This window comes from Arthrobacter sp. Bi83 (genome assembly GCF_918698095.1).
In the GTDB taxonomy this organism is placed as follows: Bacteria; Actinomycetota; Actinomycetes; order Actinomycetales; family Micrococcaceae; genus Arthrobacter.
On the sequence record NZ_CAKKLY010000003.1, the window covers coordinates 57,672 to 114,132 of the forward strand.

At 65.6% G+C, this 56,461-nt stretch carries 56 protein-coding genes and 1 tRNA gene (2 of these 57 only partly in view); 40 read left to right on the plus strand and 17 right to left on the minus strand.

Annotated elements, in window-relative coordinates; genetic code table 11:
- Nucleotides 1-250, plus strand: the 3' portion of a protein-coding gene (locus LQ144_RS03125; protein ID WP_230117102.1) for an NAD(P)/FAD-dependent oxidoreductase. The gene continues 1,499 nt to the left of window position 1, outside the view; 250 of the gene's 1,749 nt are visible here — the last part of the coding sequence; the start codon falls outside the window, past its left edge; its stop codon occupies nt 248-250.
- Between the two features lie 53 nt (nt 251-303).
- On the opposite strand, the gene LQ144_RS03130 is transcribed toward LQ144_RS03125, so the two are convergent.
- From LQ144_RS03130 to purU, 4 genes are all read right to left on the minus strand, one after another.
- On the minus strand, nt 304-825 hold the full coding sequence (locus LQ144_RS03130) for a gamma carbonic anhydrase family protein (RefSeq protein WP_230117103.1): 522 nt from the start codon (nt 823-825) through the stop codon (nt 304-306).
- Nucleotides 826-958: 133 nt separating this feature from the next.
- Nucleotides 959-1,786: a DUF1206 domain-containing protein gene (locus LQ144_RS03135; RefSeq protein WP_230117104.1), complete on the minus strand. Its 828-nt coding sequence runs from the start codon at nt 1,784-1,786 to the stop codon at nt 959-961.
- A 94-nt stretch (nt 1,787-1,880) separates the two neighbouring features.
- Nucleotides 1,881-2,240, minus strand: coding sequence for a class I SAM-dependent methyltransferase (locus LQ144_RS03140; RefSeq protein WP_230117105.1), 360 nt, complete (start codon nt 2,238-2,240; stop codon nt 1,881-1,883).
- Nucleotides 2,241-2,313: 73 nt separating this feature from the next.
- The gene (gene purU, locus LQ144_RS03145; RefSeq protein WP_230117106.1) at nt 2,314-3,174 is read right to left on the minus strand and encodes a formyltetrahydrofolate deformylase; all 861 of its coding nucleotides are present in this window, start codon (nt 3,172-3,174) and stop codon (nt 2,314-2,316) included.
- Nucleotides 3,175-3,475: 301 nt separating this feature from the next.
- Here purU and glyA point away from each other — a divergent pair, with 301 nt between their 5' ends.
- The 13 genes from glyA to LQ144_RS03210 all read left to right on the plus strand — a co-directional run bounded on the left by glyA (nt 3,476) and on the right by LQ144_RS03210 (nt 15,365).
- Nucleotides 3,476-4,783, plus strand: coding sequence for a serine hydroxymethyltransferase (gene glyA, locus LQ144_RS03150; protein WP_230117107.1), 1,308 nt, complete (start codon nt 3,476-3,478; stop codon nt 4,781-4,783).
- 8 nt (nt 4,784-4,791) lie between these two features.
- Complete coding sequence (locus LQ144_RS03155) at nt 4,792-5,703, plus strand: bifunctional methylenetetrahydrofolate dehydrogenase/methenyltetrahydrofolate cyclohydrolase (protein WP_230117108.1); 912 nt, start codon at nt 4,792-4,794, stop codon at nt 5,701-5,703.
- Nucleotides 5,704-5,809: 106 nt separating this feature from the next.
- Nucleotides 5,810-7,042, plus strand: coding sequence for a histidine kinase (locus LQ144_RS03160; RefSeq protein WP_230117109.1), 1,233 nt, complete (start codon nt 5,810-5,812; stop codon nt 7,040-7,042).
- Entirely contained in the window at nt 7,039-7,704 is a 666-nt protein-coding gene (locus tag LQ144_RS03165; protein ID WP_230117110.1) for a response regulator transcription factor, read from the plus strand. Before LQ144_RS03160 ends, LQ144_RS03165 begins: the two co-directional genes overlap by 4 nt.
- A 189-nt stretch (nt 7,705-7,893) precedes the next feature.
- Nucleotides 7,894-8,208 (plus strand): SHOCT domain-containing protein, encoded by a 315-nt coding sequence (locus tag LQ144_RS03170; RefSeq protein ID WP_230117111.1) that lies wholly within the window; start codon nt 7,894-7,896, stop codon nt 8,206-8,208.
- A gap of 163 nt (nt 8,209-8,371) precedes the next feature.
- Nucleotides 8,372-9,343, plus strand: coding sequence for an ABC transporter ATP-binding protein (locus LQ144_RS03175; RefSeq protein ID WP_230117187.1), 972 nt, complete (start codon nt 8,372-8,374; stop codon nt 9,341-9,343).
- Nucleotides 9,336-10,211 carry an ABC transporter permease gene (locus LQ144_RS03180; RefSeq protein WP_230117112.1) on the plus strand — a complete coding sequence of 292 codons (876 nt, stop codon included), beginning with the start codon at nt 9,336-9,338 and terminating at the stop codon, nt 10,209-10,211. Before LQ144_RS03175 ends, LQ144_RS03180 begins: the two co-directional genes overlap by 8 nt.
- A complete protein-coding gene (locus LQ144_RS03185; protein ID WP_230117113.1) occupies nt 10,208-11,041 on the plus strand; it encodes an ABC transporter permease in 834 nt (277 codons plus the stop codon). The genes LQ144_RS03180 and LQ144_RS03185 overlap by 4 nt, the downstream gene beginning before the upstream one ends.
- Nucleotides 11,042-11,126: 85 nt before the next feature.
- Entirely contained in the window at nt 11,127-11,690 is a 564-nt protein-coding gene (locus LQ144_RS03190; RefSeq protein ID WP_230117114.1) for a hypothetical protein, read from the plus strand.
- A 10-nt stretch (nt 11,691-11,700) separates the two neighbouring features.
- Nucleotides 11,701-12,534 carry an exodeoxyribonuclease III gene (locus LQ144_RS03195; protein ID WP_230117115.1) on the plus strand — a complete coding sequence of 278 codons (834 nt, stop codon included), beginning with the start codon at nt 11,701-11,703 and terminating at the stop codon, nt 12,532-12,534.
- Nucleotides 12,535-12,552: 18 nt separating this feature from the next.
- On the plus strand, nt 12,553-13,662 hold the full coding sequence (gene trpS / locus LQ144_RS03200) for a tryptophan--tRNA ligase (protein ID WP_290369702.1): 1,110 nt from the start codon (nt 12,553-12,555) through the stop codon (nt 13,660-13,662).
- Nucleotides 13,663-13,666: 4 nt separating this feature from the next.
- Nucleotides 13,667-14,263: a 2'-5' RNA ligase family protein gene (locus LQ144_RS03205; RefSeq protein WP_230117116.1), complete on the plus strand. Its 597-nt coding sequence runs from the start codon at nt 13,667-13,669 to the stop codon at nt 14,261-14,263.
- 94 nt (nt 14,264-14,357) lie between these two features.
- Complete coding sequence (locus LQ144_RS03210) at nt 14,358-15,365, plus strand: YihY/virulence factor BrkB family protein (protein ID WP_230117189.1); 1,008 nt, start codon at nt 14,358-14,360, stop codon at nt 15,363-15,365.
- Here LQ144_RS03210 and LQ144_RS03215 read toward each other — a convergent pair.
- The 5 genes from LQ144_RS03215 to sdhC form a co-directional block, all read right to left on the minus strand.
- Complete coding sequence (locus tag LQ144_RS03215) at nt 15,322-16,092, minus strand: alpha/beta fold hydrolase (RefSeq protein ID WP_230117117.1); 771 nt, start codon at nt 16,090-16,092, stop codon at nt 15,322-15,324. The two genes, LQ144_RS03210 and LQ144_RS03215, sit on opposite strands and share 44 nt — an antisense overlap.
- 116 nt (nt 16,093-16,208) lie before the next feature.
- Entirely contained in the window at nt 16,209-16,991 is a 783-nt protein-coding gene (locus LQ144_RS03220; RefSeq protein ID WP_205654223.1) for a succinate dehydrogenase iron-sulfur subunit, read from the minus strand.
- Between the two features lies 1 nt (nt 16,992).
- Nucleotides 16,993-18,792, minus strand: a complete 1,800-nt coding sequence (sdhA, locus tag LQ144_RS03225; protein ID WP_230117118.1) for a succinate dehydrogenase flavoprotein subunit — start codon at nt 18,790-18,792, stop codon at nt 16,993-16,995.
- A gap of 102 nt (nt 18,793-18,894) precedes the next feature.
- Nucleotides 18,895-19,386: a succinate dehydrogenase hydrophobic membrane anchor subunit gene (locus LQ144_RS03230; RefSeq protein WP_230117119.1), complete on the minus strand. Its 492-nt coding sequence runs from the start codon at nt 19,384-19,386 to the stop codon at nt 18,895-18,897.
- Nucleotides 19,387-19,389: 3 nt separating this feature from the next.
- Nucleotides 19,390-19,770, minus strand: a complete 381-nt coding sequence (gene sdhC, locus LQ144_RS03235) for a succinate dehydrogenase, cytochrome b556 subunit (protein WP_214973516.1) — start codon at nt 19,768-19,770, stop codon at nt 19,390-19,392.
- Between the two features lie 258 nt (nt 19,771-20,028).
- Between sdhC and LQ144_RS03240 the strand changes: the two genes are divergently transcribed.
- The 24 genes from LQ144_RS03240 (at nt 20,029) to LQ144_RS03355 (ending at nt 45,293) form a co-directional block, all read left to right on the plus strand.
- The gene (locus tag LQ144_RS03240; protein ID WP_230117120.1) at nt 20,029-21,162 is read left to right on the plus strand and encodes a sugar phosphate nucleotidyltransferase; all 1,134 of its coding nucleotides are present in this window, start codon (nt 20,029-20,031) and stop codon (nt 21,160-21,162) included.
- A 113-nt stretch (nt 21,163-21,275) separates the two neighbouring features.
- Nucleotides 21,276-22,475: an amidohydrolase gene (locus LQ144_RS03245; protein ID WP_230117121.1), complete on the plus strand. Its 1,200-nt coding sequence runs from the start codon at nt 21,276-21,278 to the stop codon at nt 22,473-22,475.
- Nucleotides 22,476-22,596: 121 nt separating this feature from the next.
- Nucleotides 22,597-23,031 carry a MarR family transcriptional regulator gene (locus LQ144_RS03250; RefSeq protein ID WP_230117122.1) on the plus strand — a complete coding sequence of 145 codons (435 nt, stop codon included), beginning with the start codon at nt 22,597-22,599 and terminating at the stop codon, nt 23,029-23,031.
- Nucleotides 23,032-23,074: 43 nt separating this feature from the next.
- The gene (locus LQ144_RS03255) at nt 23,075-23,506 is read left to right on the plus strand and encodes an organic hydroperoxide resistance protein (RefSeq protein ID WP_230117123.1); all 432 of its coding nucleotides are present in this window, start codon (nt 23,075-23,077) and stop codon (nt 23,504-23,506) included.
- Entirely contained in the window at nt 23,503-24,531 is a 1,029-nt protein-coding gene (locus tag LQ144_RS03260) for an NADP-dependent oxidoreductase (protein ID WP_230117124.1), read from the plus strand. Before LQ144_RS03255 ends, LQ144_RS03260 begins: the two co-directional genes overlap by 4 nt.
- 275 nt (nt 24,532-24,806) lie before the next feature.
- On the plus strand, nt 24,807-25,913 hold the full coding sequence (locus LQ144_RS03265; RefSeq protein ID WP_230117125.1) for a BMP family ABC transporter substrate-binding protein: 1,107 nt from the start codon (nt 24,807-24,809) through the stop codon (nt 25,911-25,913).
- 166 nt (nt 25,914-26,079) lie between these two features.
- Nucleotides 26,080-27,714: an ABC transporter ATP-binding protein gene (locus LQ144_RS03270; RefSeq protein WP_230117126.1), complete on the plus strand. Its 1,635-nt coding sequence runs from the start codon at nt 26,080-26,082 to the stop codon at nt 27,712-27,714.
- Complete coding sequence (locus LQ144_RS03275) at nt 27,707-29,197, plus strand: ABC transporter permease (protein WP_230117127.1); 1,491 nt, start codon at nt 27,707-27,709, stop codon at nt 29,195-29,197. The genes LQ144_RS03270 and LQ144_RS03275 overlap by 8 nt, the downstream gene beginning before the upstream one ends.
- Nucleotides 29,194-30,522, plus strand: a complete 1,329-nt coding sequence (locus LQ144_RS03280) for an ABC transporter permease (RefSeq protein WP_230117128.1) — start codon at nt 29,194-29,196, stop codon at nt 30,520-30,522. The genes LQ144_RS03275 and LQ144_RS03280 overlap by 4 nt, the downstream gene beginning before the upstream one ends.
- A 5-nt stretch (nt 30,523-30,527) precedes the next feature.
- The gene (locus tag LQ144_RS03285) at nt 30,528-30,968 is read left to right on the plus strand and encodes a cytidine deaminase (RefSeq protein ID WP_230117129.1); all 441 of its coding nucleotides are present in this window, start codon (nt 30,528-30,530) and stop codon (nt 30,966-30,968) included.
- The gene (locus LQ144_RS03290) at nt 30,965-32,278 is read left to right on the plus strand and encodes a thymidine phosphorylase (RefSeq protein ID WP_230117130.1); all 1,314 of its coding nucleotides are present in this window, start codon (nt 30,965-30,967) and stop codon (nt 32,276-32,278) included. The genes LQ144_RS03285 and LQ144_RS03290 overlap by 4 nt, the downstream gene beginning before the upstream one ends.
- Before the next feature lie 4 nt (nt 32,279-32,282).
- Nucleotides 32,283-32,909 (plus strand): DedA family protein, encoded by a 627-nt coding sequence (locus LQ144_RS03295; protein ID WP_230117131.1) that lies wholly within the window; start codon nt 32,283-32,285, stop codon nt 32,907-32,909.
- 94 nt (nt 32,910-33,003) lie between these two features.
- Nucleotides 33,004-33,747 (plus strand): DedA family protein, encoded by a 744-nt coding sequence (locus LQ144_RS03300; protein WP_230117132.1) that lies wholly within the window; start codon nt 33,004-33,006, stop codon nt 33,745-33,747.
- Between the two features lie 70 nt (nt 33,748-33,817).
- Nucleotides 33,818-34,960, plus strand: coding sequence for an adenosine deaminase (locus tag LQ144_RS03305; RefSeq protein ID WP_230117133.1), 1,143 nt, complete (start codon nt 33,818-33,820; stop codon nt 34,958-34,960).
- Nucleotides 34,961-35,027: 67 nt separating this feature from the next.
- A complete protein-coding gene (locus tag LQ144_RS03310; RefSeq protein WP_230117190.1) occupies nt 35,028-35,627 on the plus strand; it encodes a MazG nucleotide pyrophosphohydrolase domain-containing protein in 600 nt (199 codons plus the stop codon).
- A gap of 122 nt (nt 35,628-35,749) precedes the next feature.
- On the plus strand, nt 35,750-37,030 hold the full coding sequence (gene eno, locus LQ144_RS03315) for a phosphopyruvate hydratase (protein ID WP_230117134.1): 1,281 nt from the start codon (nt 35,750-35,752) through the stop codon (nt 37,028-37,030).
- Nucleotides 37,031-37,191: 161 nt separating this feature from the next.
- Nucleotides 37,192-37,920: a septum formation initiator family protein gene (locus LQ144_RS03320; RefSeq protein ID WP_230117135.1), complete on the plus strand. Its 729-nt coding sequence runs from the start codon at nt 37,192-37,194 to the stop codon at nt 37,918-37,920.
- Between the two features lie 75 nt (nt 37,921-37,995).
- Nucleotides 37,996-38,661 (plus strand): DUF501 domain-containing protein, encoded by a 666-nt coding sequence (locus LQ144_RS03325; RefSeq protein WP_230117136.1) that lies wholly within the window; start codon nt 37,996-37,998, stop codon nt 38,659-38,661.
- Complete coding sequence (locus tag LQ144_RS03330) at nt 38,658-39,605, plus strand: Ppx/GppA phosphatase family protein (protein ID WP_230117137.1); 948 nt, start codon at nt 38,658-38,660, stop codon at nt 39,603-39,605. The genes LQ144_RS03325 and LQ144_RS03330 overlap by 4 nt, the downstream gene beginning before the upstream one ends.
- Before the next feature lie 48 nt (nt 39,606-39,653).
- Complete coding sequence (locus LQ144_RS03335) at nt 39,654-41,048, plus strand: S8 family serine peptidase (protein ID WP_230117138.1); 1,395 nt, start codon at nt 39,654-39,656, stop codon at nt 41,046-41,048.
- Nucleotides 41,049-41,082: 34 nt separating this feature from the next.
- Nucleotides 41,083-42,549: an FAD-dependent oxidoreductase gene (locus tag LQ144_RS03340; RefSeq protein ID WP_230117139.1), complete on the plus strand. Its 1,467-nt coding sequence runs from the start codon at nt 41,083-41,085 to the stop codon at nt 42,547-42,549.
- Nucleotides 42,550-42,683: 134 nt separating this feature from the next.
- Nucleotides 42,684-43,664, plus strand: coding sequence for an ACT domain-containing protein (locus LQ144_RS03345; RefSeq protein WP_230117140.1), 981 nt, complete (start codon nt 42,684-42,686; stop codon nt 43,662-43,664).
- Nucleotides 43,655-43,728 (plus strand) — tRNA-Leu (locus tag LQ144_RS03350). Before LQ144_RS03345 ends, LQ144_RS03350 begins: the two co-directional genes overlap by 10 nt.
- Before the next feature lie 215 nt (nt 43,729-43,943).
- Complete coding sequence (locus LQ144_RS03355) at nt 43,944-45,293, plus strand: ABC transporter substrate-binding protein (protein WP_230117141.1); 1,350 nt, start codon at nt 43,944-43,946, stop codon at nt 45,291-45,293.
- A 257-nt stretch (nt 45,294-45,550) separates the two neighbouring features.
- Here LQ144_RS03355 and LQ144_RS03360 read toward each other — a convergent pair whose 3' ends face one another.
- Genes LQ144_RS03360 through LQ144_RS03375 form a run of 4 tightly spaced genes read right to left on the minus strand, consistent with a single transcriptional unit; the run spans nt 45,551 to nt 49,595 of the window.
- Nucleotides 45,551-46,321, minus strand: a complete 771-nt coding sequence (locus LQ144_RS03360) for an ABC transporter ATP-binding protein (protein ID WP_230117142.1) — start codon at nt 46,319-46,321, stop codon at nt 45,551-45,553.
- Entirely contained in the window at nt 46,318-47,337 is a 1,020-nt protein-coding gene (locus tag LQ144_RS03365; protein ID WP_230117143.1) for an ABC transporter ATP-binding protein, read from the minus strand. Before LQ144_RS03365 ends, LQ144_RS03360 begins: the two co-directional genes overlap by 4 nt.
- On the minus strand, nt 47,334-48,302 hold the full coding sequence (locus LQ144_RS03370; protein ID WP_230117144.1) for a branched-chain amino acid ABC transporter permease: 969 nt from the start codon (nt 48,300-48,302) through the stop codon (nt 47,334-47,336). Before LQ144_RS03370 ends, LQ144_RS03365 begins: the two co-directional genes overlap by 4 nt.
- A gap of 9 nt (nt 48,303-48,311) precedes the next feature.
- Nucleotides 48,312-49,595 (minus strand): branched-chain amino acid ABC transporter permease, encoded by a 1,284-nt coding sequence (locus LQ144_RS03375; protein WP_230117145.1) that lies wholly within the window; start codon nt 49,593-49,595, stop codon nt 48,312-48,314.
- Nucleotides 49,596-50,092: 497 nt separating this feature from the next.
- On the opposite strand from LQ144_RS03375, the gene LQ144_RS03380 reads away from it, so the two are divergent.
- The gene (locus LQ144_RS03380) at nt 50,093-51,004 is read left to right on the plus strand and encodes a Bax inhibitor-1/YccA family protein (RefSeq protein WP_230117146.1); all 912 of its coding nucleotides are present in this window, start codon (nt 50,093-50,095) and stop codon (nt 51,002-51,004) included.
- Nucleotides 51,005-51,112: 108 nt separating this feature from the next.
- On the opposite strand, the gene LQ144_RS03385 is transcribed toward LQ144_RS03380, so the two are convergent.
- From LQ144_RS03385 to LQ144_RS03400, 4 genes are read right to left on the minus strand one after another with little or no spacing between them, the layout of a single operon-like run.
- Nucleotides 51,113-52,351 (minus strand): acetyl-CoA C-acetyltransferase, encoded by a 1,239-nt coding sequence (locus LQ144_RS03385; RefSeq protein WP_230117147.1) that lies wholly within the window; start codon nt 52,349-52,351, stop codon nt 51,113-51,115.
- A 21-nt stretch (nt 52,352-52,372) separates the two neighbouring features.
- Nucleotides 52,373-53,530 (minus strand): galactokinase, encoded by a 1,158-nt coding sequence (gene galK, locus LQ144_RS03390; protein WP_230117148.1) that lies wholly within the window; start codon nt 53,528-53,530, stop codon nt 52,373-52,375.
- Complete coding sequence (gene galT / locus LQ144_RS03395) at nt 53,527-54,690, minus strand: galactose-1-phosphate uridylyltransferase (protein ID WP_230117149.1); 1,164 nt, start codon at nt 54,688-54,690, stop codon at nt 53,527-53,529. Before galT ends, galK begins: the two co-directional genes overlap by 4 nt.
- The gene (locus tag LQ144_RS03400; protein ID WP_230117150.1) at nt 54,687-55,661 is read right to left on the minus strand and encodes a DeoR/GlpR family DNA-binding transcription regulator; all 975 of its coding nucleotides are present in this window, start codon (nt 55,659-55,661) and stop codon (nt 54,687-54,689) included. The genes galT and LQ144_RS03400 overlap by 4 nt, the downstream gene beginning before the upstream one ends.
- Nucleotides 55,662-55,847: 186 nt before the next feature.
- On the opposite strand from LQ144_RS03400, the gene LQ144_RS03405 reads away from it, so the two are divergent.
- Nucleotides 55,848-56,461: the 5' portion of an aldose 1-epimerase family protein gene (locus LQ144_RS03405; RefSeq protein ID WP_230117151.1), read on the plus strand. It continues 340 nt past the right edge of the window; the window shows 614 of its 954 coding nt (coding positions 1-614); the start codon lies at nt 55,848-55,850; its stop codon lies beyond the right edge, outside the window.

Here is a 56,461-nt window from a genome sequence, read left to right on the forward strand (position 1 = left end):
GCCGGGGCACTACCGCTACCAGCAGCGGCTCTTCAGCCACTTTAAGCAGGACAAGCTGCCGGAAGCGCAGCGCGGGCTCTTCCTGGCCGGCGACGACATCTCGTTCACCGCCGGCTGGGCCGAGGGCGCCGTGACCACCGGGCTGAACGCCGTGTGGGGCGTGGTAAACCACCTCGGCGGTTCGTCGTCCGCTGCGAACCCGGGCCCCGGCGACCTGCTCGACGCGCTGGGACCCATCAGCCTGGACTAGCCGCTGGTTGAGCTCGTCAAAACCGTGATCTCGACGAGCTCGGTCAGCCGCTGCTAGCTGGCGTGCAGTTCGCGGTGTGCCTGCGCGAGTTCACGGTAGTGGGCGGCGTTGCGCTTCACGCCGTCGAACTCCTCATCCGAGAGTTCGCGGCGCACCTTGGCCGGTACACCGGCCACCAGGGAGCGCGGCGGAACCACGGTTCCTTCGAGGACCACGGCGCCGGCGGCCACGAGCGAGCCGGCGCCGATCACTGCGCCGTTGAGTATGGTGGCGCTCATGCCGATGAGGCAGTCATCCTCAACGGTGCAGCCGTGGACCACGGCGCTGTGCCCGACGCTGACACGTGCCCCGACGCTGCAGGGGAAGCCGGGGTCGGCGTGCAGCACTACGTTGTCCTGCAGGTTGCTGCCGGCGCCGACGCTGATCGTCGCGGTGTCCGCCCGCACGGAAACGCCGTAGAAGGCGCTGGCGTCCTCCGCGAGCGTAGCCCGGCCGATGATCGACGCTGTCGGCGCCACGAATACCGAGGGGTGGATGTCCGGGGTGTCGCCGGCGAAAGAATATATGGGAGCCATGCCACCAGCCTAAGACACCCGTTCGGCCCATTTGCGTAGCAGCTCGCGCCGGCCTCAGGCTGAGCGAAAAATTGGCCGAACGGGGGATCGCCTCATGTCCGGGAATATTTCCGTATATGCGCCGGCGGGGAGCTTACATCCGTGCGAATTTGGCCTTCACCATCAGGTAGAGCCCGTAGCAGATCAGGCCGGCGCCGACGGCGGTGAGCATGTACACCCCGTACGGCTGCTCGCGCAGTGCCTTCAACCCGCCATCCAGGCCAGTGGACTCCTGGGGGCGGGCGTTGGCGGTGGCGATGATGAACAGCAATCCCACCAGAAACAGTGCGACGCCCTCGGCCACGTAGCCGACGACGCCCAGCCCGGTCACGACGGAACGGGCGGTGCCCGAGGACGGCAGCCGGAGCTCCTTCTTGAACGATCCTTTGACTCCGAGGACCACGAAGACAAGGCCGCCGATGGCGATCGCGGCCCCGATGGCGATCAGCAGGACCGCACCTCCGGGCGCTTTGATGATTGAGAGGGTGAAATCGCTGGTGGTCTTTCCGCTGTTCTTGCTGTTGCCGCTTGCGGAGGCGGCGAACGTCAGCGCGATGACTGCGAACACCACCGCCTTGCCGGCTGCGGAAATCTTCTTGCCCACCTTCTTCTTGGCCTCCAGCTGACCGTAATCGAACACGGAGTTACTGATTTGCCAGAGAGTCAGAGCTACGCAGGCGGCGAATCCGGCCCAGAGCAGCAGCAGACCCTGCGGCTGGGCGGCGAGTTGGGCGACTGCACCGGCTTGGTCGGCCGGTCCCGCCTTTCCCGCCGTGCCTAATGCCAACTGGATGGCGACGAACCCGATAAGCAGGTGCAACAGGCCGCTGACGGCAAAACCTGCTCTGGCGGCAATCACGAGAGCCCTGGAGTTCGATGCGTCCTCGACCGCGTTCGCGGCGTCCTTCAGCTCTTTCTTCATTGCCGATCCTTAGCGCAAGCGCAAATGCAGATGCGGTGGCGGGTAATACACCCTATTTTGTCACGTGAGTGCACGCTCAGACACGGTTGGGTGGTCAGGGGAGGACGACGGCGATCGGCGCGCCTGGTGCCGCCACCCGCTCGAGTTCCCGTACGACGTCGTCCGCCTCCTCAGCGGTGAGCCCCGCCAGAGCCTGCACTGCCCACACCGCTGGGAAGCTGTGGTCCGCGAAAGGCAGGCGGGCGGGTTCCGCGACGGAAACGCTGAGGCGGCGGGAGAGGGCGTACCGGACGTTCCCGTCGAACGGGTCCACCCCGGTGTAGTGGATGCCGGCCCGAACGAACCTGAGGCCGTCCTCGCCGGGGCCGCAGCAGACGTCCAGCACTGCGTGGCGCCCCTGGGCTTTGAGCAGCGCGATGAAGGTTTCCAGCGAAGTTTCGGTCAGCAGGGTCATGGCGTTAACCAGTCTGAGTTAAAACCCGCCTGCTGGGAACAAGCCCGCGGTGACCAGGTCAGCTAAGGACGGGTCAGTTGAAAACCACTGTCCGGTTGCCGTCGAGGAGCACCCGGTGCTCGGCGTGCCACTGCACGGCCTGGGCGAGGGTCCGGCCTTCAACGTCGCGGCCCATCTGCACGAACTGCTCCGGAGTGCGCGCGTGGTCCACCCGGATCACCTCCTGCTCGATGATGGGGCCCTCGTCCAGCGCGGCGGTGACGTAGTGGGCGGTGGCGCCGATCAGCTTCACGCCGCGGGCGTGGGCCTGGTGGTACGGCTTGGCGCCCTTGAAGGACGGCAGGAAGGAATGGTGGATGTTGATGGCCTTGCCGGTCAGCTCGGTGCACAGTTCGTCGGAGATGATCTGCATGTAGCGCGCCAGCACCGTCAGTTCGACATCGTTCTCCGCCATGATGGCACGAAGCTTGTCCTCGGCCTGCGCTTTGGTGTCGGGTGTGACCGGAATGTGGTGAAACGGGATCCCGTAGAACTCCGCGAGCCCGGCCAGATCGTTGTGGTTGGAGACGATGGCCGGAATCTCGATCGGCAGCGTGCCGGAGCGCTGCAGGAACAGGAGGTCGTTGAGGCAGTGGGCGGACTTGCTCGCCATGAGCAACGTGCGGACCTTCTGGCCCACCGGGTGGAGGCTCCACTGCATGCCGAACGCCCCGGCCACGGGCTCGAGTGCCGCGTGGACGTCGGCCCGGGAGGCGGCGGTCGTTGCTTCAACGCGCATGAAGAAGGTGCCGGTGGACTGGCTGCCGTACTGCTGGGAGTCCGTAATGTTGCAGCCTGCCACGAGCAGGGCGCCGGCGACGGCGTGGACGATCCCGGGGCGGTCGGGGCAGGAAAGGGTTACTACGTACGCTTTGGCGAACTGGTCTTCAATCACGAAGAACAGCCTACCCGCGCGGAGGCCTGCCTTTTGGTAGTCTGGTGGGGTCGCAACTGGCGTTGGGTGGCTAACCACCAGGGAGCGGCAATCACGAAGACCACGGATCGTACGCCTGGGCCGAGGGTCATGTTTTGCCGGCAGGGTGCTGCGCTTCTCGAAGAGCGGTCACCCGGTTCGCTGCGGTGCCCTGAACGGACAAGCGTCCGGGACAGTCCTGTGACTTGTCATCAAGGGGCGGAGCAACGTCCCAGCCGGTAGCCTGACCTTAGCAGTGCCCATCCCTAGCCAGGAGTTCTTCGTGACTACTTCACCGACTTCCGTCAGCACTTCCTTCACCGTCAGCAACCAGCCGCTGGCTGAACTCGATCCCGAGATCGCCGCAGTACTGGACCAGGAACTCGGCCGCCAGCGCGGCACCCTGGAAATGATCGCCTCCGAAAACTTTGCACCGCGCGCTGTTATGGAAGCCCAGGGCTCCGTCCTGACCAACAAGTACGCCGAGGGCTACCCGGGCCGCCGCTACTACGGCGGCTGCGAGTACGTCGACATCGCCGAGCAGCTGGCAATCGACCGCGTCAAGGAACTGTTCGGCGCCGAATACGCCAACGTCCAGCCGCACTCCGGCGCGCAGGCCAACGCCGCCGCCCTGTCCGCCATGATCACTCCGGGCGACAAGATCCTGGGCCTCTCCCTGGCGCACGGCGGCCACCTCACCCACGGCATGAAGCTCAACTTCTCCGGCAAGCTGTACAACGTGGCGGCCTACCAGGTTGAGCAGGACAACTTCCGGGTCGACATGGACAAGCTGCGCGAGCAGGCCATCGCCGAGAAGCCGCAGGTCATCATCGCCGGCTGGTCCGCCTACCCGCGCCACCTCGACTTCGCAGCCTTCCGCTCCATCGCCGATGAAGTGGGCGCCCTCCTCTGGACCGACATGGCGCACTTCGCCGGCCTCGTGGCAGCCGGACTGCACCCGAGCCCGGTGCCGCACTCCGACGTCGTCACCTCCACCGTGCACAAGACCCTGGCGGGTCCCCGCTCCGGTGTGATCCTGGCAAAGCAGGCGTGGGCCAAGAAGCTCAACTCCAACGTCTTCCCGGGCCAGCAGGGCGGCCCGCTCATGCACGTCATCGCCGCCAAGGCTGTGGCCTTCAAGATCGCCGGCACCGCAGAGTTCAAGGAACGCCAGGAACGCGTCCTCGAGGGCGCCAAGATCATCGCGGACCGCCTCAACCAGTCCGACGTCGCCGAAGCCGGCGTCTCGGTCCTCACCGGCGGCACCGACGTGCACCTGGTCCTGGTTGACCTGCGCAACTCGCAGCTGGACGGCCAGCAGGCCGAAGACCTCCTGCACTCCGTGGGCATCACCGTCAACCGCAACGCCGTGCCGTTCGACCCCCGCCCGCCGATGGTCACCTCCGGTCTGCGCATCGGCACCCCGGCGCTGGCAACCCGCGGTTTCGGCGCCCAGGAGTTCACCGAGGTTGCAGAGATCATCGCCTCCGCACTGAAGGCAGGGTCCGGCACCGATGTGGAGGCACTGCAGGCCCGCGTGGACAAGCTGGCCGCCGACTTCCCGCTGTACCCGCAGCACGAGCAGTGGTGAACCCCTCTATGGCGCAGACCGCGAAGGTCCTTGACGGTAGGGCAGCCGCTGCCGCCATTAAATCCGAGCTGGCTGAGCGCGTGGCGGTCCTGAAGGCCCGCGGCGTCACTCCGGGCATTGCCACCGTACTCGTGGGCGCGGACCCTGCCTCGCAGCTGTACGTGTCCATGAAGCACAAGCAGTCTGTGGAGATCGGGATGAACTCGATCCAGCGTGAGCTTCCGGCGGATGCCACCCAGGCCCAGGTTGAGGCCCTCATTGACGAACTCAATGCGGATCCTGCGTGCCACGGCTACATTGTGCAGCTGCCGCTGCCCAAGCACCTGGATACCGACGCGATTCTTGAGCGGGTTGACCCCGCCAAGGATGCCGACGGCCTGCACCCGACCAACCTTGGCCGGCTGGTGCTCAATGTCAACGGCGAGATCACCTCGCCGCTGCCGTGCACGCCCCGCGGCGTCATCGAGTTGCTGGAGCGCAACGGCTACAGCCTCGCGGGCAAGCACGTCGTGGTGGTCGGCCGCGGCGTCACGATCGGCCGCTCGATCGGCCTGCTGCTCACCCGGCGGGCCGTGAACGCCACCGTGACGCTGACGCACACCGGCACCAAGAACCTCTCGGAGCTGCTGCGGCAGGCGGACGTCATTGTGGGGGCGGCGGGTGCCAAGCACATCGTCAAGGCTGCGGACATTAAGCCGGGCGCGGCCGTGCTCGACGTCGGTGTCACCCGTGAAACCGATCCCGAGACGGGCAAGAGCAAGGTCCATGGCGACATCGATCCTGCCGCTGCCGAGGTAGCCGGGTGGATTTCGCCGAACCCCGGCGGCGTCGGTCCCATGACCGTGGCGCTGCTCATGACCAACGTGGTCGAAGCCGCGGAACGCCAACTGGCAGCGGGAAGCACCTCCGGCGTCGGCTGATTTCGCTCTCCACTGCCCGGACCGTAGGGCGCCTACTCCTGCCGGAGTAGGCGCCCTACGCCGTTAAGCAGACGACGACCAGCGCGCCCGCGGCTAGGCTCGGACTATGCAGCGCCGTTTCCGGGGACCGCCCACCGCCGTCATCGTGACCGCTGTGGCGGTTTTCCAGATTGTCGGCACCTTCTTCGCCTCCGCCCGGCAGCCGGACCACCGGCCCCTGGATGTACTCGCCTTCGTCCTGCTGCTGCTGGGGCCGGCCTCGTTATCGTTGCGGCGGCGCGCTCCGCTGGTCATGCTGCCGGTTGCGGCAGCGGCCGTCACGGCCTATTTGGCGCTCGGCTATGCGTGGGGCCCGGTGTTCCTGTCGCTGGCCCTCGCCATCGTGTTCTCCGCGGCGGCCGGCAAACGCTGGCAGACCTGGGCGTTGGCAGGCGCGTGCGCTGCCGTGCTGGTGGCTGTGTCACTGCTGGCCGGCGATGACGCATCCCTGATCCGGGCCTTCGCTGGAACATCGTGGCTGGGCATCCTCGTCCTGTTCGGGGAAGGTGCCAGGCTGCGCGGCGAGCGGGTTGCCGAACGCCGCCGCCAACGTGAAGCCCGGGAGCAGGCCGCGCGCGACGAGTACCGGCTTGCGCTCGCCCGGGACATCCACGACGTCGTGGCGCACTCACTCTCGCTGATCAACGTCCGCGCCTCAGTGGCGCTGCACCTGGGGGAGAAGGATCCGGGCCAGTTCCGCCCGGCACTGGAGGCGATCAAGACAGCGAGCAAGGAATCGCTGGCGGAGATCCGCCAGCTTCTGGGAGTCCTCCGCGACGACGCCCCGCTGGGCCCGGCCCCGCTGGGCCCGGCCCGGTTGGGCCCGGCCCGGTTGGACCCTGCCCCGCTCAGCCCGGTGCCGCCGCCACAGCTGCAGCGCGTCGCCTGGCTCGCGGAAGGCGCCCGCAACGCCGGTCTGGAGGTGGTGCTGACCCAGCCGGACCCGGACGTTTCGAGCCGCCTTCCAGAGGCGGTGCAGGAGGTGGCCTACCGGATCGTCCAGGAGTCCCTGACGAATGTGGTGCGGCACGCCGGAGCGCGGAAGGCCGGCGTCGTCCTCGCCCTGGAAGATCCGGAATCACCGGCAGAGTCCGGCGGCGGCCGGCTCACCGTGACAATCGACGACGACGGCGCTGGCGCCGCCGGAGTTCCCGAAGGGAACGGCGTGACCGGAATGCGGGAGCGGGCGGCCGCCCTGGGTGGCACGCTTGAGCTCGCTGCACTCGAGCCGGGCTGGCGGGTCCGGGCCATTCTGCCGGTCCCCGCCCCGCCGCTGCAGGAGATGGACGGCAGGCCATGATCCGCATCCTGCTGGCCGACGACCAGAACCTCATCCGGGCTGGTTTCCGCGCACTGCTGAACGCCGAACCGGACATGGCCATGGTGGCCGAGTGCGGGACCGGCCGCGACGCCGTGCGCCTGGCGGCCCGCGAGCATCCGGACGTGGTGCTCATGGACATTCGCATGCCCGGCGGCGACGGGCTTGAGGCCACACGGCAGATCATGGCCGCCGAGGACCTGGCAGGCACGCGGATCATAATCCTGACCACCTTTGAACTGGACGAATACATCGCGGAGGCGGTGCGGGCCGGGGCGGCCGGATTCCTGGTCAAGGACACGGAACCGGAGGAGCTGCTCCGCGCGGTGCGCGTGGTCCACGACGGCGACGCCCTCCTGTCGCCCTCAGTGACCCGCCGCATCATGGCCCTGCTGGCCGTGCAGTCGCGTGCGTCCCGGCCCCCGGCCTCGCTGGACCAGATTACGGAGCGCGAACGCGAGGTCCTGCGGTTGGTGGGTGAAGGCCTGAACAACGCAGAGATCGCTGAACGGCTGTTCATCACGCCGCTCACGGCCAAGACGCACGTCTCCCGGATCATGACCAAGCTGCTGATCAGGGACCGGGCACAGCTGGTGGTGCTCGCCTACGAATCGGGGCTGGTGCGCCCGGGCTGGGCCGGCTGACGGCGCTGGGCTGACTCAAGGCGCTGGGCAGCTTAAAGGTGTAGGCCAAAGGCGTAGGTGCACGCCTCCTGCCGGAGTAGGCGGGCATCCCAAGGTGACTCCCGGCGGCGGACGCCCCCCCGCCGTCGAACGGCAAGACTCGGAACAGAGCCGAAAGACGGCCCTCCACCGAGAGTTTGGATGACTGAAATGCTTACTTCACTTGCCACCACCCTGGCTGCGGCGGCCTCGCAGCTGCCGGCGGACACTGTTGTATACGGGGGCCCTTGGAATGGCGGCGGCTTCTCACCGTGGTTCCTGCTGTTCCCGCTGTTCTGGATCCTGGTCATCGGGCTGTTCATTTTCGTGGCGAGGCGCACCTGGCGCCGGAACCACGAGTGGGCAACGGCCCGCGGCGGTGAAAGCGTTTTGCGGGAGCGCTATGCACGCGGCGAAATCGATGAATCGGAGTACCGCCAGCGGCTGCGGGTCCTCCGCGGCGACGCCACGACCGGCGGAAAATAGGCCCACGAAGATCGGCGCCTGCTGGGGCCGGGACCGTCAAGAGGCGGGGTCGGCCGCGGCGGCGCCGATCTTTTGAGACCGGGCTATTCCTTTGGCAGGGCCCGAGTACTAGCGTGGTGGAGTGCCTGAACTCCATTCCGCCGAAGAAACGTCTGAAAAACCTGTGTCCACCGAAGAAGCCGGGTCCGCCCACGAATCCGGGTCAGCCGCACGGCCGTACGTCATCACCGCGGAAAACCTAACCAAGACCTATGGCGACGTCACCGCCGTCGACGGCATTTCCTTCAGCGTTCCGGCGGGGGAGTCCTTCGGACTGCTGGGGCCCAACGGTGCAGGGAAATCCACCACCATGAAGATGATCGGCGGGGTGGCCCAGCGCACCTCCGGAAGCCTGACAATCATGGGCCTGGACCCGGAACAGCACGGGCCGGAGGTCCGCGCGCACCTGGGCGTCGTGCCGCAGCAGGACAACCTGGATGAGGAACTCAGGGTCCGTGACAACCTGCTGGTCTACGGCCGCTATTTTGGGCTGCCGATTAGCTACCTTAGGCCCAAAGCGGACGAGCTCCTCGAATTCGCCCAGCTGACGGACAAGGCCAAGTCCAAGGTGGACGCGCTGTCCGGCGGCATGAAGCGGCGGCTGACGATTGCACGTTCGCTCATCAACGAGCCCCGCATCCTGCTCCTTGACGAACCCACCACGGGCCTTGACCCGCAGGCCCGGCACATCCTCTGGGACCGGCTGTTCCGGCTCAAGGAACAGGGCGTCACCCTGATCCTCACCACCCACTACATGGACGAAGCGGAGCAGCTCTGCGACCGGCTCATCGTGGTGGACAAAGGCCGGATCATGGCCGAGGGGTCGCCCGCCAGCCTGATCCGGGACTACTCCACCCGCGAGGTCCTGGAACTGCGGTTCGGCTCCGAGCGCAACGCCAGCGTCGGCGCGGAACTGGAGGGAATCGGCGAACGGCTGGAGACCCTCCCGGACCGCGTCCTCATCTACACCCACGACGGTGAAGCGGCCCTCGAGGAAGTCTCCGCCCGCGGCCTCCGCCCGCTCACCTCGCTGGTGCGCAGGTCCTCGCTGGAGGACGTTTTCCTCCGGCTGACGGGCAGGAGCCTCGTTGACTGAGCCGTCGTTCGCAGACGAAGTCAAGGAGCGCCCGACGTCGGTACCTCCTTTGCGGGCCCACTCACCGGAGGTTTCGGCCGCCAAAGCAAGGCGCTGGGGCGCGTTCTACTACGCCGAGCAGGTCCTGCGGGTGATGAAGGGCTACGGCTGGTCTATCTTCCTGTACAGCGTGGGGCAGCCCGCGGCCTACCTGTTCGCCATGGGCGTCGGCCTGGCCACACTCGTGGACACCGGCGGCGCTGCGGCGTTCGGCGGCGTGAGCTACATAACCTTCATCGCGCCGGCGCTCCTCATCTCGGCCGCCGTCATGACCGCCGCCACCGAATTCACGTTCCCTGTGATGGACGGCTTCAAATGGCGGCGGGTCTACTTCGGGCCCCACGCCTCGCCGCTCACCCCCGAGCAGATCGCGGGCGGGCAGATCATCGCCGTGACCGTGCGCTTCTTCCTCCAGTCCGCCATTTACTTCGTGATCGTGGCGCTCTTCGGCGCCTCGCCGAGCGGCTGGGGCTGGGTCTCCATCCTCGTGGCCACGCTTGCGGGCCTGGCCTTCGGGCTCCCGCTGATGGCCTACGCCGCCACCATCAAGGAAGACAAAGGCCAGTTTGCCATGGTCATGAGGTTCATCGTGATGCCGTTGTTCCTGTTCTCCGGGACGTTCTTTCCGCTGGACACGCTGCCCGTTGCGGTCCGCTGGGTCGGTTGGATTTCGCCCATCTGGCACGGGACGGAGCTTGGCCGGGTCGTGAGCTACGGCTATGAGGAATCGCCCGTGCTCACCATCATCCACATTGCCTTCCTGCTCGGACTCGCCTGGCTTGGCTGGGTCCTCACCAAGCGCCAATTCGCCAGGAGGATGGGGCAGTGACAATCCTGACCCAGGGCCACGGCGTCACCGAGGAAGCGCGTAACAGGCGCTTCGGGCCGCTGTATTCACGCAACGCCAAGGCGGTGATCGGACGCGGCCTGATGGCCACCAAAAGCAGCAACTGGATGGTCATGCTGTCCGGGTTCTTCGAGCCCGTGCTGTTCCTGCTCTCCATGGGCGTCGGCATGGGCGCCGTGGTTGGAACCGTCCAGGGCCCGGGTGGCCAGGAAATCAGCTACGCGGCGTACATCGCGCCTGCCCTCCTGGCAGTCTCGGCCATGAACGGGGCCGTGTACGACTCCACCTGGAACGTCTTTTTCAAGATGAACTTCGCCAAGCTCTACCAGGGGATGCTCTACACGTCGCTGGGGCCGCTGGATGTTGCCATGGGGGAGATTTTCCTGGCGCTGCTGCGCGGACTGCTGTACGCCACGGGGTTCACCGCAGTGATGGGCGTCATGGGCCTCATCACCACGCCATGGGCCCTCCTGATGATCCCCGCCTCGGTTCTCGTCGCCTTCGGCTTCGCCAGCTTCGGCATGGGCATCACGAGCTTCATGAAGACCTTCCAGCAGATGGACTGGATCAACTTCATCATGCTTCCCATGTTCCTGTTCAGCGCCACGTTCTATCCGCTCAGCGTCTACCCGCAGTACATCCAGTGGCTGATCCAGGCCATGCCTCTCTGGCACGGCGTTGAGCTGCTGCGGCAGATCAGCGCGGGGGCTTTCACGCCCGCGACGGCCGTCCACATCGGCTACTACCTGGTGATGATCGTGCTCGGGCTCGCGCTGACCACCGGCAGGCTCAGGAGCCTGTTCCTCAAGTAGCCGTCCGCCGGTGCTGCCAGCCGGTGCTGTTCGCCCGGGGTGGAAGCGTTGCTGGCAGGGTCCGCGGGTTTGAGACAATAACTGCATGCAATCACTGGGCAGCTCCAAGTCTTCCTCCCACCCGACCAAGGGCGGATTTTCCATGTTCCGCATCAGCGGTCCCGGCCTGCTGGTTCTGATCACGGCCTTCCTGGTGGCCGTCATTTTCGCGGCCAACCAGAACGACGTCGTGGGCTGGATCGTGGCTGTCATCGCGCTGTTCTGGCTACTGCTTGCCTCATTCGTGGTTTTCAGCATCCAGAGGGCGGCCAAGAAGGCCGGAGCGAAGTTCAGCGAAGCGCAGAACGCCTTCAACGCGGCCGCCGGCCGGGCTCCGTCACGGGTATCCACGGACCAGGGCGGCACCCGCCTGGTGGGTGAACGCGGCGAAGCCGAAGAAATCCGGGACATGAAGCTGGATCACTCCTTCAAGATTGTGCAGGTGCAGGTGCGCGTTGTGGAGCAGGAGCGGGCCAAGGGCGCCGCCGCGGACCAGGACACCATCCGCCGCGCCCTGGAAACCATCGAGATCACTGCCACCAACGCCCGCGACATGATCAAGTCCTCCGGCGGCCCCGGTGAGCCGGTTACCGGAACCATCATCGACTAGAGTGGAACGGGTGAGCTCGGCATTGAAGAAGGACCACCTTCGCATCGCAACAGTCAACGTCAACGGCCTTCGTGCTGCCTACAAGAAGGGCATGGCGGAGTGGCTGGCGGAGCGCGAGGTGGACATCCTGACCCTGCAGGAAGTCCGTGCCCCGGACGCCATAGTCCACAAGCTGCTGGGCGAGGGCTGGCACATTCTGCACGCCGAAGCCGAGGCTAAGGGACGCGCGGGCGTTGCGATCGCTTCGCGTGACGAACCGCTCGCCACCCGCACGCACATCGGTGACGACTACTTCGCGCTGGCCGGCCGCTGGGTGGAAGCCGACTTCCGCGTCACTGACACTGCGGGCAAACCCGCCCAGCTGACCGTGGCGAGTGCATACGTCCACTCCGGTGAGGCGGACACGCCAAAGCAGGTGGACAAGTACCGTTTCCTGGACGTCATGTCCACCCGTTTGCCCGAGCTCTCCAAGCACAGCGACCACGCCCTGGTCACGGGCGACCTCAACGTTGGCCACACGGAACTGGACATCAAAAACTGGAAGGGCAATGTCAAACGTGCCGGCTTCCTTCCGCAGGAGCGTGCCTACTTTGACCGCTTCTTCGGCGAGGAAATCGGCTGGAAGGATGTTCACAGGGGCCTGGCGGGTACCGTCAACGGCCCCTACACCTGGTGGTCCCAACGTGGCCAGGCCTTTGACAACGACTCAGGCTGGCGCATCGATTACCACATGGCCACCCCCACCCTCGCCGCCGCAGCTGTCTCGGCGGTCGTGGACCGGGCGCCCTCGTGGGACACACGTTTCTCTGACCATGCACCGCTGGTAGTGGACTACCGGCTCTAGTTTTAAGGCCTCCGACGAATGACCTCCACCCCAATCGTGACCGACGCCGCAGCATCAGGGCAGCCAGCTGCCATCCCCGTCCTCCAACAGGATGCCGGGACCGTGCCCGGCACCGGACTCCGGCACCGCATCCTGTCCGGAATGCAGCCCTCCGCCGACTCGCTGCACCTCGGTAACTACCTCGGCGCCCTCGTGAACTGGGTGCGGATGCAGGATGAGTACGATGCCATTTTCTTCATCCCGGACCTGCACGCCATCACCGTCCCGCAGGATCCTGCCGAACTGGCCCGCCGCACGCGCGTGACTGCCGCCCAGTACATCGCCGGCGGAGTGGACGTTGAAAAGTGCACTCTGTTCGTCCAGTCGCAGGTGCCGGAACACGCGCAGCTCGGATGGGTCCTGAACTGCATTACAGGCTTCGGTGAGGCGTCCCGCATGACGCAGTTCAAGGACAAGGCGCAGAAGCAGGGCTCGGACCATGCCAGCGTGGGGCTGTTCACCTACCCCATCCTCCAGGCCGCGGACATCCTGCTCTACCAGCCTCACGGCGTGCCTGTGGGCGAGGACCAGCGCCAGCACGTGGAACTCAGCCGCGACCTCGCCGCCCGGTTCAACACCCGCTTTGGCGAGACGTTCACAGTACCCAAGCCCTTCATCCAGAAGGATTCTGCCAAGATCTACGATCTACAGCATCCCACCGCCAAGATGTCCAAGTCCGCCGAGTCGCCTGCCGGCTTGATCAACCTGCTCGACGATCCCAAGGTCACCGCCAAGCGGATCAAGTCGGCCGTGACGGACGCCGAGACCGAGATCCGTTTCGACCGCGAAACCAAGCCGGGCATCTCCAACCTGCTGACCATCTACTCGGTGATCACCGGCCAGAGCGTTGAGCAGCTGGTCGCGGCCTACGAGGGCAAGATGTACGGTCACCTCAAGGTGGACCTTGCCGAGGTGGTGACGGAGCACCTCACGCCAATCCGCAGCCGCGCCAACGAACTGCTGGCCGATCCCGCCGAGCTGGACCGGCTCCTCGCCCACGGGGCGGACAAGGCGCGTGAAATCGCCGCAGCCACCCTGCAGGACGTCTATGCCAAGGTCGGCTTCCTTCCGTACGCCGGAGCCCGCTAAACCGATGCCTGCCAACAGGAGAGTCGGCGATGGAATGAGCCTCGGGGTCATTCTGGGCTTCCCGCCTGGAATCGCCGAGGAACTGCAGCGATGGCGGGCATCCTTCGGGGACCCCATGGCCACGGTCATTCCGGCGCACATCACGCTCGTCACCACCACGCCCACCCATGACTGGGAGGCCGCGCGGGAACATGTCCGCAAGATCGCCCGTACCCAGGCGCCGTTCATGGTCACGATCGCCGGCACAGGGTCCTTCCGCCCGGTTTCCCCGGTGGTCTTCATCAACGTGGAAGAGGGTTTCGGGGAGTGCGTCGAACTGCACGAAAAACTGCAGACGGGCCCTCTGGCACGCGACCTGCCTTTCGGCTACCACCCCCATGTGACCATTGCCCACGATGTGGCGCCGGAAAGCCTGGACGAGGCCGAAACGGTACTGAAGAACTACAGGGCGACCTTCCCCGTGGTTAGCATGGGACTTTACGAGCACGATGCCGACGGTATTTGGCAGCTACGGGAAGAGCTTGACTTTGGCACCGAACCTGACGACGAACGAGAGCAACTCCGAGCCGCAGACGCCGGCGGAGCAGCCGCTTCCCACTGAACGTGCCCGCCTAAAGCTGGAGGTCATCCGCAAAAAGGTTGAGTGGGGCAAGGTGCGCCGGTCGGGCAAGGGAACTGTGCCCCAGCTCTTGGCCATGATCCAGTGGCTGATGGCCCGGCTGAACGCCTTGCGGCCCATGCGCGCCTTCCAGCACTACAACCTTCAGCACGGTCCGCTCATGAGCGCCGGCATCGGCTTCAACATGTTCTTCTCCATTACGGGCCTGCTGACCACCGGGTTCTCCGTTGCGGGCCTTGCGCTCCGGGGCCAGCCGGCCCTGCTTGACCGCATCATCGCCAGCGTGGCAGAAAGCGCGCCGGGCCTCCTGAAGGTCAATGGCGGCGAGGGCCTGGTGGACCCCAAGGATCTCCTCAACCCTGACGGGCTGGGCTGGACCGCGGTCATCGCAGCCGTCGTTACGGTCATCACCTCGCTGGGCTGGATCGCCGGCCTGCGCGAGGGCCTGCGCGGCGTTATGATGCTGCGTCCGCTGAAGCTCAACCCCGTGGTCCTGAAACTGCACGACGCCGGCACGCTGCTCCTGCTCGGCCTGGCCCTGGTGATCAGCTCGGGTGCGTCGCTGGTCTTTGGCACCGCGGCCGGCTGGGTGATCGGGCTGCTCAAGCTGGACCGCGCCGTGGCCGTCCCGCTCGCAACCGTGATAAAAATCGCCGTGCCGCTGGTGCTCAGCTGGATCACGGCGCTCATCATGTTCCGCCTGGCCGGCGGCCTGAAGCTGTCCCGGCGGGCCTTGCTGGAAGGGACCATCCTCGCCGGTGTGGGCACCGCCATCCTGCAGGTCTTCAGCACCGAACTCCTGGCCGGCGCCGGGCGCAATCCCATCCTGGCGCCCTTTGCGATCATCGTGGGGCTGCTCATCTGGTTCAACCTGGTCAGCCGGGTCTACCTCGTGGCCGCTTCCTGGTCAGCGATCCGCGAAGAGGACCTGAAGGCCGCGCCGGCGGCCAGGCAGACGGGCTGGGGGTCACGGCAGGTGCAACCTGGGAAAACCCCCGTGGAGCGGCACCACGCGGCCGAGCACCCGCGCCCGGTGGCAGTCAGTGCCCGGCGTCGAGGTACTGATCGGCCCACGCCGCGATAATCTTCGCTGCCCGGGCCGCCTGTCCCTTGCCCGTCAGCAGGTGATCGCTGCCCTCAAGGGAGACAAAGTTCCTAGGATGGCGTGCCGTCTGGAAGATTGTGCTGGCGTTTTCAATGCCCACGGTGTTGTCCGTGGGGGAGTGCAGGACCATCAGGGGCCTGTGCAGCCGCTTGATGCAGTCGGTAAGGTCGGCGTTTTCGAGGTCCTCCACGAAGTGCCTGCGGATCTCCACGCGCTTGCCGCCGAGGTCCACCTCCGCACTGCCTTCGCTGAGGATCTTGTCCAGGGCGGCGTCGAAGACATGGGCCACGTGCTTGGGTGAAAACGGCGCCCCAACAGTGGCCACAGCGTCGAGCTCCGGAATTTCGGAGGCGGCGGCAAGGACGGCGGCGCCGCCAAACGAGTGGCCCACCAGGAGGGAGACCGGCCGGCCTTCGGCGCGCATGTACTCTGCAGCTCGGACAGTGTCGGCCACCTTGTGGCTGAAGGATCCCTCGGACCACAAGCCGGCCGAGTCGCCCAGGCCCAGGTTGTCGAAGCGGAGCATGCCGATCCCGTTGTCCGCCAGCGCCTTACACATCCGCGACGCCGCGGGACTGTCCTTGCCCAGTGTGAAGCCGTGCGAAAACACCCCCCAGCCCCTGACGGGCCCTTCGGGCAGGTCGACGATCCCGGAGAGCATCTCGCCGGTGGACCCTTCAAAGGTGATTTTCTCGGAACGTGACATGAGGCCCCTTGGTGACGGCGGAGAGGTTGCGGTGGTTGTCGTTAAACGACGACGGCGCCACTCACCGCACGCTTGCCGCGCATGGTGAGAGACGCCGTCGTCCGCGTTGACCTTGACTAGATCTTGCGGGAAAGAATTGCCTGCTTGACTTCGGCAATCGCCTGCGTGACCTGGATGCCTCGCGGGCATGCTTCCGAGCAGTTGAAGGTGGTGCGGCAGCGCCACACGCCTTCCTTGTCGTTCAGGATTTCCAGGCGCATGTCTCCGGCATCATCGCGGGAATCGAAGATGAAGCGGTGGGCGTTGACGATTGCCGCGGGGCCGAAGTACTGGCCGTCCGTCCAGAACACGGGGCAGGACGAGGTGCAAGCGGCGCACAGAATGCACTTGGTGGTGTCGTCGAAGCGCTCACGGTCCTCGGCGGACTGCAGGCGTTCCTTGGTGGGCTCGTGGCCCTTGTTGATCAGGAACGGCATGACTTCGCGGAAGGACTGGAAGAACGGCTCCATGTCCACGATCAGGTCCTTCTCCACCGGCAGGCCCTTGATGGGTTCAACCGTGATGGGCTTGGACGTATCCAGGTCCTTCAGGAGCGTCTTGCAGGCAAGACGGTTGCGGCCGTTGATGCGCATGGCATCGGAACCGCAGACGCCGTGCGCGCAGGAGCGGCGGAAGGAGACGCTGCCGTCCACTTCCCACTTGATCTTGTGCAGGGCATCCAGCACGCGGTCCGTGCCGTACATGGTCAGCTTGAAGTCGTCCCAGCGGGCTTCCTCGGAAACCTCGGGGTTGTAGCGGCGCACGCGCAGCGTGATGTCGAACGTGGGGATTTCCCCGCCGCCGCCAACGCCGGCGGGCAGTTCAATCTTTGAGGCTGGCTCAGCAAGTTCAGCGGACATATTAGTACTTCCTCACCATCGGCTCGTAGCGCGTAAATACAACCGGCTTGGTGCCAAGCCGAATTCCGGCGATGCTCTCGGCGGAACCGTCCGCGGGAGCGTGCTCGTCCTTGTACGCCATGGAGTGCTTCATGAATTTTTCGTCGTCACGCTCGGGGAAGTCCTCGCGGAAGTGGCCGCCGCGGGATTCCTCGCGGTGCAGGGCAGCAACCGTCATGACCTTGGCCAGCTCCAGCAGGAAGCCGAGTTCAACGGCCTCCAGGAGGTCCAGGTTGAAGCGCTTGCCCTTGTCCTGGACGTTGATGCGCGTGTAGCGCTCTTCGAAGGACGCGATGTCCTTCAGGACCTGGTTGAGGGTGTCGGCCGTGCGGAACACCTGCATGTTGGCGTCCATGGTGTCCTGGAGTTCCTTGCGGATCACGGCCACCTTTTCGTCGCCGGTGCCGTTGCGGGCGATGTCGAGGAGCTGCAGGGTGTAGGCCTCCGGGTCCTCCGGGAGCTCCACGAAGTCGGCCGTCTTGGCGTATTCCGCAGCGGCGATGCCTGCCCGCTTGCCGAACACGTTGATGTCCAGCAGGGAGTTGGTGCCGAGGCGGTTGGAGCCGTGGACCGAAACGCAGGCCACCTCGCCGGCGGCGTACAGGCCCGGAACCACGGTGTCGTTGTCCTGGAGGACCTCGGTGGTGATGTTCGTGGGGATGCCGCCCATGGCGTAGTGGGCCGTGGGGAAGACGGGGACCGGCTCCGTGTAGGGCTCCACACCAAGGTATGTGCGGGCGAACTCGGTGATGTCCGGCAGCTTGGCGTCGATGTGGGCGGGCTCAAGGTGCGTCAGGTCCAGGAGGACGTAGTCCTTGTTCGGTCCGCAGCCGCGGCCTTCACGGACTTCGTTGGCCATGGAGCGGGCCACGATGTCGCGGGGTGCAAGGTCCTTGATGGTGGGGGCGTAGCGCTCCATGAAGCGCTCACCTTCGGAGTTACGCAGGATGGCGCCCTCGCCACGTGCGGCCTCGGAAAGCAGGATGCCCAGGCCGGCAAGGCCGGTCGGGTGGAACTGGAAGAACTCCATGTCCTCCAGGGGGATGCCGCGGCGGAACGCGATGCCCATGCCGTCGCCGGTAAGGGTGTGGGCGTTGGACGTGGTCTTGAAGACCTTGCCGGCGCCGCCGGAGGCGAACACCACGGACTTGGCCTGGAACACGTGCAGCTCACCGGACGCGAGGTCGTAGGACACGACGCCGGCAACACGCTTCTGCTTGAACGGCGTGCCGTCCTCGCGCACGGCGTCTTCCTCAACGGTGAGGAGGTCCAGGACGTAGTACTCGTTGTAGAACTCGACGTTGTGCTTGACGCAGTTTTGGTACAGCGTCTGCAGGATCATGTGGCCCGTGCGGTCGGCTGCGTAGCAGGCGCGGCGGACGGGAGCCTTGCCGTGGTCGCGGGTGTGGCCGCCGAAGCGGCGCTGGTCGATCCGGCCCTCGGGCGTGCGGTTGAACGGCAGACCCATCTTTTCCAGGTCCAGCACGGCGTCGATGGCTTCCTTGGCCATGACTTCGGCGGCGTCCTGGTCAACCAGGTAGTCGCCGCCCTTGATGGTGTCGAACGTGTGCCATTCCCAGTTGTCTTCTTCGACGTTGGCCAATGCCGCACACATGCCGCCCTGCGCCGCACCCGTGTGGGAGCGGGTGGGGTAGAGCTTGGTCAGTACTGCTGTTCGCGCGCGCTGACCGGATTCGATCGCGGCGCGCATGCCAGCGCCACCGGCACCGACGATGACGACGTCGTACTTATGGACCTGCATACCAGACGCTCTTTCTCTCAAAATTCGCAATAAAACAACGGGCGGGCTGAGGCCTGCTCCGCAAAGTGATGCCCGCCGGTCGGGGCGGGCAGCCGCAGCTCGCTACGCCGGGCAGAAACCACCGGGGAGCTGGACGCCGTCCACCACCGGGCACGGGTTGAAGGTGAAGATGACCAGCGTGCCAAGGATGATGATGACCGTGGTGGCCGCGTAGAGGACGATCTTCAGCCAGAGGCGGGTGGAGTTGTTCTCGGCGTAGTCGTTGATGATGGTCCGCACACCGTTGGTGCCGTGCAACATGGCGAGCCAGAGCATTGCGAGGTCCCAGACCTGCCAGAACGGGTCTGCCCACTTTCCGGCCACGAAGCCGAAGTCGATGGCGTGGATGCCTTCGCCCACCAGCAGGTTCACGGTGAGGTGGCCGAAAATCAGGACAACCAGCACCACGCCGGAGAGCCGCATGAACAGCCACGCCAGCATTTCGAAGTTGCCGCGGGAGCTGCCGCTGCGGCGGTACTGCGGGCCAATCTTGCCGCTGCTGTCTTTGCCGCTGTTATTTCCGCTGCGCGGGGACTGGATCTGCGTTGCAGTCATGGCTTAGTGACCTCCGAGTGCGAGGGACAGGTGGCGGATGGCGAAGGCGACCATGGTGACGATCCAGAGGCCCAGCACAACCCAGAGCATCTGGCGCTGGTACTTGGCACCCTTCTTCCAGAAGTCGACGGCGATGATCCGCAGGCCGTTAAAGGCGTGGAATACGATCGCTGCGACGAGGCCCGTTTCACCCAGGGCCATCAGCGGGTTCTTGTAGGCACCGATCACTGCGGTGTAGGCCTCCGGCGACACCCTCACAAGGGAGGTGTCCAGCACATGGACCAACAAGAAGAAAAAGATCACAACACCGGTAATGCGGTGTCCAACCCAGGACCACATGCCTTCACGGCCGCGGTACAAGGTGCCAGCTGGTTTCGTCGGCACTGAATAAACCTCCCTGCAACACAGCGGCGCTGGCGTGGGATCCACGCGGGGGGAACGCCTGCTGCGAGAGCACTCGTAGCTCAGGCCTAAATCTAGGCTTCGCTCACAGCTTATTCAATTCAGGGCGTCCTTGGCGCCCACGTACTGTACGGTTTTTGGCGTTTTATGAGACGAACGCCACATCCGGTTCCAAGTGTGTCCGCCCCGCCGGTGCCGCCGCAAGGGCCACTTTGGGGTCGTCGGCTAAAGTAGAGCGTGATGAGTAAAGACAAAGTGACAAGCCAGGATTCACCCATCAGCCGCTTTATAGCTGTGATTCCTGCAGGCGGTGTGGGGACCCGCCTCTGGCCTCTGTCACGTGCAGCAGCTCCCAAATTTCTTCACGACCTCACCGGCTCGGGGAGCACGCTCCTGCGTGCAACCTACGACCGGCTCGAGCCCCTTGCGGGCAACCGGGTCCTGGTCGTCACCGGAAACGCTCACCGGGCGGCTGTGTGCCGTCAGCTGCCTGAGGTCGAGGACGGTGACCTCGTGCTCGAAAGCGAGCCCAAAGACTCCGGTGCCGCCATCGGCCTGGCGGCGGCCATCCTGCACCAGCGGGACCCGGACATCATCATGGGCTCTTTCGCCGCGGACCACGTGATCAGCCCGGACGACCTCTTCCAGGACACAGTTCGGGAAGCGATCCACACCGCCGCGGCCGGCAAGATCGTCACGATCGGCATCAAGCCCACGCACCCGTCCACAGGCTTTGGCTACATCCGCTCCGGCGTATCCCTGCACATCCCCGGCGCGCCCAGCGCGCGGGCGGTGGTGGAGTTCGTTGAAAAACCGGATGAGGAAGTCGCCCAGCAGTACGTCGACAGCGGCGAGTACGTCTGGAACGCCGGCATGTTCGTGGCGCCCGTCTCCCTCATGCTCAAGCACCTGGAAGCGAACCAGCCGGAACTGTTCAACGGTTTGCAGGAAATCGCCGAGGCGTGGGACACACCCAACCGCGACGAAGTCACTGCCCGCGTCTGGCCCACCCTGCCCAAGATCGCCATCGACTACGCGGTCGCCGAGCCTGCGGCGGCAGCCGGGGACGTCGCCGTCGTGCCCGGAACCTTCCGCTGGGACGACGTCGGTGACTTCGCCTCGGTGGGACGGCTCAACAGCGCCAAGGAAGTGGACGAGGTCACGGTCATCGGCGAGGGCGCGCGCGTCTTCACCGAAAACGCCAGCGGCGTGGTGGTCTCGGACACCAAGCGCGTCATTGCGCTGATCGGGATCAAGGACGTGGTCATCGTGGATACGCCGGATGCGCTGCTGGTTACCACCAAGCAGCATGCCCAGCGGGTGAAGCAGGCTGTGAACGCCCTTAAGGCCAGCGGCGACTTCGACGTCCTCTAGTTTTCCGGTCCTTTCAGGACTTCGACGTCCCCTGGAACTTCGACATGGTCGGGATATCCGTAACGCGGCGAAGGCGATGCCGCTATTCTTTCGGCCCTCGCTAGAGTTGTGGTGTGCGCAATTACACTACTGAAGCTGAGCCCACCGCACTGGTGGGGCCGTGGCTCGAGCCGCTGCTGCCGGAACTGATCGATTTCCGGCGGGACCTGCATGCGCACCCCGAGCTGTCGTTCAAGGAGTTCCGGACAACGGACAAGCTCGTGGAACGTCTCGAAGAGGCCGGGCTGGAGCCGCGCCGCCTCGACGGCACAGGCCTAACCGTGGACGTCGGCGAGGGCCCCATCGCCACCGCGCTGCGCGGCGACATCGACGCGCTGCCGATCATCGAGGAAACCGGCCTGCCGTTCGCCTCGAAGAACCACGGTGTGACACACGCCTGCGGACACGACATCCACACCACCACCATGCTGGGCATCGCCTTGGTGCTGCACCGCATGCACCTGGAATCGCCGCTGGGCGGCACGGTCCGGATCATCTTCCAGCCCGCCGAGGAGACGATGCCGGGTGGCGCCCACTCCTGCATCGAGCAGGGTGTCCTGGAGGGCGTGCCGCGCATCCTGGCGCTGCACTGTGACCCGCGCATCAACGTCGGCAAGATCGGCACGCGCATCGGTGCCATCACGTCCGCCTCGGACACCATCAAGATCGAGCTGAGCGGCCGCGGCGGCCACACCTCGCGCCCGCATCTGACGGAGGACCTCGTTTTCGCGCTGGCCCAGATCGCCGTGAACGTTCCGGCCGTCCTTTCGCGCCGGGTGGACGTCCGCAGCGGCGTGTCGGTTGTTTGGGGCCAGATCAACGCGGGCTCGGCGCCTAACGCCATTCCGGGCACCGGCTACATGGCCGGCACCATGCGCTGCCTCGACAGGGACGCCTGGCACAGCGCCGGCGAGCTGCTCGACGAAGTGGTGCAGCAGGTTGCTGCGCCCTACGGCGTGGAAGTGCACCTGGAACACACCCGCGGTGTGCCGCCGGTGGTGAACTCGGAGCACGAGACTGCGCTCATTGAAGCTGCGGCGCGGGCGGAGATCGGCGAAGGCGCCGTGGTCCTGACCCCTCAGTCCATGGGAGGTGAGGACTTCGCCTGGTTCCTCGCCGAGCTGCCCGGTGCCATGATGCGCCTGGGTACCAAGACCCCCGGCGGCGAGGAGTACGACCTCCACCGCGGCGACTACATCCTCGACGAGCGGGCCCTCGGCTACGGCATCCAGGTCCTGACCGCGGCAGCCCTCCGCACCATCCGCGACCTCTAACACCGTCGGACGAGCGCGAACGAACACTTCAGCCCCTTTGCGAGGGCCCCGAATGTTCGTTCGCGCTCTTCCTGGCCTAGGTAAGTTGTGCACAATTGAATTGTGGGCTAACGTTGTGTCCATGACCAACGCCCCCCGCCTTGACCGCCAGGTGTGCTTTGCGCTCTACTCGGCGTCCCGTGCCGCCACCGCCGTCTACCGTCCCCTGCTGGACGAGCTGGGCCTGACCTACCCGCAGTACCTCGTGATGCTGGTGCTGTGGGAAAACGAACCGCGCGGCGTGCGGGAACTGGGGGAGGAGCTGGGCCTGGACTCCGGCACGCTCTCACCCCTGCTCAAGCGGCTCGAAGCCCTCGGGCTCGTGGAACGGCGGCGCTCTGCCGAGGATGAGCGCCGTGTCGCCGTCCACCTCAGCGACACGGGCCGGGCGCTCAGCAGCAGGGCCTCCCGCATTCCCCAGCGCCTCGCGGAGGCTGCCGGCCTGACTCCCGATGAGCTGGATCAACTCCGGGAAACTCTCGGCAAGCTCACCGCTGCCCTCCATGACTCGCGCTGACACCCAAGACCACCGTCTCCGAAACGACCAGAACGGAACTACTTTGAAGACTCTTTACACTGCCGAGGCACTCGCTTCAGGCGAGGGCCGCGACGGCTCAGCCCGCTCCAAGGACGGCAGGCTCGACGTGAACCTGGCCAGTCCGGTGGAGCTCGGCGGAAGCGGCGAGGGCACCAACCCGGAGCAGCTCTTCGCCGCCGGCTATGCTGCCTGCTTCCACTCTGCCCTCCGCGTCGTCGGCCGCAAGGAACGGGCCGATCTCACTGACTCCGCCGTTGCGGCGAAGATCCACTTCGGTGCCCTCGACGGCGGTGAAGGCTACGGCCTGGCCGCCGAACTCGAGGTCGCCCTGCCCGCCCTGGACCGCGCCGCAGCCGAATCGCTCATGGAAAAGGCCCACCGGATCTGCCCCTATTCGAACGTGACCCGCGGCAACATGGACGTGGCCCTGACCCTGGTGGAGTTTGCAGCATGAGCACCAACGACGAGCGGGCTCTGCCCGTCACCACCCGTGAGATCCAGCTGGCATCCCGCCCGGTGGGACGTCCGGTTCCGGAGAACTTCCGCCTGGCTGAAACGCCGCTTCCCGAGCTTCAGGACGGCCAGGTCCTGGTCCGCAACCTGTTCATCTCGGTTGATCCGTACATGCGCGGCCGGATGAACGACGTCAAGTCCTACTCACCGCCGTTTGCCCTTGATAAAGCGCTCGACGGCGGGGCGGTGGGTGAGGTGATCGCGTCCAGGGCCGAAGACCGCAAGGTGGGGGACGCCGTCGTACATCCACTGGGCTGGCGGGAGTACGCCGTGCTGGACGCCGGCGCAACGACTCCCGCGCGCACGGAGCTGGCACCGGCATCCGCGTTCCTTGGTGCGCTCGGCATGACCGGGCTCACGGCGTACGCCGGACTGCTGAAGGTTGCCGAGTTCAAGGCGGGGGATGCCGTATTCGTCTCCGGCGCCGCCGGCGCCGTGGGCTCGCTGGTGGGTCAGATCGCAAAGGCCATGGGCGCCTCCCGGGTGATCGGCAGTGCGGGAAGCCCGGAAAAAGTTGCACGCCTGCTAGAGCTCGGCTTTGACGCGGCGTTCAATTACCGTGATGCGCCGGTCCGGGACCAGCTGAGGGAAGCTGCCGGCGAGGGCGGGATCGATGTGTACTTCGACAACGTGGGCGGGGACCACCTCGAAGCTGCGCTGTCCGTCCTCAACGTCGGGGGCAGGGTTGCCCTGTGCGGCGCCATCGCGCAGTACAACGCCACGGAACCGACCGCCGCTCCCCGGAACCTTGCGGTGGCCATCGGAAAACAGCTGACGCTGCGCGGCTTCCTCGTGGGCGGCCAGAGGCAGCATGCGGCGGAGTTCGCCGAGCGGATGTCCGGCTGGCTGGCAAACGGCACCGTCAGGTATGACGAGACGGTGGTGGACGGTCTCGAGAACGCTCCGCAGGCGTTCATGGATCTCCTCGACGGCGGCAACACCGGAAAGATGCTGGTGCGGATCTAGCTCCGAAAGCGCGAGCCCAACCACTGCGGGACGCTCCGACGGAGTGCGTGCACACCGGCGGGCTACTCATAGGTAACAAGTTCTCAACAATCTTCATTTTTCGCCTCGGATGTGTTATCCGGACGTGGCGCAGGCCACTACAGTGGCTTCATAAGTGCGCTTCGGCGCAGTGCTGCGAAACCATCAGTGAAAACAGAATTTCAGTGTGGAGCATTAGAAACGGACACTCATTGAATCTCCGTCGTGGCGCCTATCTCGTTCTTCCTGGAGGAAATTTGAAGATCTCACTGCGTGCAAACGTCAAGCGCGGTTCACTCGCCGGCGTGGCTTCCGTTGGTGCGGCGGCCCTGCTTCTGACCGGCTGCGGCCCGGCACCCCAAGCGGGCAGTCCGTCTGCCACGGCCAGCGACTACACCGGCTGCATCGTGTCCGACTCCGGCGGATTCGATGACCAGTCGTTCAACCAGTCGTCCTACGAAGGGCTCAAAAAGTCCGAGAAGGACCTTGGCATCAAGGTCAACCAGGTCGAGTCCAAGACCAACAACGACTTCGAGCCCAACCTTCGCGCCATGGTCTCGGCAGGCTGCAACCTGACCATCACGGTCGGCTTCCTCCTCGGTGACGCCACGAAGGCTCAGGCCGCGGCTAACGCTGACAAGCACTTCGCCATCATCGACGTCGGGTACGACAAGCCGATCGCCAACGTCAAGCCGATCATCTATGACACGGCGCAGGCTGCATTCATGGCCGGCTACCTCGCCGCCGCCTCCACGAAGACCGGCACCGTCGCCACCTTCGGCGGCATCAAGCTCCCCACCGTCACGATCTTCATGGACGGCTACGCCGACGGCGTGAAGTACTACAACGAGAAGAAGGGCAAGAGCGTCAAGCTTCTCGGCTGGGACAAGGCCAAGCAGGACGGCAGCTTTACCGACGACTTCGAAAAGCAGGACAAGGGAAAGCAGCTGACCCAGAACTTCCTGGACCAGGGCGCGGACATTGTCATGCCCGTGGCCGGCCCGGTGGGCAAGGGCGCCGGCGCTGCGCTGAAGGAAGCAAAGGCCGCAGGCAAGGACGTCAAGCTCATCTGGGTTGACTCCGACGGCTTCCTCACCGCCCCCGACTACAAGGACATCATGCTGTCGTCCGTCATGAAGCAGATGGGCTCCGCCGTTGAGACCGTCGTGAAGGAAGACAAGGACGGCAAGTTCACCAGCGAGCCGTATGTCGGCACGCTCGCGAACGACGGCGTGCAGCTGGCCCCGTTCCACGACTTCGATTCGGCCGTCCCCGCCGACGTGAAGTCCGAGCTGGACCAGATCAAGAAGGACATTGTGGACGGCAAGCTGAAGGTTGAGTCCGCAGCCAGCCCCAAGGCGTAACTTCCTCCGCTAAGCGCCACCGCCCGGATGGTCATTGACTGCACGGGAGGTGGCGCTTTTCGTTGGGCGTACCCGCTCAACCCATGACTGCAGGCACTAGGCTGGTGCTGCAGCCACATATCCCGTCCGGCCTTCACTACCGGACGCAACGAGATTGGTCAGAGTTTTGAAACTTGAACTCAAGGGGATCACCAAGCGCTTCGGCTCCCTGCTCGCCAATGATCACATAGATGTGGTTGTTGAACCCGGACAGATCCACTGTCTGCTGGGCGAAAACGGGGCCGGCAAGTCCACCCTGATGAACGTTCTTTACGGGCTGTACGAGCCCACCGACGGCGAAATCCTCATCGACGACGAGCCCGTCAGCTTCCGCGGCCCCGGAGACGCCATGGCTGCCGGCATCGGCATGGTGCACCAGCACTTCATGCTGGTGCCCGTGTTCACGGTCGCCGAAAACGTGGCGCTCGGCGCCGAATCCACCAAGGCAGGCGGCTTCCTGAACCTGGAGGACACCCGCCGCAAAATCCAGGAGATCTCGGACCGCTACGGGTTCGACGTCGACCCCGACGCCCTCGTGGAGGACCTCCCGGTGGGCGTCCAGCAGCGCGTGGAAATCATTAAGGCACTCGTGCGGGACGCCAGAGTACTGATTCTGGATGAACCGACGGCGGTGCTGACGCCCCAGGAGACCGACGAGCTGCTGGACATCATGCGCCAGCTCAAGGGCGGCGGCACCTCCATCGTCTTCATTTCGCACAAGCTGCGTGAGGTCAAAGCCGTTTCGGACATCATCACCGTGATCCGCCGCGGCCAGGTGGTCGGATCCGCGGATTCCGGTGCCTCAACCACGGAACTGGCGTCCATGATGGTGGGGCGCGCCGTGAACCTCACCCTGGACAAGGCCCCCGCGCAGCCGCAGGAGACCACCTTCGAGGTCAAAGACCTGACCGTGGTCGCGCCGAACGGCCACCACACCGTGGACGGCATCAGCTTCAGCATCGCCCGTGGCGAAATCCTCGCCGTCGCCGGTGTCCAGGGCAACGGGCAGACCGAGCTCACCGAGGCGATCCTTGGCCTGCAGGAGCGGGTCAGTGGCTCGATCCTGCTCGACGGCAAGGAACTCGTGGGGCGCAGCGTCAAGGACGTGCTGGATGCCGGCGTCGGCTTCGTGCCTGAAGACCGCAAGGTTGACGGCCTGGTGGGCACATTCTCCGTGGCCGAAAACCTGGTCCTCGACCTGTATGACAAAGCTCCCTTCGCCAGGGGCATCAGCATGAGCCCGGCCAAGGTCCTGGAGAACGCCAACTCCCGGATCGGCGAATTCGATGTCCGCACACCGTCCGCCGCAGCCGCTGCCGGAACGCTGTCGGGCGGCAACCAGCAGAAAGTGGTGATGGCCCGGGAGCTCTCGCGGCCGCTGCGGCTGTTTATCGCCTCGCAGCCCACCCGCGGTGTGGACGTCGGCTCCATCGAATTCCTGCACCGCCGCATCGTGGCCGAACGAGACACCGGCACCCCGGTCATGATCGTCTCCACCGAACTTGATGAAGTCATGGAGCTCGCGGACAGGATCGCCGTGCTTTACAAGGGCAAGCTCGTAGGAATCGTCCCCGCGGGAACAGGGCGCGACGTCCTGGGGCTCATGATGGCGGGACTTTCACCCGATGAGGCACACGCGGACAAGCTCCACCACCGCGACCCCGCCCTAGGAAACGACCCGGTACCCGGCAACAGCCCAGCCCTCGGCAACAGCCCTACGCCGACGTCCGCCTCCCGCGCCGAAGGAGGCGACCATGACTGACCAGACCCAGCCACACCACCCCGACGGCAATCCCTCGGGCCCCGACGCTGACAAACACGAAGCTGACAAGCACGACACCGACAAGCACCACACCGACAAGCACGCCGCTGACAAGCACGACGCCGGCAGGCCGCACACAGACAAGCCCCACGCGGACAGGCACCATGCGCCGAAGCCCGCGGACGAGGAGACCGCCGCCGTCGTGTCACTGGACACTGCCGGCGGAGCCATGGGACCCTCCGCCGTTCCGGCCACCGCCCAGAGCGGCAAGATCCCAGGCGGCCCGGAAACACTCGTCCGCAGGATCTTCACCGGCAGCGGCACCGTATCGGTCCTGGCCGTCCTGCTCGCCCTGATCCTCGGCGGCCTGCTGATCGCGCTCACCGACAAGCAGGTCGGCGCCACGGCAAGCTATCTGCTGGCACGTCCCACCGACTTCCTGTCGGCGGTCTGGAACGCCGCCACTCGTTCATATGTGGCACTGTTCCAGGGCTCGGTGTTCAATCCACGCGGAGGAGGCATAGGCGGGCAGTTCGCCCCGCTCATGGAAACACTCACCATCGCCACGCCCCTGATCACCGCCGGCCTGGGCGTGGCCCTGGCCTTCCGCGCCGGGCTGTTCAACATCGGCGCCCAGGGCCAGATCATCATTGCCGGCATCCTGGCGGCATGGACCGGTTTCGCCCTGCACCTCCCGGTGGGCCTGCACCTGCTGCTGGTCCTCGTGGCCGGCATCATCGGCGGTGCCTTCTGGGGCGGACTGGTGGGTTACCTCAAGGCCCGGACCGGAGCCCACGAGGTCATCCTCACCATCATGTTCAACTACATCGCGCTGTACCTGCTGAGGTATCTGCTCAACACCCCCGCGTTCCGGCGGCCGGGGGAGTCCAACCCCATCTCCCCGATCCTGGACCCCAGCGCCGTCTACCCGCAGATCTTCGGCAGCCAGTACCGGCTCCACCTCGGCTTCCTCCTGGCCATCGCCATCACGGTCTTCGTGTGGTGGCTCCTGAACCGCTCCACCGTGGGCTTCGAGTTCCGGGCGGTCGGCGCCAACCCCAAGGCAGCGCAGACCGCGGGCATCAATGTCTCCCGCTCAACGATTCTGGTAATGGCCATTGCCGGCGCCCTCGCAGGCCTCTCCGGCGTGGCGCAGGTAGCCGGCACGGAAAAGGTCCTCACCGACGGCGTCGCCGCCACGTACGGCTTTGACGCCATCACCGTGGCACTCCTGGGACGTTCGACGCCGTGGGGGACGTTCGCTGCCGGCCTGCTGTTCGGCGCCTTCCGCGCCGGAGCGGTCCAGATGCAGATCCAGACCGGAACGCCGATCGACATCGTCCTGGTGGTCCAGTCGCTGATCGTTCTCTTCATCGCGGCTCCGCCGCTGGTGCGGGCAGTGTTCGGGCTGAACCCGCGGCGCAAGAAGCCGGTAACCGCCGGCAAGTCCAAGACCGCAGCCACCACGGGAGGTGCAGCATGAGCACAACAGCAACCTCGCCCCAACCGGGAAAACCGCAGGCGGGAACCCCGCCGCGGGCTGAAGAGCGCCAGCAGGCAACGTCTGAGAAGCCGGTGACCTGGAAGGTTCCCGTCCTCTTGTCGGCACTGGGCATCGTGGCCTTCATCTTCTTTGGCCTTATGGGACCCAACCAGACGGCACGGTTCGGCCTGTCCTCCAGCGGGGATTTCTTCCAGCTGCCCGCGCTGGAGGTCCCGGGCTTTCTGGGCGGCATCGTGCTGTCGGTCATCATGCTGGGCCTGGCCGGCTACGCCGTTTACCTCAAGACGAAGGACCAGGCTGCACCCCGCTGGCTGCCCATCGCCTTCATCGTCCTCTTCGTCGCTGCCTTCCTCATCTGGGTGGTGGGCGGTGCCCGCACCCCGAGCATCTCCCTTGCCGGCCTCATCGCCGGCTCCGTGACGCTGGCGGTTCCCCTCGTGTTCGGCTCGCTCTCCGGAGTGCTGTGCGAGCGGGTGGGCGTCGTGAACATCGCGATCGAAGGCCAGCTGCTGGGCGGGGCCTTCACGGCAGCCATGGTGGCCAGCATGACCAGGAACCCGTTCATCGGACTGCTGGCAGCAGCGGTGGCAGGCGCCGTCGTCTCCATGGTGCTGGCGCTGTTCAGCATCAAATACCTCGTGAACCAGATCATTGTGGGCGTGGTCCTGAACGTCCTGGTCTCCGGCGTCACCGGCTTCCTGTTCAGCACAGTGATGCAGGCTGACAAGGCGACGTTCAATTCTCCGGGGCGGCTCCCGATCATCGACATCCCCGTGCTGTCCGGCATTCCCGTGCTCGGGCCCATCCTCTTCAAGCAGTCCCTGGTCGGCTACCTGATGTACATCGCGGTGATCGTGGTGTGGATCGGACTGTTCAAGACCAAATGGGGCCTGCGCGTCCGTGCCGTCGGGGAACACCCGCAGGCCGCGGATACCATGGGCATCCGGGTGAACGCCACACGGTTCTGGAACGTCACACTGGGCGGTGCCATCGCCGGCATCGGAGGTTCGTTCTTCACGCTGGTGGCGATCGACAGCTTCACCAAGGAGATTTCCGGCGGGCGCGGGTTTATTGCCTTGGCAGCCCTGATCTTCGGACGCTGGAACCCGATTGGCGCGTTCTTCGCGGCCCTGCTGTTCGGCTTCGCAGACAACCTGCAAAGCATTGTGACCATCATCGGCACCCCGGTCCCCAGCCAGTTCATGGCCATGCTGCCGTATCTCGTGACCGTTTTGGCGGTGGCCGGCCTGGTCGGCCGTTCCCGGCCCCCGGCCGCCAGCGGCATCCCTTACGTCAAGGGCTGACCGCGGTGGACAAGAGCGTCTCGACAAGCTCGACCACCCGGGGCGAAAAGTCCGACGTCGACTGGCCGGCTTTGGAGGCCGCCGCCGTCGCGGCGATGAAGAACGCCTACGCGCCGTATTCCAGGTTCCCGGTGGGTGCGGCCGCCCTCACCGGGGACGGCCGGGTCGTGAGCGGCTGCAACGTTGAAAACGCAAGCTACGGCCTGACGCTGTGCGCCGAGTGCGCGCTCGTGGGCAACCTGCAGATGACCGGCGGCGGGCTGCTGCGCGCCTTCTATTGCGTTGACGGCGGCGGCAACGTGCTCATGCCCTGCGGGCGTTGCCGCCAGCTGCTGTACGAATTCCGGGCTCCCGGCATGGAGCTCATGACCACGCAGGGAATCAAGACCATGGACCAGGTGCTCCCCGACGCATTCGGCCCCCAACACCTGGAGGAAACACGGTGACCCAGAAGACCGAGGCGTTTGACGCCGTCGACATCATCCGCACCAAGCGTGACAAGGGCATCCTGAGCCCTGCACAGATCGACTGGACCATCGACGCCTACACCCGCGGCGTCATCGCCGAAGAGCAGATGGCCGCGCTGAACATGGCCATCCTGCTCAACGGCATGGACCGTGCCGAGATCTCCCGCTGGACCGCCGCGATGATCGCCTCGGGCGAGCGGATGGACTTTTCGAGTCTCCAGCGTCCCGACGGCGGCGTGAAGGTTACGTCCGACAAGCACTCCACCGGAGGCGTGGGCGACAAGATCACCCTGCCGCTGGCACCCCTCGTGGCCGTATTCGGGGTGGCCGTGCCCCAGTTGTCCGGACGCGGCCTGGGGCACACGGGCGGCACACTGGACAAACTGGAGTCCATTCCGGGCTGGCGCGCCGCGCTGAGCAACGAGGAAATGCTGGCTCAGCTTCAGGACGTCGGGGCGGTGATCTGCGCTGCCGGTGCTGGCCTGGCCCCGGCGGACAAGAAGCTCTACGCGCTCCGTGACGTCACGGGCACCGTCGAAGCCATCCCGCTGATCGCGTCGTCGATCATGAGCAAGAAAATAGCGGAGGGCACGGGATCGCTGGTGCTCGATGTGAAGGTGGGCAGCGGCGCCTTCATGAAAGATGAGGCCCGTGCCCGGGAGCTTGCCGAGACCATGGTGGCCCTCGGCAAGGACGCCGGAGTGAACACGGTGGCACTGCTCACCAACATGAGCACGCCCCTCGGCCTGACGGCCGGCAACGCCATCGAAGTGGAGGAGTCCGTGGAGGTGCTGGCTGGCGGAGGGCCCGAGGACGTGGTGGAACTGACGGTCCGGCTGGCTGAGGAAATGCTGGCCTGTGCCGGCGTGAAGGACGCCGATCCTGCCGCGGCACTGAAAGACGGCCGCGCCATGGATGTCTGGAACCGGATGATCAAGGGGCAGGGCGGGGATCCCCAGGCAAAGCTGCCGGTCGCGAAGGAGTCCGAAACCATCTACGCACCGGCGGACGGGGTCCTCGTGGAACTGGACGCACTGGCCGTGGGCGTTGCGGCCTGGCGGCTTGGAGCCGGCCGCGCCCGCAAGGAGGACGTGGTACAGGCCGGCGCCGGCGTCCGGCTGCACGCCAAGCCTGGAGCCACTGTGCGGGCGGGGGAGCCGCTCATGACGTTGCTGACGGACACCCCGGAGAAATTCGCCCGCGCCAAGGAGGCACTCGAAAGCGCTGTCACCATCGCGCCGGAAGGATCGCGTCCGGCACAGCAGCTGATCATCGACCGCATCGCCTGACCCAATGCAGGCCATCAACGACTTCATCCTTGCTGCCGCCGGGCAGCCCTGGGTCCTGATCCTTGTCCTGGCCTGCTGCATCATTGACGGTTTCTTCCCACCCATCCCCAGCGAGTCCGTCGTGGTGGGGCTGGCGGCGGTCGCGGCCACCGCGGATGTCCCCAATCCGTGGTTGCTCATAGCCACCGCGGCGCTGGGGGCGTTCACCGGGGACAACACCGCGTACCTGATCGGCCGGGGCGTCGGCACGCGGCGCTGGCGCTGGATGCGGGGGCCCCGCATGCAGCGGGCCTTCCGCTGGGCAGGGCGTGAGCTCAGGAAGCGCGCGGCGTCGCTGATCCTCGTGGCGCGGTTTATCCCGATCGGCCGGGTGGCCGTGAACCTGACCGCCGGGGCCACGCACTATTCCCACGCCCGGTTCGTCGGGCTGACAGTGCTGTCCGCGTCACTGTGGGCAGCATATTCAGTGGGGATCGGGCTGTTCTTTGGCCAGTGGTTCGAGAACAATCATCTGCTCGGCGCCGCCATCGCGATCGCCTGCGCGATTGTGCTGGGCATCGTGGTGGACATCGTAATCAGCCGGATCCGGGGGCGCCTTCCGGACCCGGCAGGGGAGGGCGAGTTTTCCTGAACGGGCGTAGCGGACTATGCTCCGGCCATGGGACACTAAAGAGCGATTTGCGTCACTATTGTTTTGGTCATTTTCCGCTAGGAGCAACACCCGCGTGGAGTTTATTAATGAGGCCGTGCTCCATGCAGCGGGTCAGTGGTGGATTTACCCCATCTTGCTCGTGTTCTTTTTCGTGGACGGCTTCGCCATGGTTGTTCCCAGCGAGACACTCATCGTGGCGCTGGCGGCGTTCTCCCGGCAAAGCGGCAATCCAAACCTTTGGATACTGGGGTTCACTGCGCTCGTCGGGGCGATGGCCGGCGACAACATGGCATATCTCCTCGGCCGGAAAATCGGACTGAACCGCTGGAAATGGATGCGCCGGCCAAAAGTGCAAAAGGTCTTCGGCTGGGCGCGGTATGAGCTGGAGAAGCGCGGCGCCGTGCTGATCTTCACGGCCCGCTACATCCCCTGGGGGCGAGTGGCCGTCAATTACGTTGCCGGAACCACAGGGTTTCCGCACCGCCGGTTTTTCGTCCTGGACGGGCTGGCCTGCTTTACCTGGGTTGGGTATTCGATCGGCATCGGTATCGTTGCCAGTTCGTTCCCCTGGCTGCACAGCAACCCTCTTCTCGGGGCGGGCATCGCCGTGGTGTTCGCCATCATCCTCGGCATCGCCATTGACCATTTGCTGCGCTGGTGGCACAAGCGGCTCGGCCGCCACGACGCCGTGCATGCGCCGGGAAGCACAACCGAACATCGGCCGGCACCGGAGGGTGCCCCGAAAGGACCCGACGCCGAAAGCCTCGCCGCCGAGCGGCCGGCCGCGGTGGCCGCCGACGTCGAATCGGCCCGCTGAGCTTAGCCCGCCAAACGCGGCCTCCGCATTGCCGTTGGCATTGCGCGCGGTCCAACCCTAGAGTTGGTACGTGACTGAGCCAATCGTTGACGCCGCCCCTGCCCTTGACTTCGACCTGAAGAGCCTTCCAAAGGTATCCCTTCACGACCACCTGGACGGGGGTCTGCGACCGGCCACCATCATCGACCTGGCGGAGGCCGTTGGCCACACCCTCCCTTCAACAGACCCCACCGCACTCGGGGAATGGTTCCGTGAGTCCGCCAATTCCGGTTCTCTGGTCCGCTACCTCGAGACCTTTGACCACACTATTGCCGTGATGCAGACCAAGGAAGGGCTGTTCCGGGTGGCGAAGGAATTCGTGGAAGACCTCGGGGACGACGGTGTGGTGTACGGAGAGGTCCGCTGGGCTCCGGAGCAGCACCTCCAGAAGGGCCTGACGCTCGACGAAGTGGTTGAGGCCGTCCAGGAAGGTCTTGAGGCTGGTGTGGACGCCGTGGCCGAGTCCGGGCGCGAGATCCAGGTGGGCCAGCTGATCACGGCCATGCGGCACGCCGACCGCGGCCTGGAGATCGCGGAGCTGGCCGTCCGCCACCGCGACAACGGCGCCGTCGGCTTCGACATTGCAGGTGCCGAAGACGGCTTCCTGCCGTCGCGCTTCCGCGACGCCTTCACTTACCTTGCGGAAAACAATTTCCCCGCCACGGTTCACGCGGGCGAGGCCGCAGGCCTTGACAGCATCCAGTCCGCCCTGGTGGACGGACGGGCACTGCGCCTCGGCCACGGCGTCCGCATCGCCGAGGACATCATGGTCGAGTTCGACAGCGACGACGCCGACGAAGACGATGACAACATCGGCCTCGTGACGCTCGGAAACCTCGCCAGCTGGGTCCGGGACCGCGGCATCCCCCTGGAGATCTGCCCGTCCTCAAACCTGCAGACCGGAGCCATCGCAGGCTTTGGGGAGGGCATCGAAAGCCACCCGCTGGACATGCTCTACCAGCTCGGCTTCAACGTGACCATCAACACGGACAACCGCCTCATGAGCGGCGTAAGCCTCACCGACGAGTTCGAGCTTCTGGTAGAGACGTTCGACTATGACCTCGACGACCTGCTTGAACTGACGCTCAACGCCGCCGAGGCGTCCTTCCTTCCGCTGGAGGAAAGGGAAGCCCTGGTGGAGTACATTAACGACGCCTACGGCGACCTTGGCTGAAAGCAGCGCCGGGGAGGTCTCCAGACTGCTCGAAATAATTGCAGCACTCCGCGAGCACTGCCCGTGGATGGGGGCCCTCACGCATGAGTCGCTCGTGGAGTACCTCCTCGAGGAGGCCTACGAGGTGGCGGAGACGATCGAGACCGGCGCCGACGAAGCCGAGCTGAAGGGCGAACTGGGCGATGTGCTGCTGCAAGTGGTGCTGCACGCCCGGCTCGCCGAAGAGCGCGGCACCTTCGCTTTCGGCGACGTCGCCCACGGCCTCACCGCCAAGATGATCCGGCGCAATCCGCACGTCTTCCGGCCGGACGGCTCCCTGCAAGACTCCTTTCCGGCAACTGTGGAGGAGATAGTGCTCAAGTGGGACGCCGTCAAAAAGGCCGAACGGCCGGAACGGGCCACCCACTTTGAGGGCATCCCCGAAGCGCTGCCGGCCTTGGCCCGTGCCCAGAAAACCCTCGACCGGGCCGCCCGGGCGGGTCTGACACCTCAAGTTGGGCATGCCCATCCGCTGGTTGAGCTTGTCGAAACCTGTGACTCCGAGAACCAGCTCGGTGACCTTCTGTTCGCGGTGGTCCGTGCTGCCCGCGGCAAGGGGTTTGATGCCGAACGCGCCCTCCGGGGCGCAGTCCGGCGGTACCAGAACTCAGCTCCGCCGGGATCATGACGTCCGGGTTCTGGATAGGTTTCCGTAACGTGCACCACTCTCGACTACGCTAGTCCCTGACGAGGACGTCGAGATTTTCCGCTAGTTTCCCAGTAAATCGCTTCACCATAAGGAGCATATTCATGGCGCTTATCGATGCCATCCACGCCCGCGAGATCCTCGATTCCCGTGGCAACCCGACCGTAGAAGTAGAAGTTCTGCTCTCCGACGGCCAGATCGGCCGCGCAGCGGTTCCCTCCGGCGCCTCCACGGGCGAGCACGAGGCCGTTGAACTCCGCGACGGCGACAAGGGCCGGTACCTCGGCAAGGGTGTCCAGAAGGCCGTTGACGCGGTCATCGACCAGATCGCCCCGGCCCTGATTGGCTTCGACGCCACCGACCAGCGCAGCATCGACCAGGCCATGATCGACCTGGACGGCACTGCCAACAAGGGCAAGCTTGGCGCCAACTCCATCCTGGGCGTGTCCCTGGCTGTTGCCAACGCCGCAGCGGCCTCCGCGGACCTGCCGCTCTACAAGTACCTGGGCGGCCCCAACGCCCACGTCCTTCCGGTGCCGCTGATGAACATCCTCAACGGCGGCTCGCACGCCGACTCCGACGTGGACATCCAGGAATTCATGATTGTCCCGATCGGCGCCGAGACCTTCTCCGAGGGCCTGCGCTGGGGTGTCGAGGTCTACCACAACCTCAAGTCAGTCCTGCAGGCCAAGGGCCTGTCCACCGGTCTGGGCGATGAGGGCGGCTTCGCGCCGAACCTGCCGTCCAACCGTGCCGCTTTGGACCTGATCCAGGAAGCCATCAAGAACGCCGGCTACACCCCGGGCAAGGACATCGCCCTGGCCTTGGACGTCGCCTCCTCCGAGTTCTTCACGGACGGCGCCTACCAGTTCGAAGGCAAGGCACTTTCCGCCACCGAGATGAGCGCCTACTACGCCGAGCTGGTAGCCGACTACCCGCTGGTTTCCATTGAGGACCCGCTCGACGAGAACGACTGGGAAGGCTGGAAGACCCTCACCGACGCCATCGGCGACAAGGTCCAGCTCGTGGGCGATGACCTCTTCGTCACCAACCCGGCCATCCTGCAGCGCGGCATCGACACCAAGACCGCGAATTCGCTGCTCGTCAAGGTCAACCAGATCGGTTCCCTGACCGAGACGCTGGACGCCGTGTCACTGGCCCAGCGTGCCGGTTACACCACCATCACCTCGCACCGTTCCGGTGAGACCGAGGACACCACCATCGCCGACATCTCCGTCGCCACCAACGCCGGCCAGATCAAGACCGGCGCCCCGGCCCGCTCGGAGCGTGTAGCCAAGTACAACCAGCTGCTGCGCATCGAAGAGGAACTCGACGACGCCGCACGCTACGCCGGACGCAGCGCCTTCCCGCGTTTCAACGGCTAGTAGCCGGATAAACAACTGACCGGTGGCTATGGTGGAAAGACCATAGCCACCGGTTTTTGTTTGAGGCCGTTGCCCGCTACGGCCGCTGCTCGTCAGGCCGGCCACCGTCCAGCGTTACCGTCCAGCGTTACAGCCCAGCGTCACGCGTTTACAGGAGTGTCATGGCTACCCGCCGTCCCAAAGTTCCCCGGGTGACCCCAGCATCCCGGCACCCCGAGACCGGATCCCCCGGGGGAGACGTCATCCAGGCGGACTTCGGCGGCCACCGTCCTGCTGACGCCGTCAGGGAAACGGGCACACGGGAAAGCGGTGCAGCGGGCGCCAGGGAATCGGCTGCGTCGAAAGCAAACGGCACCCACGGGCAGCCAGCCAAGGGAACGGCACCTGCTGGCGGACCCGCGCCCGCAAAGGGATCCGCCCCCGGCAAGGAAGCAGCCGGGAAAAACCGCGGCACATCCGGATCCTCAGCGGTTCAGGCGGCCGACGAAGCCCTCGACCCCGTTCCCGCCAAAGCCTTTTCCGGCCGCATGCTGGCACTGGCCGTCGTTATGATTGCCATCACCATCATGCTGGCGCCCACCGTAAAGATCTTCATCGACAAACGGGCGGAGATCGCGGCGCTGGAAGCGGACATCGCCGCCAGCAAGTCGAACCAGGACAACCTCAAGCGCCAGGTCTCGCGCTGGCAGGACCCGAACTATGTCAAGCAGCAGGCCCGGGACCGCATTAACATGGTTATGCCGGGAGAGACCGGCTACTGGGTGTTCGGCAGCGACCTGCCGGCCGGCGCGTCAGGCAGCCAGCCCGGTGCAGCAGCAGCACAAGACCCCGCCAACCTGCCGTGGGTGGATTCCCTCTGGGAGTCCATCAGGCGTTCGGCAACAGACTAAGAGCGGCGCCCGCCGCGGGACTGTCTCACACGCCTTTGAGACAGCCAGATCCGGGCAGGAAGGACGGCCGCGCCAGTGGACGAGAACACGGCAACAGCGCCGGAGGAATCCCGCCAGCCATCGGCACACGATCTTGAGGTGCTGAGCCGCCAACTGGGCAGGCCGGTCCGTGACGTCGTCGAGATCCCCGCGCGCTGCGTCTGCGGCAACCCGCTCGTGGCGGCCACGGCTCCCCGGCTCAGCAACGGCACGCCGTTCCCCACCACCTTCTACCTCACGCATCCGGTGATCACGTCAGCCGTGTCACGCCTTGAGGCGGCCGGGCTCATGAACGAAATGAACGACCGCCTCACCGCGGATGAAGCGCTGGCGGCAAGCTACCGCGGCGCCCACGAGGCATACCTCGCATCCCGTGCCGAAATCGGGGCCCGCTCCGGCATTGGCGGCGTGCCCGAAATTGACGGCATCTCGGCCGGCGGCATGCCCACCCGGGTCAAATGCCTGCATGTGCTCGTCGGCCAGTCGCTCGCCGCCGGCCGCGGCGTGAATCCCCTCGGCGACGAAGCCATCGACGCCATCGCCGAGTGGTGGACCGCCGACCGCTGCTACTGCGACGGCGCCTGGGACACCGACGGTGAAGCGCCGTCGAGGGACCTCAGCCGCCACGGTCCGCAGGGCCTGCCGGAAATCGTCGGGCGGCCCGCACCCGTCCGGAAGTCCAAGCAGGAGGCCGGCGAATGACCAGGGTTGCAGCCATTGACTGCGGTACCAACTCCATCCGACTGCTTATCGCCGACGTCGACCGCGGCAACGGCGCCACCAAACTCACCGACATCGTGCGGGAGATGCGCGTGGTGAGGCTCGGGCAGGGCGTTGACGCCACCGGCGAGCTCGCGCCCGAAGCGCTGGAGCGCACGTTCGCGGCCACCGCGGATTACGCCGCAATGATCCGTGAATACCGGGCTGAGAAGGTCCGCTTCGTGGCTACCTCCGCGAGCCGCGACGCCCGCAACCGCCAGGTGTTCGTGGATGGCATCCACGGCCTCCTCGGCGTGGAGCCGGAGGTCATCTCCGGCGATGAGGAAGCCGCGCTGTCCTTCGCCGGGGCCAGCAGCGTGCTGCCGCTCTCCGGCAGTGACCGGGTACTGGTGGTGGACCTGGGCGGCGGCAGCACGGAATTCGTGCTGGGTGACACCGGCGGCGTGATCGCCGCGAAATCCGTGGACATCGGCTGCGTCAGGCTGACCGAACGCCACCTCAAGAGCGATCCGCCCACGGCCGAACAGATCGCCGCGGCTGAGGCTGACGTAGATGCCGCGATCACCGAAGCGGGCCTGGACGTTCCGCTGGAACGCAGCACCGCCGTCGTCGGGGTTGCCGGTTCCATCACCACCATCACCGCGCATGCGCTGAAACTGCCGGAGTACCTGCCGGCCGCCATCCACGGTGCCGAGCTGTCCATCGAAACCATCCAGGCTGCGGCAAGCGACCTGCTGAGGATGACCAAGGCGCAGCGGGCCGAACTGCCGTACATGCACCCCGGCCGGGTTGACGTCATCGGCGCCGGAGCGCTGGTCTGGCGGCAGATCCTCACCAGGATGGGCGAGCTCACGGGCGGAGCGGTCATTACAGCCACCGCCAGCGAGCACGATATTCTTGACGGAATTGCCCTGAGTGTCAGTTAACTGAGTGTCAGCTAACGAGGCACCAGCCAACCGAGTATTGGATCTTGAATGACCAGAGCAACAGCCCGGTTCCGCCGGACGGTCTCCGCTCTGCTGTCTGCGGCGCTTGCCGGCGGCGTCGCTGCGGCAGCGATCGCAACAGCCCCCGCGGCGCAGGCAGACACCTGGCGCGACAAGGAATACTGGCTCAAGGAAGCAGGCATCACCAAGGCCTGGGAGATCTCCAAGGGCGCCAACGTCAAAGTGGCCGTGATCGACAGCGGCGTGGACGGCGACCACCCGGACCTGAAGGGCGCCATCGCCGGCGGCCATGACGTCTCGGGAGCGGGTACATCCGACGGGCAGAAAAGCATCGGTGCAAAGCCCGAGCACGGCACCCTCGTGGCCACCATGCTGGCGGGCCGCGGACACCAGCCGCCGCCGAAGAAGTCCAAGGCCGGCGCCAAGTCGACGCCCAGCCCGTCACCGTCGAAGACGTTGCCGGACGGGATCATGGGGGTCGCACCCGAAGCCGAGATCCTCTCCGTATCCACATGGCTGGGTTCAGCCAACCCTGGCGGGAAGAGCGATCAGGACCAGATCCCTGAGGCTGTCCGCTGGGCCGTGGACAACGGGGCCAAGGTAATCAACATTTCGCTGGGCAGCACATCGCCGGAATGGCCGCAGAGCTGGGACGCCGCCTTCCTGTACGCGGAACAGAAGGACGTGGTCATTGTGGCCGCGGCCGGCAACCGGGTCGGTGGAAACGTCCAGGTGGGGGCACCCGCCACCATCCCGGGCGTTCTCACCGTGGCGGGACTGGACCGTAACGGCAACGCCAGCACGGACTCCTCGTCGCAGGGCATCAGCATCGGCGTGGCAGCGCCCGCCGAGAAGCTTGCCGGAGGGCTCCCCGGCGGGAGCTACGCGGAATGGGCCGGCACCTCCGGCGCCACCCCGATCGTTTCAGGCGTGGCCGCGCTGATCCGCTCCAAATGGCCGCAGATGAGCGCGGAGCAGGTCATCAACAGAATTGTCACCACTGCCAAGGATGCGGGGGCGCCGGGCAAGGACCCGCTGTACGGTTTCGGGGTGCTCAATGCCGAGGCGGCACTGAAGGACAACGTCGCAGAGACGCAGACCAATCCGCTGGGGTCCATCTCGGACTGGATCCGCGTCCACCGCCGCGGAAACCTGGCAACGCCGTCCCCGGTTCCGCCTGCCGAATCCCACGTGGCCCAGCCCACCCTTCCCAAGGCCACGGTGCCGGTGGCGCAGCCGCCGTCGCAGCTGGACAGCGCCCTTCCTGCCGCCGTCGTCATCGGTTTCGGAGGCCTCTTCCTGGCCATCATCGCCGGCGCAGCCATTCAGCTGCGCCGCGCCTACCGGGCGTCCGGCGGAAGCGGCGAGGAGCCCGATACGGGTGTGCTGAACCGGGTGGATTCCGGCGATCCGCCTAGTTAGTGAAGATTTTCACAAACTACTGTATTCTGGATGCATGGCAACCACCCCTCAGCTCCAGGACCGTCCCCGGGTGCTCGTCGTCGGCGGCGGGTACGTCGGCCTGTACGTAGCACTCAAACTGCAGAAGAAGATCGCGAACGCCGGCGGCATCGTCACCGTCGTGGATCCGCTGCCCTACATGACCTACCAGCCCTTCCTGCCCGAGGTCGCCGGCGGCAACATCGAGGCGCGCCACGCTGTGGTCTCCCACCGCCAGCACCTCAAGCAGACCGAACTTATCCAAGGCCGCGTCACCTCGATTGACCATGCCAACCGCACTGCCGTGGTTGCTCCGGCAGACGGCGGCGACAACTTCGAGATTCCGTACTTCGACGTTGTCCTGGCGGCCGGTGCGATTACCCGCACCTTCCCCATCAAGGGCCTGGGGGACAAGGGCATCGGGCTCAAGACCATTGAGGAAGCCGTTGCACTTCGCAACAAGGTCCTCGAGCGGATTGAGACCGGCTCGCTCATGACGGATCCCGCAGAGCGTGCCCGCGCCCTGACGTTCGTCGTCGTCGGCGGCGGCTTCGCCGGCATTGAGTGCATTACCGAGATGGAAGACCTCGCCCGCGCGGCGGTCAAGAACAATCCTCGCGTCAAGCAGGAGGAAGTCCGCTTCGTCCTCGTCGAAGCCATGGGCCGCATCATGCCCGAGGTCACGGCCAAGCAGGCCGAATGGGTCGTGGAGCACCTCCGCAGCCGCGGCATCGAGGTGCTGCTCAACACCTCGCTTGACAGCGCCGAAGGCTCCCTGAAGCTCATCAACCTCCCGGACAAGACCCCGGCGCAGGAATTCGAGTCGGACACCCTGGTGTGGACCGCCGGTGTGCAGGCCAACCCGATGGTCCGGTCCACCGACTTCCCGCTCGAGCCGCGCGGACGTGTGCGCACGCTCCCGGACCTGCGCATCGCAGGCGACGAGGGCATTGTCGACAATGCCTGGGCTGCCGGCGACGTCGCTGCCGTGCCTGACCTCACCGGAAGTGGACTGCCGGACGGTACCTGCGTCCCGAACGCCCAGCACGCACTTCGCCAGGCGAAGCGCCTCGCCAAGAACCTGTGGGCTTCCCGCTGGAACAAGCCGCTGGTGGACTACAAGCACAAGAACCTTGGCGCTGTTGCCGGCTTCGGCGAGTGGAAGGGTGTTGCCAACATCAATCTCCTCGGCCGCATCGGTCTCAAGGGCGGCCTCGCCTGGCTGGCACACCGCGGCTACCACGGCATGGCCATCCCCACGGTTGAGCGCAAGGTCCGCGTAATCTTTGGCTGGATCCTGAGCTTCTTCATGGGCCGCGACACCACGCCGCTCATGGACCTCGACAACCCCCGCGGTGCCTTTGTTGCGGCCGCCACCCCGGCTCCGAAGCCGGCCGCCGCTCCGGCTGCCCCGGTTGCCGGCAAGACCGCCGACGCCCCGCTGGGTGGTTCAAAGGACCCTGTTGTGGCGGAAGCCAAGTAAAGAGCTACAGCTGACGACGGCGGCCGTTCCCCTTGGGGGAGCGGCCGCTTTCGTCGTTGTCCTGTTTTCTTCAGTGCGGCTTCCGACGCAGCCGCGTCCCGGGAAGCGGCTGCGGTGAAGTCTAGACTGGCTGCATGACGGGTGAAAAGAACCTCCAGACGCTCCTGGCCGCCATGCATCCGGTGCTCCGCGAAGGCGAGTACGTGTATGTGCTCTGGCCGCACGGAAGGCCCTTGGCAGCCGGCATCGAGGCTGCTGTCCGTGAAGCCGAAGGGCTGACCGTGGTGCTGCCGCGCGCCGAGGCGGACGCCTTGGGACTCGATTACGACTTCGTGGCCGCCTGGATCACTCTGGAGGTCCATTCGGATCTGGAGGCCGTGGGCTTGACTGCCGCCGTGAGCCGGGCCCTGACAGACGCCAAAATCAGCTGCAACGTGCTGGCAGGCTTTCACCATGACCACTTGCTGGTCCCCGTGGGAGACTCTGCCCGCGCCCTCGAGGCGCTGGCCGAGCTTGCAGCGACGAACGCATCTGATCCTGAACCCGTGCGCGAGGTGAGGCTGCGCAACGAGAAACCCGAAGACCGCGAAGCCATCCTCGCTTTGGCGGCGGAGGCATTCTCGGTGTCTCCGGTCACAGGGCTGCCGGTCGAGGGCGAGCCCGTGGAGGTGGACATCCTGCGCCGGCTTTTCGAAGCGCGGGAGTACCTGCCGGAGCTCAGCGTTGTGGCCGAGCTGGACGGCGAAATCGTGGGACACGTGATCAGCACGCGGGCGTGGGTGGACGGCCTTGAGCTGCTGGGGCTGGGGCCCATCGGTGTGGCGCCCAGGCTACAACGCCACGGCATCGGCTCGGCGCTCATGCGTGAAACGGTAATCCGGGCCAACGCGGCGGGGGAGCGGGGCATTGCCTTGCTCGGCAGCACCGAATATTACCCGCGGTTCGGCTTCGTGCCTTCGGCGTCCATGGGCATAGAGGCGCCCGATAAAAAGTGGGGAGACAACTTCCAGTTCCTTCCGCTCGCAGTCTGGCCCGGAGGCGTGCACGGAACCTTCCGGTACGCGGAACCTTTCGCTGCCGTGGAAGGCGATACCATTGACCGGGCGCCCCAGTAGCCCAATTGGCAGAGGCAGCGGACTTAAAATCCGCGTGTTGTGGGTTCGAGTCCCACCTGGGGTACAAGTTTCCCGGTTCGTGAGGTGCCGTATGAACGGCCCGTATTCGGGCGCGGATAATGTCATTCCTTCAGGTGTCCCATATGCAACGAGTGTTATAAGGATGTGACCTTACTCACTTATGTTCGGGGCCCAATTGCACTAGCTTGAAGTTAGCTCAGGAACACCTGACCAATCGCATCAAAGGCCGTTCGCACCTTTCGATCGAGGAGACATTAAATGATTTCACTCCCCCAGACGGCGCCCCGAGTAGCTAAGCTCACAGCGCTTAGCATCGGCGTCGCCCTTCTGGCTACGGCTTGTGGTGGCAGCTCCACTCCAACCGCGACCACCTCAGCGGCCGGCGGGGCCGGCGGCATCGCGTGCCCTGCTGCCAGCGCGACAGCCGGAGGCTCCAGCTCAGCAGCCGCAGAAGCCTCCGTGCCCGCTTCGACGACGACCACCCCCACTCCGCTGAAAATCGGATCGCTCCTGCCGACAACGGGGTCGCTGGCGTTCCTCGGCCCGCCCGAAATTGCCGGCGTTAACCTTGGCATCAAGGAGATCAACGCCGCTGGCGGCGTTCTGGGCAAGCCGGTGCAGGTTGTCCACCGCGACTCGGGCGACACGAAGACGGACATTGCGACGCAGTCGACTACGGCCCTGCTGGGCCAGGGTGTCAGCGCCATCATCGGCGCGGCTTCCTCCGGCGTCTCGAAGACCGTCATCAACCAGATCACCGGAGCCGGCGTCCTGGAATTCTCTCCGGCCAACACTTCCCCGGACTTCACCACCTGGGACGACAAGGGCCTGTACTGGCGTACGGCTCCCTCTGACGTCCTTCAGGGCAAGGTTCTCGGTAACTACATGGCCACTTGTGGAGCCCAGACCCTGGGCATGATGGTCCTCAACGACGCTTACGGCACCGGCCTGCAGAAAAACGTGAAGGAAGCCTTCACCTCCGCCGGCGGCCAGGTTGTGGCTGAGCAGCTCTACAACACCGGCGATTCGCAGTTCAGCAGCCAGGTCGATGCGCTGGTCGCCGCCAAGCCCGACGCCATTGCGCTGATCACGTTCGACGAAGCCAAGAGCATCATTCCGCTGCTGACCGGCAAGGGAATCAAGCCGGAACAGCTGTTCCTAGTTGACGGCAACCTCTTCGATTACAGCAAGGACTTCAAAGCAGGAACCCTTAAGGGCGCTCGCGGCACGCAGCCGGGAACCTTTGCTAAGGAGGACTTCAAGAAGTCGCTTCTCGCGATTGATCCCGCCCTGCGGACGTTCAACTATGCAGGCGAGGCGTACGATGCAACCAACATGACCGCGCTTGCGGCAGAGGCAGCAAAGAGCACCAAGGGCACGGACATTGCCAAGCAGCTCAAGGCAGTCTCTGAAGGCGGCGAGAAGTGCAACACCTTCCCGTCGTGTGTCACCCTGCTCCGGAACGGCAAGGACATCGACTACGACGGCCAGTCCGGTCCGATCACGTTCTCTGACGCCGGTGACCCCACGGAAGCCTACATCGGCATCTACGAGTACGACGACACCAACAAGCCGCAGCCTGCGAAGGAAGAATTCGGCAAGCTGTAGCCCCTTTCCTAGCCAGACCAGTAGCCCCCGTCCCACGAGGACGGGGGCTTCTGCGTGCCAGACCATTGGCTTGGCGCTGCGCAACGACCGGTGACGCGACAGTCTGCGCCGCGTGACGCCGTCGTGCGCCTCCAGTCGTGCGCCTCCAGTCGTGCGCCTCGCTGAGCGAGTGGTACGCCCGGGGCTAGACAAGAACCACGGGCACGCAGAAAGGGCCGCCACCGGAGGTGACAGCCCTTCTGGCGGTCCAGCGAAGCTTAGGCTTCGTCGGCGAGCGTTCCCAGGTACAGCTGGATGACCTTCGGGTCCTTCATCAGCTCCCGGCCTGTTCCTGTGTACGCGTCCTTGCCCTGGTCCAGGACGTAGCCGCGGTCGCAGATCTGCAGGCAGCGGCGGGCGTTCTGCTCCACCATGATCACGGACACGCCAGCGCGGTTGATCTCATGCACGCGAAGGAACGTTTCGTCCTGTTTCACGGGGGAGAGGCCTGCCGACGGCTCGTCCAGCAGCAGCACCGCGGGGTCCATCATGAGGGCCCGGCCCATGGCCACCATCTGGCGCTCCCCGCCGGACAGCGAACCGGCGCGCTGGGCCCTGCGCTTGCCAAGCTCAGGGAAAAGGTCGGTGACAAAGTCGAACCTCTCGGCGAAGTCCTTGGGGCGCTGGAACATGCCCATCTGCATGTTTTCCTCGATGGTGAGGGTGGCGAACACGTTGTTGTTCTGCGGCACGAAGCCGACGCCCTGCGTGACGAGCTTGTTCGCCTTGAGACCGGTCAGGTCCTGGCCGCGGACCACCACTGAGCCCGAGTGCACCTTCACGAGGCCAAACATGGCCTTGAGGAGTGTGGACTTCCCGGCGCCGTTCGGCCCGATGATGCCGATCAGCTCGCCTTTGCGGGCCTCGATGCTGCAGCCATTGAGGATGTTCACACCGGGCAGATATCCGGCCACGAGGTTCGTGACCTTGACGACGGAGTCGTCCGCTGCTGCGCTCTTTGCGGCCGGTGCCGCGCTCGTGGCACTCATGCTTTGTCCTTGTCTGTGCGGATGGTCTCCTGCATATCTGGCGCCACAACGTCCACGGCGATGATGCCGGCGTTTTCCGTGCCGACGATCGACTCCTCGTCGGCGACGAGTTCCTGCTCCAGGGCCTTGATGCCTTCAGAATCGCCCAGGTCGACGTCGTGGTGGGCACCCAGGTAGGCATCGATCACCGCCGGGTTCTTCATGACCTCGCCCGGGGGACCCTCGGCCACGATCTTGCCTTCAGCCATGACAACTACCCAGTCAGCGATGTGGCGCACCATGTTCATGTCATGTTCCACGAAGAGGACCGTCATGCCCTCTGCCTTGAGGTTCTTGATGTGGTCCAGCAGGGACTGGGTCAGCGCAGGGTTGACGCCCGCCATGGGCTCATCGAGCATGACGAGCTTGGGCCGGACCATGAGCGAGCGTGCCATTTCGAGCAGCTTGCGCTGGCCGCCGGACAGCGAGGCCGCGTAGTCGTCCTTCTTCGTGTCCAGCTTGAATTTCTCCAGCAGGACGTTCGCCTGATCCGTGATTTCCTTTTCCCGGCTGCCCCACATGCCCTTGAACAGGGCCTTGGAAAGCCGTTCGCCGGGCTGGTCAGAACCGCCCAGGCGCATGTTCTCCATGACCGTCAGCTTGCCCATGACCTTGGTCAGCTGGAAGGTGCGGACCATGCCCATGCGAGCCACCTTGTAGGAGGAGACGCCGGCAATGCTCTGCCCTTCAAACTGCCACTTGCCGGAGTTCGGGGTGTCGAAGCCGGTGAGCAGATTGAAGAGGGTGGTCTTGCCCGCACCGTTCGGACCGATCAGGGCCGTGATCTTGTGCCGAGGGATCTCCAGGTATTCGACGTCGACGGCGTTGATGCCCCCAAACGTGCGGGTCACGTTTTCGGCGACGACGATGGGGTCCCGCTTCTTGCAGCCGGGGGTGTTCTCTCCGACGGCGATCGCGCGGGCGTCCGTCATGTAGTCGACGCCGGCTTCCATTGATTCTTCGCTGTGCTTGCTCATGCGAACGCCAGCTCCTTCTTGTTGCCGAAGACTCCCTGGGGCCTGAAGATCATCAGCAGCATCAGGGCTACACCCACGAGGATGTAGCGCAGCTGCCCGGCCTGGACTGTGGTCAGCCAGGTCACCGCGCCCGATTCGATGAGGCCGTAGAGAATGCCCTGTGTCAGCGACAGGACCACCCAGAAGATCATGGCGCCGATGACCGGCCCCAAAACGGTGGCCATGCCGCCAAGCAGGAGGCAGGTCCACAGGAAGAACGTCAGCTCCGTGCCGTAGTTGGCAGGCTGGACTGCGCCGCGGGGGAGCGTGAAGACCATGCCGGCCAAGGCGCCCAGCACACCACCGATGACCAGCGCCTGCATCTTGTAGGCGTACACGTTCTTGCCCAGGGAGCGCACCGCGTTCTCATCCTCGCGGATGCCCTTCAATACGCGCCCCCAAGGGCTCCGCATCAGAAGCCAGATAATAACGCAGCAGATCACCGCGAGGCCCCAACCGATGACCCGGATGAAGAAGTCCCTGTTGTTCATGCCGAGGTAGTCGCCCTCGGGGAACGGGTTCATCGAGTAGAACCCGCCTTCGAAGGCTGCGAGTCCGTTGGCCGAGCCAGTCACCGACGTGAGCTGGTTGGTGGTGACGACGTAGCGGATAATCTCCGCCGCCGCAATGGTGACGATGGCCAGGTAGTCCGCCCGCAGGCGGAGGGTGGGGATACCCAGAACCAGCGCGAACAGCACAGAGCAGATGACAGCGATCAGCAATCCCACGAAGAAGGGGGCGCCGAAGCTAAGGGTGGAGATGGCGAAGCCGTAGGCTCCCACCGCCATGAAGCCGGCCTGGCCGAAGTTCAGCAGGCCCGAGTAGCCGAAGTGGACAGCAAGGCCCAGGGCGGCTAGGGCGTAAGCGGCAGTCGTCGGGCTGAAAAGCTCTCCGGCGGCGCTTGCAAGGATGAATCCGAAGTCCATGGCTGTCTCCTAACCCACGCGCTCGCGACGGCCCAGGATGCCCTGCGGCCGGAACAAGAGGACAACAATCATGATGAACAGCGCTCCCACGTATTTGAGGTCGGCCGCGAGGCCGAAGACGGTGGTCAACTCGACGAAGATGCCGACGATGACGGATCCGATCAGGGCGCCGAAGACGGTGCCGAGGCCACCGAGCGTCACGCCCGCGAAGATGAGCAGCAGGATCTGCGAGCCCATGTCGAACGTGACGCCGGGACGGTAGTAGGCCCAGAGGATGCCGCCGAGGGAGGCCAGCACGCCGCCGACAATCCAGACGAGACGGATGACGGAGTCCACGTCAATGCCTGAGGCGGCTGCCAAGGCGGGGTTGTCCGCCACTGCCCGGGTGGCCTTGCCCAGCCGGGTCTTGAGTAGGACGATGCCGATCAGGCCGATCACGATTGCGCTGATCACCAGCGACCACAGGTTGTTGGGTGAGATGGAGACCGGCCCGATCTGGATTTCCGCGCTCTGGGCAAAGGGCAGCTGCTGGGTGGCACCGCCAAAGTAGAACTGGATGACGTATCGGATGGCGAGGGCCAGGCCGATGCTGACGATCATCATGGGGACCAGACCGGTGCCGCGGCGCCGCAGCGGCCGCCAGAGGCCGGCGTCCTGGGCGTAGCCGAAGAGTCCTCCACCCAGGAGGGCCAGGAGGATGGCGAGCCAGAACGGCAGGTTCATGGCATTAAAGACGAATACGAGAACGGCGCCAAGCGTCACCATCTCACCGTGGGCGAAGTTGGTCAGCCCGGTGGTGCCGAAAATCAGGGACAGCCCCACGGATGCGAGGGCGAGCAGGAGCCCGAAGCTCACGCCGGCGACCAGCCGGTTGAGCAGGTTCTGGCCGAAGTCCTGCTGTTGGACGACGATGCCTTTGCCGAAGGCGAAGATCACCGAGACGTTAGACGTCTGGCTGAACGTGATGCTGCGGGGGTTGGCCTGGCCCGCCGCGAGCTTGATGCCCTGCGGCAGGGTGGACTCGTCCAGCTGGACCTCGTAGGTGCCCTGGGACGGTACGCCTATGTTCCAGGCCCCGTTGGCACTCGAGGTTGCTGTTCCAGTGAAGTCACCGTTTTTGGCCGTGATCTTCACACCTTGGATGGGGGCGCGTGCATCATCGCGGAGGAAGCCGCTGATGTTGTTCTGGAACTGCTGGTTCGACGGGGATGGCGTCGGTGATGGCGTGGCCGCCAGCGATGCTGGTGCGGCGACGAGCAGGATTGCCACGGTGGCGGCGGCAATTGCCCCCATGACCTTCAGCAATCCGGCTGGCCGTCTGCGCGGCAGGCCTCTCGGTGTGCGTCTCAAATTCAAAACCTCCACATGGGGGTGGCGTGGGTTGCGATTGCTTCATTGCAGCCGCTGCGAACGGAGAAGGTGACAGGGGTGGTGCAATTTTTGGTGTAGCTGTTTACTGGATACTTGTGATGTTTGTCACCCTTCTTCGCTCATGTTACAGCGCAGGCAGTACAAACTTTGCGGGCAAACATGCTGCCTAGATCGCGATCAGGTAACAACTGTGAAGCTGGGTCCAATCCACAATTCAGTGTCGCTAATGAAAACTTTTGGTGTATCGGAGTATTCCTAAACAGTCCCTTCTGCGGCGGTGAAAACGCCGGGGTGCAGCCCGGGCAGGTCACGATTCCGTGTCGGCCGTGGCCGGGGCGGAACTTTACCCGCCGCCGGCGCGTGGGAATTGGTAGCTTGAATAGAAGAAACCACTAGCACCCCTCTGGAGGACACCCGCAATGGCACTTGGCGGAAACCCGATCTTCAACGGAAAGAACTTCCGTGGAGCCACCCAGGCGCCGCCTGTACCGCAGGCGTTCGGCCAAAACCACTACGGCCAGGCTCCCGGTCGTGCACCGGGCCAGGTCATCGACGCCCAGGGCGGCTGGATGGCCCAGCAGCAGAACATGACGCAGGACCAGCTGCAGCAGATGTACAACCGGCCGGCCGCCGGCCCCGCCGAGACCGGCCGGATGACCTATGACGACGTCATTGTCAAGACCGCTGTCTGCCTCGGCGTCGTGATGGCCGGAGCTGCCGTCACCCTGTTTGTCGGCCTTTCGCTGGCAGGCATGCTGATGATCGTTGGTGCACTGGGCGGCTTTGTCCTGGGCCTCGTCAACTCATTCAAGAAGCAGCCCTCGCCCGCCCTGATCCTGGCGTATGCCGGGCTTGAGGGCCTGTTCCTCGGCGGCCTGACCCGCATCCTTGACGGCTTCTACCCGGGTGTCGGGCTCCAGGCTGTCATCGGCACGCTCTCGGTGTTCGGTGTGACCCTTCTGCTCTTCAAGAGCGGAAAGGTCCGCGCCACCCCGAAGGCCATGCGTTTCTTCATGATCGCAATGATCGGCTACGCCGTGTTTGCCCTCGTCAACATGGTGCTGGTCTGGACCGGTGCGGTTAAGACGCCGTTCGGGCTCAGCACCAGCGTTGAGATCTTCGGCATTCCGCTGGGGGTCTTCATCGGGATCCTGGCCATCGGTCTGGCCGCCTTCTCGCTGATCATGGACTTCACCAGCATCGAGGCCGGCGTGCGCAGCGGCGCTCCCGAGCGCTTCTCCTGGACCGCGGCCTTCGGCCTTACCGTCACGCTGGTCTGGCTCTACGTGGAAATCATCCGCCTGCTGGCCATCCTCCGCGGCGACGACTAGAACGCCAGGCGGCCGCCGCCGTCGTGCTTAATCAGGAAGAGGGTCCCGCTCCGGCGGGGCCCTCTTCCGTCATTAAGCCTGTTCTTCCATACAGGTGGAGGGGCGCGGTCAGCTAAGGCGCTCCAGCACCAGTGCCATGCCTTGCCCGCCGCCCACGCAGAGCGTGGCCAGGCCCAGGGTTCCGTCCGTCGCGCGCAGGCCGTTGAGCAGCGTGGTGGTGATCCGGGCACCGGTCATGCCGAAGGGGTGGCCGAGGGCAATGGCGCCCCCGTGGACGTTGAGCTTCGCAGAATCGATCCCGAGTTCGCGGGCGCTGGCGATCACCTGGACCGCGAAGGCCTCGTTGAGCTCCACGAGATCAATGTCCCCGATGCCCAGGCCGCCAGAAGCCAGGGCCCGCCGGGTGGATTCCACCGGGCCCATTCCCATCAGCTCGGGTGACAGCGCGCTGACGCCGGTCGATACGATGCGCGCCAGCGGCTCCAGTCCCAGTTCCCTGGCCCGTGAATCGCTCATGATGACCATCGCGGCAGCGCCGTCGTTGAGGGGGCAGGCGTTGCCGGCAGTGACCGTGCCCTCTCGGCGGAACACGGGCTGCAGGGCACTGACGGCTTCAAGGGTGACGCCGGCGCGCGGCGAGTCGTCCCGGTCCACCACCGTGCCGTCGCGCCGTTCATAGGGTGTGATTTCCCTGGCGTAGAACCCGGAAGCGATGGCGGCCTCGGCCCGGTTCTGGCTCAGCACTGCCCACGCGTCCTGCTCTTCGCGGCTGATGCCGTAGGACGTGGCCACGTTCTCGGCCGTCTGGCCCATGGCGACGTAGATGTCCGGCATACGCCCGCCCAGCCGCGGGTCCGTCCAGGGCGTGTTGGACTCGGCCCGTGCTGCGGTGCGCTGGCGGGCCGGCCCGAACCGGGGGTTGTGGTTGCCGGCGTCGGTTTCTCCGGCCCCGGCCCAGCTCTGGTACCGGGACACGGCCTCGACGCCGGCCGACACGAACGCCTGCCCCTCGCCGGCCTTGATGGCGTGGTAAGCCATGCGGATGGTCTGCAGGCTCGAGGCGCAGAACCGGTTGATGGTCGCCGCAGGGACGGTGTCCAGGCCCGCCAGTATGGTGACCACCCGTGCCATGTTCGAGCCGGCTTCTCCACTGGGTTCGGCACACCCCAGATAGAGGTCGTCGAGCCCGGGACCGCTGTCCCCGGACGGGTCGAATGACGGCAGCTTCGCAAGCGCCGCGGCCACCATGGCCGCGGCGAGGTCGTCCGGCCGCTCGTCTTTCAAGGACCCCTTGAAGGCGCGGCCGATCGGGCTTCTGGCGGTTGAAACAATGACTGCTTCCGGCATGCGCCCAGCCTACGCCCGCGGCTACGCCAGCCGCATCGCCCCGGCGGCCGGGGTGACAGTGAAGATGTCCGGCGCGGTGTATCCCGCCTCGGCAAAGGCCCGTTCGACGGCGGTGCGCACCCGCTGTTCCTCCGCCACCGGGGTCAGGGCGATGGCCGCGCCGCCAAACCCGCCGCCCGTCATCCGGGCGCCGATGGCCCCGTTCGACCGGGAGGCTTCGACAGCAAGGTCCAGCTCGGCGCAGGAGATTTCGAAATCATCGCGCATGGAGGCGTGGCTGGCATCCAGGAGTCCGCCGATCGACGAAGGACCCTCCAGACCAAGAAGTTCCACGGTCTGCAGGACGCGGTCGTTTTCGGTGACGACGTGGCGGACCCGGCGGAATGTGACTTCGTCCAGGAGTCCGCTGGCCTCGTCGAGGTCGCCCGGTGCAACATCCCGCAGGGCCTTGACGCCAAGCACTTCTGCCCCCAGCTCGCAGGATGCCCGGCGGGACGCGTAACCGCCGTCGGCATGGGAGTGGGAAACCTTGGTGTCGATCACGAGCATGACCAGGCGGGCGGCCTCTGCCTCAAAAGGCACCAGCTCCACGCTTTGGTCGCGGCAGTCGAGGAACACGGCATGCCCTGCTGAGCCCCGCAACGAGGCGGACTGGTCCATGATGCCTGTGGGTGCGCCGACGAAGTCGTTCTCGGCACGCTGCGTTGCCAGGACCATTTCCTCGGGGCTGAGCCCGGCGCCGGTGATGTCATTCAGGGCGGAGACAACGGCGCATTCGATGGCATGGGACGAGGAGAGTCCTGCACCGAGAGGAACGTTGGAATCCAGGAGCAGGTCAAGGCCGGGAACGTCGATGCCGCGCTGCTGCAGCGACCAGATGACGCCCAGGGGGTACTTGGTCCAGCCCTTGGCCGTCCGGCCGTCCAGCGTGGCGGTGTCCGCCGTCGTCAGGCCCTGGTCCCCGTAGGTGGACAAGAGCCGCACCGTTGAGTCGGAACGGACGCCGACGGCGACACGCGCCGTCTTGTCGATCGCGAACGGAAGGACGAAGCCTTCGTTGTAGTCGGTGTGTTCGCCGATCAGGTTCACCCGGCCCGGGGCCTGCCAGACGCCGTCCGGTTCGCTGCCGAAGGCGGCTCGGAACTGTTCCGCGAGCTGGGTGGTGCTGGCGGCGGTCATGCGTGGGCTCCTTCGGTGAGTCCGGAGGCGGACGGGGCGAGTGCTTCAGCCGTCGAGGCTGGAACAGTGACAGCGCGGAGCCTCTCAGCCACAAGCTCGGGTGTGGTGTCGTTGATGAACGCGCCCATGGCGGCCTCCGATCCTGCCAGGAACTTGAGCTTGTCCGCAGCGCGGCGGGGGGAGGTGAGCTGCAGGTGCAGGTAGCCCGCCGGGCGGAGCAGGGTGTCCACCGGTGCCTGGTGCCAGGCCGAGATGTAGGGGGTCGGTGTGGGATACAGGGCGTCGAGGCGTTTGAGCAGGTCCAGGTAAACGTGCGCCAGTTCGTCCTTCTCTTCGCCGGTCAGTGCCGCCAGGTCGGGAACCTGGCGGTGGGGAACGAGGTGGATCTCAAGGGGCCAGCGGGCGGCGAACGGAACGTAAGCGCTGAAGCTGTCGCTTTCCATGACCATCCGGCTGCCGTCCTCCCGTTCTGCCCTCAGAAGCGAGCCGGTCAGCGTTTGCCGGCCGTCGGCGTCGTCATAGAACTTGCGGGCGGCGGCCCCCATGACGGCGGCCCGGGGTGTCACGTAAGGGTAGGCATAAATCTGGCCGTGCGGGTGGTGCAGGGTCACGCCGATGTCCGCTCCGCGGTTTTCGAACGGGAAAACCTGCTTGATGCCCGGCAGGGCGCTGAGGGCGGCGGTGCGGTGGGCCCAGGCTTCAACCACGGTCCGCGAGCGGGTTTCGGTCAGGCCGCTGAAGGATCCGGTGTGCTCGGGCGTAAACGTCACCACCTCGCACCTGCCGAACGCGGGTCCAGTAGTTCCCCAGCCTGGGTTGTCCGGAACCGGCCCTACCGCCGGGCCCAGGGAGGGGAAGCGGTTTTCGAATACGGCGACGTCGTAGTCCGGCGCCGGGATCTCGGAGGGGTTGGCGTCGGTGGTGGGGCAGATCGGGCATTGGTCCGCCGGCGGGAGGTGCGTGCGGGCCTGCCGGTGCGCGGCCACGGCCACCCATTCCCCGGTGAGGGCGTCGAAGCGGACCTCGCCCGGTTCCCCGCGGGCCGGGAGGTCCCGGCGGTCCTGCGTGGTTTCCACGGAACGGGGCCGGGCCGATCCGGCGTCGTCGAAATAGAGCAGTTCCCGGCCGTCGGCAAGGTGGGTGCTGGTGATGTGGGTCATGCGTCATGTCCTTTGAACGCGGTAACCGGCCGGTTCGGGCCGGCCGGGAGGTAGGGGTGGAGTTCGGCAGCAGAAGCGTGGAGTGCTCCGCGTGCGGGCCGTTCGTGATGGGGGCCGGCGGGCACGATGCGCACATCGCGGACCGTCTCCCGCAGCAGGTCCAGTGCGGAGCGGCCGCCGTAGCCCGTGCCGATTCTGGTGTCGGTGACCAGCGTGCCGACGGCCGAAAGCGGCGCTATTCCGGCCAGCCCGACGAGTCCGTACTTTGTGGCATCCGCGAGCACGACCAGCTCGCCCGACGCTGCAATCATGGCGGCGTTCACCTCGGCTTCGAGGAGGTTGGGCGACGTGATTCCGGCATGCGGGTCGATGCCGTGCACTCCCATGAAGCAAAGGTCTGCGTGAAGGTTTTTCATGGCGTGCATGGTGACCGGGCCGACGAGTGCTTCGGAGGGCGTCCGCTGGCCGCCAAGCACCAGGGTGCGGATGCCGCCGGGTTCACCGCCTGGGTGTTCCCGGTCTGACTGTCCCTGCCCTGACTGTCCCTGGCCTGACTGGGGCGACGGGGCCGGACCCGCCAGGGCATTGGCCACCATGATGGAATTCGTGGCAACCGTCAGACCGAGGCCGCGGGGGAGGAGCCGGGCGAACTCATACGTTGTGGTGCCGCCGGAGATGAGGAGCGTCATGTCCGGCCGCAGCAGGTTCAGCGCTTCGGCTGCGATGGCCCGTTTCGCCTCGGTTTCCTGGGCCAACTTGCTGACAAACTCCGGTTCGACGGCGCCAAAGGTTCCGGTCTTCGTGGCACCGCCGTGAACCCGCAGCAGCAGGCCTTCGGCGTCCAGGGCGTCGATGTCCCGCCGGATTGTCATTTCCGAGACGCTGAGCAGACCGGCGAGTGAGGTGACGCGGACGGTGCCTTGGGCTTCGAGTTCCTGGAGGATCCGGTGCTGGCGCTGGGTTGCAAGCAAAGGGTCCCTCCTTTCCGGCCTCTTCGGCGCCTGTGGTCCGGAGCGCCGCTCACCAGTGCTCCGTCTGCCCCGTATGCGGCATATCACCATTGTGGCATAAAACGATCAAAAACAAATACTTTCTAACAAAAGATAACAATCGGATCGGCTGACGACGGAAGGCCCGCACGTTGTACGGTAAGTTTCATGACTTCCGGCGCCCTTCCTGAACCCCGTGATGACCAGCACGAACGCAGGCGTTATGCCTCCGGCCGGCAGTACGAGCTGAGGCGCGGCGACGCGCTCGCAGTGGTGACCGAGCTGGCCGCGGGTCTGCGCTGGTACAGCCGCGGCGGCGTCCAGCTCACCGAGTCGTATGGCGACGCCGATATCCCGCCGGGAGCAACGGGCATAACCCTGGCGCCCTGGGCAAACCGGGTGGAGGGCGGGACGTGGCACCTCAACGGCAAGAAGCAGCAGCTGGACATCACCGAGGTGTCGCGGAATAACGCCAGCCACGGACTCCTGCGCAACGCGTCGTACGCCCTCGTCTCCGAGTCGGAGTTTTCGGTGACCCTCGAAGCCCCCGTCTTCCCCCAGCATGGCTACCCGTTCCTGGTGCGGCACCGTGTGGAGTACTCCCTGGCCGAGGACCTGGGGCTGGTGGTGCGCCAAACCCTGATCAATGATTCGGAGGGTGACGCGCCGTTCGTCCTGGGGGCGCATCCGTACCTTCGGCTGGGCGACGTCCCCAGCGAGGACCTCACCCTGACCGTTCACGCAGATACGCGACTTGTGGCGGACAACAGGCTCATTCCCCG

Bases quoted from the DNA above. Each gene is read 5' to 3' on its own strand.
- LQ144_RS03130 (WP_230117103.1), bottom strand. From the start codon at position 825: ATGGCTCCCATATATTCTTTCGCCGGCGACACCCCGGACATCCACCCC.
- LQ144_RS03135 (WP_230117104.1), bottom strand. From the start codon at position 1,786: ATGAAGAAAGAGCTGAAGGACGCCGCGAACGCGGTCGAGGACGCATCG.
- LQ144_RS03140 (WP_230117105.1), bottom strand. From the start codon at position 2,240: ATGACCCTGCTGACCGAAACTTCGCTGGAAACCTTCATCGCGCTGCTC.
- LQ144_RS03155 (WP_230117108.1), top strand. From the start codon at position 4,792: ATGGCGCAGACCGCGAAGGTCCTTGACGGTAGGGCAGCCGCTGCCGCC.
- LQ144_RS03160 (WP_230117109.1), top strand. From the start codon at position 5,810: ATGCAGCGCCGTTTCCGGGGACCGCCCACCGCCGTCATCGTGACCGCT.
- LQ144_RS03165 (WP_230117110.1), top strand. From the start codon at position 7,039: ATGATCCGCATCCTGCTGGCCGACGACCAGAACCTCATCCGGGCTGGT.
- LQ144_RS03170 (WP_230117111.1), top strand. From the start codon at position 7,894: ATGCTTACTTCACTTGCCACCACCCTGGCTGCGGCGGCCTCGCAGCTG.
- LQ144_RS03190 (WP_230117114.1), top strand. From the start codon at position 11,127: ATGCAATCACTGGGCAGCTCCAAGTCTTCCTCCCACCCGACCAAGGGC.
- trpS (WP_290369702.1), top strand. From the start codon at position 12,553: ATGACCTCCACCCCAATCGTGACCGACGCCGCAGCATCAGGGCAGCCA.
- LQ144_RS03205 (WP_230117116.1), top strand. From the start codon at position 13,667: ATGCCTGCCAACAGGAGAGTCGGCGATGGAATGAGCCTCGGGGTCATT.
- LQ144_RS03210 (WP_230117189.1), top strand. From the start codon at position 14,358: ATGATCCAGTGGCTGATGGCCCGGCTGAACGCCTTGCGGCCCATGCGC.
- LQ144_RS03215 (WP_230117117.1), bottom strand. From the start codon at position 16,092: ATGTCACGTTCCGAGAAAATCACCTTTGAAGGGTCCACCGGCGAGATG.
- LQ144_RS03220 (WP_205654223.1), bottom strand. From the start codon at position 16,991: ATGTCCGCTGAACTTGCTGAGCCAGCCTCAAAGATTGAACTGCCCGCC.
- sdhA (WP_230117118.1), bottom strand. From the start codon at position 18,792: ATGCAGGTCCATAAGTACGACGTCGTCATCGTCGGTGCCGGTGGCGCT.
- LQ144_RS03230 (WP_230117119.1), bottom strand. From the start codon at position 19,386: ATGACTGCAACGCAGATCCAGTCCCCGCGCAGCGGAAATAACAGCGGC.
- LQ144_RS03240 (WP_230117120.1), top strand. From the start codon at position 20,029: ATGAGTAAAGACAAAGTGACAAGCCAGGATTCACCCATCAGCCGCTTT.
- LQ144_RS03250 (WP_230117122.1), top strand. From the start codon at position 22,597: ATGACCAACGCCCCCCGCCTTGACCGCCAGGTGTGCTTTGCGCTCTAC.
- LQ144_RS03260 (WP_230117124.1), top strand. From the start codon at position 23,503: ATGAGCACCAACGACGAGCGGGCTCTGCCCGTCACCACCCGTGAGATC.
- LQ144_RS03275 (WP_230117127.1), top strand. From the start codon at position 27,707: ATGACTGACCAGACCCAGCCACACCACCCCGACGGCAATCCCTCGGGC.
- LQ144_RS03280 (WP_230117128.1), top strand. From the start codon at position 29,194: ATGAGCACAACAGCAACCTCGCCCCAACCGGGAAAACCGCAGGCGGGA.
- LQ144_RS03295 (WP_230117131.1), top strand. From the start codon at position 32,283: ATGCAGGCCATCAACGACTTCATCCTTGCTGCCGCCGGGCAGCCCTGG.
- LQ144_RS03310 (WP_230117190.1), top strand. From the start codon at position 35,028: ATGGGGGCCCTCACGCATGAGTCGCTCGTGGAGTACCTCCTCGAGGAG.
- eno (WP_230117134.1), top strand. From the start codon at position 35,750: ATGGCGCTTATCGATGCCATCCACGCCCGCGAGATCCTCGATTCCCGT.
- LQ144_RS03320 (WP_230117135.1), top strand. From the start codon at position 37,192: ATGGCTACCCGCCGTCCCAAAGTTCCCCGGGTGACCCCAGCATCCCGG.
- LQ144_RS03330 (WP_230117137.1), top strand. From the start codon at position 38,658: ATGACCAGGGTTGCAGCCATTGACTGCGGTACCAACTCCATCCGACTG.
- LQ144_RS03335 (WP_230117138.1), top strand. From the start codon at position 39,654: ATGACCAGAGCAACAGCCCGGTTCCGCCGGACGGTCTCCGCTCTGCTG.
- LQ144_RS03340 (WP_230117139.1), top strand. From the start codon at position 41,083: ATGGCAACCACCCCTCAGCTCCAGGACCGTCCCCGGGTGCTCGTCGTC.
- LQ144_RS03345 (WP_230117140.1), top strand. From the start codon at position 42,684: ATGACGGGTGAAAAGAACCTCCAGACGCTCCTGGCCGCCATGCATCCG.
- LQ144_RS03355 (WP_230117141.1), top strand. From the start codon at position 43,944: ATGATTTCACTCCCCCAGACGGCGCCCCGAGTAGCTAAGCTCACAGCG.
- LQ144_RS03360 (WP_230117142.1), bottom strand. From the start codon at position 46,321: ATGAGTGCCACGAGCGCGGCACCGGCCGCAAAGAGCGCAGCAGCGGAC.
- LQ144_RS03365 (WP_230117143.1), bottom strand. From the start codon at position 47,337: ATGAGCAAGCACAGCGAAGAATCAATGGAAGCCGGCGTCGACTACATG.
- LQ144_RS03370 (WP_230117144.1), bottom strand. From the start codon at position 48,302: ATGGACTTCGGATTCATCCTTGCAAGCGCCGCCGGAGAGCTTTTCAGC.
- LQ144_RS03375 (WP_230117145.1), bottom strand. From the start codon at position 49,595: ATGGGGGCAATTGCCGCCGCCACCGTGGCAATCCTGCTCGTCGCCGCA.
- LQ144_RS03380 (WP_230117146.1), top strand. From the start codon at position 50,093: ATGGCACTTGGCGGAAACCCGATCTTCAACGGAAAGAACTTCCGTGGA.
- LQ144_RS03385 (WP_230117147.1), bottom strand. From the start codon at position 52,351: ATGCCGGAAGCAGTCATTGTTTCAACCGCCAGAAGCCCGATCGGCCGC.
- galK (WP_230117148.1), bottom strand. From the start codon at position 53,530: ATGACCGCCGCCAGCACCACCCAGCTCGCGGAACAGTTCCGAGCCGCC.
- galT (WP_230117149.1), bottom strand. From the start codon at position 54,690: ATGACCCACATCACCAGCACCCACCTTGCCGACGGCCGGGAACTGCTC.